This window comes from Parabacteroides caecihominis (assembly GCF_023656785.1).
Lineage (GTDB): Bacteria > Bacteroidota > Bacteroidia > Bacteroidales > Tannerellaceae > Parabacteroides > Parabacteroides segnis.
Genome location: NZ_JAMOKS010000049.1, coordinates 1 through 41,482, shown reverse-complemented (window position 1 = coordinate 41,482; position 41,482 = coordinate 1). Strand labels below are relative to the sequence as shown.

Here is a 41,482-nt window from a genome sequence, read left to right as displayed (position 1 = left end):
TTCTTGGTGATAACTCGCGATAGTTCATAACTCATGCTTTTGAATAGCCGAAGTTAATTTCTTTCTACTACTTAACAAAATTTCAAAGAACTTTTTCAAAGACTAGTTTTTACACAGTCTCTCGAGAGGGGGAAGGGGGTGTGTTATTGTTTCGCCCTATAACTAACTTTAACACACCCCTTATCCCCTCTCAAGAGGGGAAACTGTTACTCCCGTCACTATAACTCAAACATTTCTAAATATTAATATATACAAAATGAAAACTCTTGAAACCATTCTCAACTTCCTCACCAGCCTTGCCCGGATCATCTTTCCCCGCAGGCAAAAGCCGGCAGCCAGTGACTGCCCTTGTCCCCATCCCTATCCTCGTCCTGTTCCTGATGGCGATCACCCTGCTGTCTCTACTGATGGAGCAGACGGAAGTGACGCTGACTGCTATCGGAGCGATACTCTCGCTCTCAACCAGGGCGACTGGGGAATAAAACAACGTGTCGAACCCATAGACATTGCCGGTTACAGCCTGATGGCTGGGGGACTGATCGGCGGTCTGTACAAATTATTCACAGCATGAGTTACGAAGAAAATTATCAACGTATGATCCGCCGCAACAAAGCGACCGGATATGCCATCTATGACTGTCTGCTGAAGGCTTACCGAAAACATGCTGAAAGTATGGATGCCTCCGGTATTACCGATCGGGATATCTCCCGGATCAGTAAGAAACTATTGGTCAGCGAACGCTGGATACGTCATATTTTATGTAAATATCATCTGTTTTTCGTTATCATCGATCAGTATTTTCCGGAAGAGGAATGGGATGATGAAGAGACGGATGTTTGATCGTTTGAAGTCTGTTATTTTCTCTGATATGGAGAGGGTAACAGACTTTTCGTGTATAAAGTTATTCGTACAGCCTCTTTACCCCATTGCAAAATGAACAATTCTTTCGCTAGCCTTACCATCTCCATAAGGGTTCACTGCTTTACTCATTTTGTCATAATACCCTTTATCATCCAGCAAAGCGGAAACTTCCTGTACAATCTTATCGTAATCCGTTCCCACCAATTTAACCGTTCCCGCTTCCAGAGCCTCAGGACGTTCGGTTGTATCACGCATAACCAATACTGGTTTACCTAATCCCGGAGCCTCTTCTTGTATTCCACCGCTATCGGTAAGCACAAGGGCCGATTTCTCCATCAGGTAAACAAACGGCAGATATTCCAACGGTTCAATGAAAAACATATTCTGCAAATCCGAATTTCCAAAAACTTCATGAATCGGTTTGCGCACGTTCGGATTCAGATGCATAGGATAGACAAAATCCGTTTCCGGATACTTCTCCGCCAGTGTCTTGATAGCCTTACACATTTGAATGAAACCCTCCCCAAAATTCTCGCGGCGGTGTCCGGTAATAAGAACAAGGCGACGATCCCTAATTTCATATCCGGCAGTTTTTAATCCTTCCGTCAATACCTTTTGTAACTCTTCATTTCCTTTAATTTTATCGACTACCAGGTATAAAGCATCGATCACAGTGTTTCCTGTTACAAGGATAGACTTCTGCTTCACACCTTCATCCAACAAATTCTGACAGCTCAACTGTGTCGGAGAAAAATGATACGTAGCAATCCTCCCCGTTATCAAACGGTTCATCTCCTCCGGCCAGGGACTATATATATTATGTGTCCTAAGCCCCGCTTCAACATGCCCCACCGGTATCTGCTGATAGAAAGCAGCCAAAGCAGAAGCCGTCGAAGTAGTCGTATCGCCATGTACCAGTACGAGATCCGGTTGTACTTCTTTGAGCACATCCCGCATGCCGGTAAGGACACGGGCAGTCACATCATATAAATCCTGTCCTTGCTTCATGATATTCAAATCATAATCCGGATGAATTTCAAAAAGATGAAGCACCTGATCCAACATTTCGCGATGCTGACCGGTGACACAAACCACTGTTTTAAACTGTTCGGGATACTTCTCAAACTCCTTCACCAAAGGAGCCATTTTTATTGCTTCGGGACGAGTCCCGAAGACGAGCATTATTGTTTTCATTGCAAATTATTTTCCACTATTTATTTGTGTAATTATTTGAAGCATTTTGTTTGCCAACAAATTACGATCAAAATCTAAAGATAATTTCTTACACCCCTCTTTACATTCATTGTATAAGTTTTCATCGGTCAATAATAAATCCAACTTTTCACAAAATTCAGTTTCAGACTCTGGTTCGAAACATACACCAGCATGATAAGACTCTATAATCTCGCGAGCTTCGCCATTCACTCCCATTAAAATAGGAATTTCCATACCTGCATTTTCAAATATTTTAGAGGGAATAACTGTCGTAAACAATTCTGATTTCCGTAAATTAATCAAAGCAATATCCAAAATAGAAATATATCTTTTTACTTCTAATTTAGATACAGGATCAAGCATTGTCACATTTTTGAGATCTAATTTTTCCTTTAAATCCAAAAGGTTACGCTTTTCGGCTCCAGATCCTAAAAAAAGGAAATGATAATTGCTCCTTCCTTCCATCCCTTTAGCACATTGCAAAATGAAATCCAATTTATGTGCCATTCCATGTGTACCGATATAACCAATAATTTTTTTATTCTGTAAGCCCAATTCATTCAACAACTGTAGATCCTTAACCACAGGAACGAAAAGAGATCGATTCACTCCATTTTTTACAACTTCTATTTTTGAAGAATCAATACCTCTTTCCACCAGCCTTCGTTTAAAGGAATCTGTTACAACAACTATTTTTTTAGCGGAATGATAACAACGTTTTTCCTGCCATTCAAAATATCGAATCAGGATATTCTCGTTCATTGCTCCTACTGTTTTAATGGATTCAGGCCACAGATCTCGGACTTCCATGATCCAGGGTTTTCTTTTCCAAAAAGAAAGAGTACGCCCTGACAAGGCTGTGAAGAATTGGGGAGAAGTAGCAATGATTATATCTGTTTTTTGAAATAATCCAGCAATGAAGCCAGAAACAGAAAAACTTATATAATCTAATGTCCGTTTAATAAACCCCTCATTAGCTGTTATATAAGTCCATACACGAATAACATGTATACCATCGATAAACTCACTCTGATAAAGTTTATTTTTATATCCTTTATAAATTTTCCCTTGGGGAAAATTAGGAAAACAAGTAATTATAGTAACATCTATTCCTCTTTGAACCCACTCTTTGCAATGTTCATAAGAACGTGTCGCAGGAGCATTTACTTCTGGAGGAAAATTATCTGTTAAAAAAAGAATTTTCATTTCAATTTATCATAAATATATATAGAATACTCCATATCAGAAGTGAATAAGCAGCAGATCTTATGTGTACTTAAACAAACATTGTAAGAATCGGAAACCTCACATTCCTCCAACCAAATACGATCTACTCCATTCATTAATATTTTTCCCTTATTTGTAGTAATCAAATTATTCTCCATAGAGACAATCTGCACAGAAGGACTAAATATAATCGTATTAATACCTTGCACAGATTTAGTAGATAATAAGTTATCAAAAATCACTATACTATCACCTATTTTACGAAATATTCTCTCATGTTTAACTCCTATATCTGCATATCCATTATGGATAGCTCTCACTTCTCCCTCTCCTTCTAGCAAAAAAACTATAGTTGCACGTTTTGCAACTCGAAATCCTCCCCAAACTTGGCTAGAATTCATATCTTCTAATGTCACTGTATTATGAGCACTTGTTCCTCGCTCATATTGTCGCCGTTTATTTTTATTATAAGTTGAAATTCCCGTATCGACAATAAAAGGAACACCATCTATCCGAAGTTCATAATTAAAGGTATCAGCATGAGCATGACCTGGGATATAATCTGGTCCAATCACTCCAACATCTATAGTAAATTCTATTCGAGAAGATAAAAATTTACGATAACCAGATTCTTTTAGAGGAACCTTCGTCCAAATCAACCCCAATCGATGAGCGTAAGCGAAAATCTCATTTGAGGTCGGAGCTATTCCATTTGCTGCATCATTAAACAACGGTATTGAACCATCACTGTATATAATTGTTTCCAGCCATCCCAACATCAAAATAGCCTTCTCTTCCAACCAAGAGGTAAGTAATATTTGTTTATCAAATCGATAATTGCATTTACTTACATTTATACAATCTAATAAACGATCCAAAAGTATCTCATGATACATTGGACTTAATTCATAATGAGCACCATCAGGCAAAATTTGTTCTTCAAGTTCTTTAAATAATAAACGCTCCGCCTTTCTAAAAATTAATTCATCACCAAAATATAAACCAGCCCATAACAAAGAGAAAGCATCTTCTAACAAATGATTTCCCAATAAATGATATTCCAAATTATCCTGCAGGATTTTGTATTGGGCATATAGCGAAGCATCCCACTTTTGTTTCTCTTCCAATGATATATTCGAATAATTCAGAGATATGAATTTAATCCAATTAATACCTCGCAAAGCAATTGGATAAGAATCTAAACCATTTTTGTTATATCTTATCTCATCTATGAATCTATTTATCCAGTAACGTCCAAGTTCGAAAGAAGAGTTATCTTGATGAAGAAAGTCCATATAATTTAGATTATAGGACCATAACTTCCCATATTTTTCATCATCCCAATGAACAAACTTTGACCTCTGATTCAAAAAATAGAAAATATCATTTCCATATAAACTGTTATATTTAGAAATAAAAGAATAAAAAGATAATGGAATCCCTTTTTGAGGCAGTAACAAGGGATATCTAAATCCAATATAATGTCTGATTAACTTTTTCATCCGGTATACTATCTGATAAAAAAGTTGACAGATCTTTAAATAACGAAGAGTATAATAATATCTACCTAAATTCATTTACATTTAATCGATTTTTATCCTGAATATTGTCCCTCAATTAAAATCATAACCTGTATTATCCTTTGATAGAAAAAGTATCTTCAATATGGTAAAACTTAATTTAACATTTTGATTTATTTGTCTCATCATTAGAAATTAGTTTTTTGTACAATTTCAAAATATCATTTTCAATTAATCTATCACTTTTACGCTTCGGTTTTATCTCTTTAACTTCCAAGCTTTGAAATAAAGAAACTAATTGATCAATATCTCCTCGAAGAACCTGATGGACATTTTCAGGTCTGTCTACAACATTTGTTGCAACAACATGTACACCACAGTCCAAAGCTTCATGTATAGAAAGACTATCACCGTCTGTTGATGTATATCTTACAAAACAATCAGACTTTTCTAGAACTGGAATAAAATTATGAGGATCACTTATCAATAAAATATTATTTTCTAAACCACACAGTAGCTTAGAGTAAGCACCAGAAGGATCAGATATGATCAATCCCCAATCATGATGTTTTCTAAATAGATCGACTAGAATTTTAATACCATAAATTTCATTACCATATTTATCTAAGGCATAATTAGAGGCATTTGTACATACGATAAAATTCACCTGCTTTTTTAATTCACTTATTTTATTCAAAATCGTTACATCTAGGGTTTCAACATAAATATTTGGAATATAAGCACTAATGTAAACTGATTCTTTATTATAAATAATTGCCTTAAAATAACTTTGCTTATTTATAACAATAGGTATATCTGCCAATTTTACCGAGAGATAATCTATAAAATTATAGAAAAAAGAGAAGCGTCCTAAATTTCCATGATAGGTTATTATAGATCTCGCATTAAATATCTTACAAATAACGATAAAGAAAAGTCTAAATAAAGGAGATGAAGAATGCAGATGTGCATATTCAGTCAACTTTATAGCATTAATAAAACCAACCACACAAAATCTACTCAAATCATAAAAATCATAAGATATACCGACTTTACTCAATAAAGAGAGTAATCGACTTACATGAATAGTAACTCCTCCAATAGGTCCTGGTTTTTTACCAATAATAAGTAGTTCAGTTTTTTTACACATAACACTCTAATTATTGAACATTTTGAGATTATGTTTTCTTATTTTTGAAATTAAGAATAACATTACTAAATCTATTTCCTATCAAATAAATAATAATAATTTACAACAAAAAGCACAAAACAAACTATCGTTTACTCGCAAAAGTTTTATTTATCAAGATTTTCATTTTATAATATTGACAAATAATAGAGTGTACAATGAGCAACATTCTTTTTCGGATACTTTGTTTTATCCATGATCCCATATAATGGTGTATAGTGTATGTATTCTTTGTAAATTTCACTTGTCTTCCATGTAAAGGACAAAAAAACTCTTGTGGATATATAATGATAGAAGAAACCTCTTGTATACCAGAAATATCTCTTAATCCATTTTTCCGTAATAATTGTGTTGTATATTCTACAATTGTTGTCATATTGTAAGTTCCATCATCCTTCAAAAATTTCATTCCTGCATATAATCTCAATATTTCCCCATAAAAGGCTAGATCTTTTATGGCTCCAAGAGCAAGACCTGGATTAATAAAAGATGTTCCTTTTTCAACTCCCCCATCATATTCACAACCCATAAATGAACCACAAGCTATAATCTCATCCATGGGGCGAATGACTTCTACATCTGTATCAAAGTAAAGTCCGCCATAATTATATAAAATCCAAAAACGAGCATAATCACTTACAAATGCATATTTTTTAGCATCATACGCTTCTTTAACATATTGAATTATATTTATATCAAAGTTCTCTTCATTCCATTCTTTTATTTCATAATCTGGAAGATACTTTCTCCATGAAGCTATACATTTTAATGCTAAGGGTGGTAAAGGATTGTTTCCAAACCAACAATAATGAATAATTTTAGGTATCATATCAATTCGATTATAATGTTAAAATCATATTACTATGCTGCGCTTTTTTCACAGTATGCCATTCTTTCTGAAAATTAAAAACATACTGTGTCGTATTTGTTTCAGAGAAAAGAATTATTCTAATAAAAAATAAAAGAAAAACCAATGATACAACAACAAATCTAGCTAAACATATAGTATTACAAAATCGTTGTTTATAAAAATAGAATAACGCATAACTCATTAAGACCAATTTAAAGCCATTAAAATAATATGTAATTCTCATCATCATTTGACTACTATGAAAAAAAAATTCACAAAGCACTCCTATTAGAAAAAGATCATACATTATATTGAATGTTTTATCAGCAAACATTAATTTCATTCTTTTACTATTTACAACAATCAATAAATAGAGAAATAAAATCAGTATATATCCTAAACTAAGAGTAGAATTATTATACATCTTATCACCATGATTATCTAAATAACGAGAATAACCTAACCAATCTATCAATAAATCAAAATATTCTACAATTTGTTGCAATGAAACCATATTTGCAGCAACAAATGAAACTAAGACGAGCACTACTTGTCTATTCACATTTCTAAACCATTGATCTTTATTACACCATATAAAATAAAGAGGAAACAAAATTAATGCAGATCGATGAAACAAAGAAGCTAATAGTATTAATGCACAATAATAAATTAGTTTTTTATTAGATATATAATGTATTGAAAAAACAAATATACAAAAAGCTATTGTTTGACGTATTGAATTCATAAACCCTGTCATTGCTATTCCTGTAAATATCAAAACAATAGGCAAAAACGATAACACATATTTATGTTTTCTAAACGATACATACAAAAAGAAAATCTGAATAAAGGCCAAAATAAAAAAATATCCAAAAGAGCCTAGATTAAAATAGTGACAAAAATGTATCAAAAAAACAAATGCAGGTTCAAAACTTTCTGAAATAACATTTATATAAGGAGTATTTCCGTATTCAAACATTTCCAAATACGCATAGAAATCAATACCTACACCATAACGCATGCCAAATACAATTGAAAACAATAATACAGGGATCATAAGCATCCACTTTTTATGACTTTTTGCAGCCAAATAAGATGTTATAACCATCATTAATGTCAGACATAAATACACTAATATCGTCTGTAGAAGTATCATAATAATTATCAATTAAACTGTTAATAATATACACACAAGAAAAGATTACTTCATATTATTCACAGCTTTAAATACACCATACATTTTTTGTATTATTGTAAAAAACAAATAAACAACTTTATAGTATCCTAGACATGACAAATCTAATGCGCACTTTATAACTCTATTTTGATATTTATATTCTGACATCTGTTTTCTATATTTTCCACATTTATTCTTAAACTCAACAGATGTAAAAATATTTGCTCGAAATGCTCTGTAAACTATCAGAAAAGACATTTTAGATACACATAGACCAAAACTAGATGTCTCACATGTTAATTTTGAAAACTTATTCAACAACATTTCACAATATTCAAAATCTTGAATATTGTATGTCTTTACTATTGAGTTTGAATTTATATTCTGCACATAATGATAAAATGCTTTCGAAAGATATGCTATCTTTATGTCATTTTTCAACAACGACACATTTGTATAAAGATCTTCACAAAAAGAAATTTTTTCAGGGAATCTCACGTCATACATATTATAACAGGCTCTCTTTATAAGCTTATTTCCACAACTTCCATGCAGGTGTTGAAAAAGCTCACACATAACTCTTTCGTGATTCAAAATTGTCGGTTCTTGATTACAATATATTTGTTTATTACCTGCGTTTATAAAGAAATCACATATCAACATATCTGCATCAGATTCTATTGCTTTTATATACAGTTCCTCCAACATATCCGGTTCAACCCAATCGTCAGGATCAGCATGTATGGTGTATTCGCCAACAGCGTTATCCAAACCACATTGCCGAGCACTCGATACGCCCCCATTCTCCTTATGGAATACCCGTACACGAGTATCCTTTCTTGCGTATTCATCGCAGATTTCCCCACTACGGTCTGGACTACCATCATCTATCAGTAATATCTCAAAATTAGTGAAGGTCTGCACCAACAGACTATCCACACAACGATATAAATAAGCTTCTGCTTTATAAACAGGAACTATGACTGACACTTTTGGATTTTCAAGCATAATAACTAATCTATTTCAAATTTTCCCGTAAAAAAACCAAAGAGATATCTTTCATCTCCTCTCTCTTTCTATTAACAACGATCCAATCGATAGGCTTCTCAAGCAAAAAAATATCCATATCATCAGTAACTAATCGATCCTCTAGACCATACATACGTAACAAGGAATAAAAACGAGCCATCCCACGCCCCTGATTAGCTATCACCAAGAAAGGTTTATTAAAAATTATACTGAACACTGCGCCATGAAAACTATCACACACAACAAAACTGGCATCCATAAATCCCCTCAGCCATTTGGTCACCGGAGGGAACACACATTGGTTGATATTTTTCATCGTCTCTCCATTCAAAGGTTGAATCGGCATTACTGTGAAAGGTGATAAATGTAAGTATTCCGCCACCTCATTTACTATCCGATTCTTCGTTTCACTCTTATCCAATATGTAACAAAGCATATTTCCATCACATGAAGATTCATTCTCCTGTTCCACTAAAAGCTCGTAATCTTCTTTGTCTAGAAGCATGGTCGGATCAAGTACAGGGATAGCCTTCACACCTAAGTATTTTGAACATAGCGTTACACCAGACTCCTCGCGTACCGACACTGCTTGAAAAGCTTGAACTAATTGCCTGCAACAATCTGTTTCACGGGATGAATATTCCCACGTATCCACACCAAAAGAAGCCGCATATGCTATTCTCCGCACATCCATCCCTCGGGTAAAATCAAGAAATGAATGGTATATATCCACGTTATACTTAGGCCGCCACACTTGATCACTGCCCACCACAAATGCCTTTATATGATTTTCTCTCACATAACGGGCAGTCTTATCAGCATCGATCATCTTCGTAGAATGCACCAGATATTTGTCTATAAAATAATCGGTATACCTTGCAATGTGCTTTATTTGACTTGGTTTTGCCACAAACGGATAACGTCGTCCCTTTCCTTTTCCAATCAATTTCAATAAAAAAGTCTTAACAGCAGAGGCTAACAACTGAAACAATCCGATCTGGCAATTCGGTTGGTCTATGGTAACAACCTCATGCCCTATACGGCGTAATACGGTTTGTAACGCATAATTTTGCAGCAATCCTCCATAATTGAAACCTAATGGTTGTGTAATAATACCAATCTTCATGATATTTTTTTCAATTTACCCTTCAATCTATCAAGAAGTCCCAACCTTAGCAAAATCGCAGACAACAACCTATGACAACGTTGGTAAAAGGAAATACTTGTCAAACTTGCCACTCTCATTTCTATTGTATTCATCCGGCTTCCGTAAAACATATTCCGATATCGATTAAGGTTCACGGAATGAATCAAGGCTGAATTTGCAGCAACCACATCATCAAAAGCAACCTCATAGTTAATAGTTGCAATTTCTCCCCAGATTTCTTTTCCTTTTTCCGTACTCACTATCACCGCGCTCACGCCTTTATCGTCATCTATCTCAGGCATCACATTTTGTATTCCCCAAAAATCCCCAATTGTAATATCACTTCCACTCTTCAAACTCTTCGCCGGACAAATATGACAACTCGGACGTAAATACAAATCCGCCAGAAAGCCTCGCAGGAAAATATTCTTGTTTAAAGGTTCTGAGAGCAAAACTAATTTTTTATCTCCGTACCCATCAGACACAGAGATAGTGAGAGCAAAACTGAATTTTTTCCAACCTAGGCATTTGTTTCTAAACGAAATGCTCTCAATACGAGCATCTCTACCATTTAAAACAGGGTGAGACAAAACTGAATTTTTTTCATCGCACTGACGTGCAGTTTCCTCCTTCAGATATTCTCGCCATACACCCGGACTCGGAACGCCATGACAAACGAAATCCACCGTCAAAAGATTATCATATTCTTTCCTGAGGAAACGTTTCAAACCCGCTATCTGACAAGGAGTTCCAGAGAATAGAACCTTACGACCTTTTTTCAAAAACTCCTCTACCTGTGAATAACATTTACCTACCCTACTTTGTACATATTTAGAACCCCGAAAAGCAGATAAACCTTCTATCGTTTCTGTATAATCATGGACAACATCCCACTCTTCATTGAATTTGGCACCAAAAACAACACCACCCTTAGCTATTACTTCTTCTGCTAACAACGTAAAAATTCCCCCGGAAGAACTAGCCATACGAATCTCTTCATTCAAATTCTTTGCGGCATAAACCATATCCGGTATTCTTGGTTCCCCCTGATTAATTACAGGGCAAACCTTTTCACATAAACTGCAATCAATACAAAGTGAAGAGTCCACTTTGGGATAAAGGAAACCTTCATCATCCTCTACCATTGTAATACAATGTTTTGGACAGCGTTGTACACAAGCCCAGCAACCACAGCACTTTTCCTTACTATCTATTTTAATCATAGACTATCTCTTTATCAATTTCAGGATCATACCACTAAACAGCGAACGTTCTGAAGCATTCATAGAGCCAAACCAGGAAAGAGGAAGATAGAATAAAGAAAATAAAACAATACCACCGGCTAAACGAGTAATATTTGATATGTCAATATCCATTTTCCATATAAGCAAGAGAGAAAATAATGTTACAACAAAAGGAATGATTGACATTTTTCCAATCTCTTTCCAAAACTTTATAATATCTATATCTTGTTTTCTTTGATAATAAATATTCATCACCACAATTTGTCCTGCCGTAAGAGCTAAAGCCGTTGCAAACGCACAACCTATGCCACCATAACTTTTTGCCATTGGAATAGATAGTCCCAAACTGACAATAGCTATGATTACATATAAAGTAGATCTAAACTTCATTTCATTACGAGCCTGTAAAATCGTAATTCCAAGATTCTGAATTAAAGGGACAGTTAAGGGGATAAAAAATAACAGGGAAATCCAATAAGCATTTTCATATCCTTCTCCTGCCCAAAGTAGAATAAACTGACGACCAAATATTATAAAACCAGCTAATACAAAAGCTATTACAATAAACTGAATACGTCCTGTCCTGATGAATAAATCAGAAATTACTTTACGATCTTCATTCCGTGTCACCATCGCCATTACTTTAGGCAAAAACAAGCCGGAGATAGCTGTAGAAAACATAATATATAGATTACTCAATTGTATGGCTACTGCATAAACGGCAACCATTGCTGCCCCCCGGAAAATACCTAAAACAAATTGTCCTGTACTCCAATAAATCCGGTCTATTATAGCATTCAAAAATATCCAGAACGAATAAATGGAAACCTCTTTCAGGAAGTCCCATTTAAAATGGGTAAAGCGTAAATGAATATGTAATTTTCTTTTACAATAAATCCAATTAATGACTAAAGTAGCAACATTAAAAAAGGTTGTCACAACTACCATTGCCACAGCCTTGTAACCAAACAAAAGCAAAACAATCATCACAATTGGATTCAGGAGAATACGAGCTATGTTTATTATTTTCTGAAATACAAAATTTTCATAGGCTGTGATAATAGCCCCCCAAATACTCATCGGAAATGTAAATGCCAGATTAAATGCCATCAACAGCAGCATCAACCGTATTTTGCCTATCTCATCCGTCGTCATATGGGTATCAAACAAACAATCTACATTACCCACCAAAAACAATCCTAAAATGAAGGCCAATGCACTAATAAACAGGTACAGCAAAAAAAACATACCGAACATTTCGTATTGCTCTTCTTGTTTACCTTCTGCTCGAAACTTGGCGGTATAACGCACTATTGCATTACCAAAACCCAAATCCAAAACAGTTAAATAAGCAATAACGGAAGCAGCCAATGAATACAACCCAAACTCCGATTGCCCCAGCATACGCAACATAAATGGAGTATAGAGCAATCCTATCAAAGTATTCAACCCTAAAACTACATAAGAAAGTAAAGCTCCGGCTTTAAGTTGGTCCATTCTCCTATTGAAAATTCTATTTTACACCTAAGTTTGTTAACGAAATTTATTTGGGCTGGATAAAATATCCAGATAATTATTTTCTATAAATTCCACAAAAATCTAATACAACTTTATCTTCCATATAAGGTAACTCTTTAAATGGATCATGGGCTGTCAAAAATACCACAATATCCGCCTTCTCATAGGCTTCTTTATAATCGGTCAGTTTAAACACCTTGTGCTCTTTCACATTCGGCTCAACTACCAGAATATCCGCATTATTACAAGCTTGCATCACTTTTGTCGTAATACACTTGGCCGGAGATTCACGCAAATCATCGATATTCGGCTTAAAAGCAAGTCCCATCATAGCGACAACCGGCTTGCGGTGGTGCTCCAATTCAAATCTTAAGATGGCATTATGCACTTTTTCGGCACACCAGAAGGATTTGTAATTATTGATCTCACGTGCTTTGGATATCAATTGTGACTCATACGGAAAATCGGCTGTAATAAAATAAGGATCTACTGCAATGCAATGCCCTCCTACACCTGCTCCCGGTTGCAAGATATTTACCCGCGGATGCTTATTGGCTAATTCGATCAGTTCCCATACATTAATACCGGCTTTGTCGCAGATGAGTGAAAGTTCGTTCGCAAAAGCGATCTGCACATCACGGGATGAATTCTCGGTCAGTTTACACATTTCTGCCGTTTTACAATTTGTCTTATGCAATGTTCCCTGTACAAACTGACTGTAAAATTCGATTGCTTTATCAGTCGACTCCGGATTGATTCCTCCGATCACACGATCGTTATGAACCAGTTCGTAGATGACATTCCCCGGCAACACCCGCTCCGGACAATAAGCAATATATATTTTGTCTTTCAACTCCGGCCGTTCTGAAAAAATCAGACTTTGCATCTTTTCCGTCGTTCCCACCGGAGAGGTCGATTCTATTACATATAAATCTCCTTCCTTCAAATAAGGAAGAACGGAACGGGTCGCTGCTTCGACATAAGAGATATCCGGTTCGTGATTGCCTTTAAACGGAGTGGGAACAACCATAAAATAAGCATCACTGATTTCAGGGGTAGTAGAAGCTTTCAACAATCCGGCATTTACCACTTCCTGTAAATACTCTTCCATACCGGGTTCAATAATATGAAGTTTACCCTGGTTTGTCATTTCTACCACACCGGAATTGATATCGACACCTAAAACGTTTACTCCATGCTTAGCTGCAATGATCGCTGTGGGAAGTCCAATGTATCCCAACCCCATAAAACATGCTTTCATAATTCTTCTGTTTATAAAAAACTTAATTATTCTTACCTAACAATATTTCAAAACTCAACGTTACTCCTAAAATTCTACACTAAGCAGATTTTATATTAAGTGTTTTTCCGTATTCTGTCAAACCATAGGTTAAGACCTACCCATACAAGAATATCAAAAGATATCAGAATATTATTATCAATATATGATATCAAACAGATATTCACACCACTGAATAAGCAAGCTATAGTCAATATCAATAACATTGCCTGCCTCTGTGTTAATCCCATACTCAACAATTTATGGTGAATGTGATTTTTATCTGCAACAAATATCCCCTTATGGCTACGCCAACGGACAAACATGACCCTCATTACATCAAGCATAGGGATAATTATTGTTGAAAATGCAACTATGATCGCTCCGTCTGAATAAGGTATAATATCAGGAGCACAAACAGTATAACGGATGATCAGGAAAGACAGGATATAACCTAATGTCAGACTACCTGTATCTCCCATAAAAATTTTCCGGCATCGCTCGACTTTACCAAATACATTATAATAGAAAAAAGGAACTAACACACCGAATGAGGCAAAAGCAAGCATAGCATACATCCATAAATGGTTATGAACATATAGACATCCTAAAATAGCCAAAGATACGCAGCTTAAACCGGAAGCTAGTCCATCAATGCCATCAATCAAGTTAATCGCATTACATATAAATACAATCAGAAAAACAGTTAATGGTACTCCCAGCCAGGGTGTCAACTCATGGATTCCGAAAATACCATATAAATTATTAATCCATAAACCGGATAAAGGAACCATGATAGCAGCAAGAATCTGCATAACAAACTTTGACCGATAGCGCAGACCGACCAGATCGTCTTTTATGCCGGTTAAGAACAACAGTGTTAACCCACAGACCAAGAAATAAAACTCCGGAATGATAAAGCAAAGCATCTCTTCAGGAATTCCATCACCCATCAGGTAACGAAGTCCTGTCGTAAACGATAATGTAAAAAGGATAGAGGGAGCAAATGAAAGACCACCTAAACGGGGTACGATGCCTTGATGCACCTTTCGTTCATCCGGAACATCAAATAAACGCTTTCGGAAAGCTACTACCAATATACGAGGTATAATAAAAGAAGAAAATAGGATAGAAATTATCACTCCTATGATAATCAATATAATACTAGTCATTTACTATTGTTTTTCGGGCACAAAAAAGTTCGTCAGTTACATATTGTAATGACGAAAATGACGAGAAAAAAGGATCGTTTTTTCTAGTCATTTTCTAGGAATACTAAATTGTTAAATTTAAAGATTGAAATATTCATCTAACCTTGTCAAACAAGGGATAATGATTTTTTTATTTTGTCTATTCAAAAAATTATGTATACTTTTGCCGTGACTAGAAAAAACGATCGTTTTATCTAGTCATTTTACAAAATCAAAGGCAAACTCCAAAGAGCTTATTTTTCATTGTATTTCATTATTACACAATCAAATAACCACCAACAAATACAGGTTTCAAATCGTAAGTAAAGCTATTTTGAGATAGGTGAATTCAGGTCTGTTTTCAGGTATTTTACAGGGGGAAACGGGCTTTATAATTTATGTATCAGAGGCTACATAAAATTCTTGATTTTTTTCAAAAACAAAAGAGGATACCTCACGGCATCCTCTCTCCTAACGCAACGAATGAATTATTAATACTTATACTTATTTCTCATTACTTCTTGCAGTCGCAAGTTGAATAAGCTACTAACATCCAAACTAATTTTTCCTGTTCTTTCAGATAGTCGCTCATCAGCGCTACTGTAGCTTCATCTCCGGCTTCTGAGGCAAGAGAAAGCAGTTTACGTTCTTCAGCGATAAACTGACCGTAAGTGTTCAGGATATTTTCCAGGGCTTCGTCACCGCAGGATACACCTGATACTTCTTTTACTCTGGCTACTTTCAAGTATTCGCTGAACTTGTTTACAGGAACACCTCCCAACATCAGGATACGTTCTGCCAGTTCGTCTACCTTCTCGGCTGCATTGTCGTACATTTCTTCGAATTTGCTGTGAAGAACAAAGAAGCCGTGTCCTTTAATATTCCAGTGGAATCCGCGAAGGTTTGTATAAAATACCTGGTAGTCGGCCAATAACTGCTGTAATGCTTCTACTACTTTGTTTGCTGCTGATGCGTCTAAATGCAAATAATCTAATGTTTTCATATTCTTCTGTTTTTTAATTGTTATACGTTTTTATTTTTCTTGTACTGCAAAGATACTGCAGATATAAACACCTGTCAAACAGATAATTATTATACCACCATAGACAAAATCTATCAACACGGTTTCAGCAAGCAGATTACTGATATCAGATCAAAAACATTCATATAAATGATATACTCAAAAAACACATTTATACATATCGGAACAAACAAACACTCTTTTTGAAGATTTAATTAAACATTCTTCATTTTACATTTCGGTCATTTTTCTTTACATATACACCAATAATCAATTGCTTAACAATAAAAATTCATAATCAGCGTTAATCCGACTCATTAACAATTGTAATTAAAAAAAGTTTAATTTACATTTGACACATAGAATATTTGCCACTAATAATTAAAACATGATACGGAAAAACTTTATTTTATTGCTATTACTGAATTTAGCAGGAGTACTTTTTGCACAACTAACGATTTCACCCACCGCCTCACCTTCAATACCGGAGGGAAGCAACATCAATCTTGGTGACTATTTCTCTGTTAGCGGAGGAACTCCCACAGGATGGACATTGGATGGAAAAAGTATTACATTTACTAATGTTTCCTTGTCCTATAAGGACAACGGAAAGTTATTACAATGCAAAGATGCATCAGGTTCCAGTAACCTGGTCCCGATCAAAGTTATTGGAAAACCGACTGTTACCAGTCTCACCGGGATGCCGACCGAACTCCTTAAAGAAGGGGATCAAGTAACGTTGACTGTCGCCTTCAAAGCAAATGGTTCTACAGGCCATACCTACCAATGGTATATCGGAAACCAGGCAATAGCCAACGCAACGACAGCGACTTTAAACTACACATTTGAAAAAGCAGATCATGGCAAGACAATTAAAGTAGCTATCAAAGCAACAGAGTTCACAGATGCAACCGAGGCCTCCGCCGGCGTTACATTCGACGGAACGATGATAACGGATAAAAACCCGGCACTGCCTGCCGGTGCAAAACTGGATAATACCGCATTCCCGGTGACAGTCGGACAGACGTTTACTGATCCTGTTATTGATTATGAAGCAACAAATCATGGGGGTACTAACTATTTTGTCACCCAAAATACTCAATACACCAATAATGATACGCATACAGTTACTTTCAATGGAAAAGAATATTCCTGTACTATAAGATTATTGACAGCAACTCCATATGCACCTGAAAAAGTAACATCATCCATTACATCTGCAGCCAGAATTCCGGCAAACATTTTAGCAGATAACAATACATTATTTTTCGATTCAGGAATTTATGTTCCAATAGAAAGCACTGGAGAGTCAGTCTTTATTAAAACCGGATTAAAGGTTATTGGGCTTGGAGACAGAACTTCACAAAGTGAGGCAACCGTTATTGGACCTAATTACGGGTATTGGGCTACTACAAACGCATACAATTATGGACACATCAAATATAAATTTTCTCATAATGTAGTTATGGAAAATATTGTATTTGACGGTGCAGGCATGAGATTCTACGGAAATGGTTCAAAAGGGGGATCCAACCAAAAAAACAACTATTACTTCATAACACTAAACAATGTCAAAAACATAGTTTTTAAAGATATCACTTTCCGGAATATTGGAACTACAACTTACTCATATTCTATACTGAACATGACAGAAGGGGAAGCAAACATAGATAATGATGAAAGAGATCCAAATAATAAAAGATATTATATAAACATTACTTTCGAAAGTGGAAATCTCTCCGGTTCATACGAACCTATAAATATAAATACCACTGACGGACATTATTTTAAGAATATATATTTTAAAAACGCTTTAACAACAAATGTCCATCAAATAGCTATTACAGGTAAAAATGCCCATGGGAATGGTAATCCCGGTTGTCGCAACATCATTTTTGCCGGAGACCTGGAACTCTATGACAAGAAAAAAATACGTCTATGGAAATACACAAGTACAGGCATATCTTTCCCTGAAAAATATAAATACCTGGAATTAAAAACGACTCCGACGACAAGTGACTATACATACGACATCACAATTGCAAGAGAAATTGATACTCCATCAGCATCATATCCTTACCTCGATGCTTCAGATGGCTCATACATCGTCTTTAATTCTTTAAATGACCCATTTAAACCTCTTAGCAATTTATTTTCAGGGACTGTCAAAAACCAATGTACATTACCTACCCCTACATTGGTTAAATTAGTCAGCAAGGATGGGAAAGTCGGTGGTTTTACAGTTCATGACTATAGTAAAGTACAGACTAATATTGTTGCTGTCAACGCTTATACAGATCCATTAACTCAGGTAAATGAGAGTAATCTGTTTAAATATAACGGTTCTAAAATCAGCTTCAATACTACCAACCCGGAATATATCAGATTACATAACATCGACTTCTCTGAAGATTATTCCATCTATGATGCTGTTAAAGATGATGGGAACAATGTGACAAACTCCAATTACGGTAGTTTCTATAACTGTAAGTTCAAGGCGCCCCAAGAAGGGGATCCGTTGGTTGTTGAAGGAGATCTGGATAAACTTCAATGGTCGGTATCCAAGACAACTAATGAAATATATGAATACAAAGATGTAGAAAACAACTCTACCACCTCTGTGATGGAAGGTACACCTGTCTATGTACAGATCAGGCCGGTTTATCTGGACAGGGTTGACTACGACCGATGGGCTATTGAATATACTGCAACGCCGGTTGATTACCATTACCCGATGGAAGATGCAATTGCAAAAACCATCCGTTATGACTTCAACAAGGGAGAAGCCCACGTATTACCGGGTACTTATTATTATAATGTAAGTAAACTGATTCTTTACAAAGGGAACAGGGAGGTCGCAACCTATAACTACCGCGATGCCACCTGTACCCACACTGTGATCATCCAGGCGAAGCCGATAGCTAAAATACCGGCTTTGCAATGGTCGGTATCGACCGCCACTCACGAGCAATCTAACTTCCGTGACGTGGACGACCAGACAACAACGTCCGTGAATTATGGAACTCCTGTCTTTGTACAAATCCGCCCGATCGGACATGAAGACATCACTTTTGAACGTTGGGATGTTGAATACTCCGTGACTCCGGCGGAACATTATTATGGCATGAATCCAATCGTCAAGACCGAACGTCATAATTTCAACAACCGCGAAGCACATACGGAAATCGGCACATATGTCTACACTGTCACCAAGCTGACATTGTATGACCTGTATGGAAACAAAATCGTCGAGACATACGATTACAACGACTCGCCCTACCGGCACACCATCGTCATCACAGACTGCGAAGACCCCGGCCCCGGCCCGCACGGCGCCCTGCAATGGTCGGTCTCCACGGCGTCGAACCAGCTTCAGGACTTCCGCGATGTGGACAATCTGACTACGACAAGCGTGGTGAAAGGCACACCGGTCTACGTCCAGATCCGTCCGGTCGGTTTCAACAACATCACTTATGACCGCTGGGAGATCGAATACACCGCCACCCCCGCCGGTTACCACTATCCGTTGGAGGAAGCCGTTCCGAGAACCGAGCGTTACACCTTCAACCGGGGCGAAGCCCACACGCTGGTCGGCACCTACGTGTATACGGTGACCAAGCTGACACTCTACAACGGTGAAAGCGTGGCCCTGACAGCCTATTATACCGAGCCTCCTTACGTCCACACCATCATCATCCGCGACGGTGGTATGATCGAACTGGGCGACATCGCCTCCCATTGCGGTTCGGAAAGCGAATTCAGAATACCATTCCGCCTGCTCGATCCGGACAATATCCTGGAATATTCCGTCCGCTTCTCCGACGAAGCGCTCAAAGCCGGCTTTACGGATTCCGACTATAAAGATGTGACTCCCGACTATCTCACAGTGCCCGTCTACCGGATAATCGGCAAGGGCGTTTACACCGGAAACGTGTATGTGCGCAAGAAAAGCGACCCGGGCCTGGTGGAACTACATCCATTCGAAATCGAGATGCTGGAAACCACGATGATCACCAAACAACCGCAGTCCGTATACGTTTGTGACGGCGACGCCTTCACCCTGAGCGTAGAAGCCCGTGGCCTGAATCTGACCTATCAGTGGTTCTTCAACAAAGAGGCGATCGAAGGAGCAACCTCGGCCACCTACCAGGCTGCCCTGACGCCCGACAAGGAAGGCTCTTACTACGTAGATGTATACGGCGACTGCGGAATGGAGAGCAGTGTGACGGTGACGGTGCGCAAGAACGGCCTGAGAGTCCTGGTGAAATGGAACGAATTCCTGTACATCACCAATCCGGACAACGAGTTTGTCCGTTTCCAGTGGTATCATGACGGGCAGAAAATCGAGAAGAACGGCACTTCGATCTACTACTCCGTGCCCGAGGGCCTGTTGGGCAGTTACTTCATCCAGGCCTACCGTGCAGACGACAGCTATGTGGTGAGTTGCCCGATCACGTTCGATACGCTGACACAGTTCCCCGTAACCACCGTTTACCCGACGATGGTGCAGAAGAACAGTCCGATAACCGTTAAGCTGGGCATGCCTGGCGAAGCCTCGGAGGCGGCAGTCATCGAGATCTATAACCTGAACGGTCAACTGGTCGAAAAGCAGTCAACTACGACAGTCGAAACCACCATCCCCGCGAATATGGCTTCAGGCAGCTACATCGTGAAGGTGACCACCGATTCAGGAAGAACAACAACCCATAAAATCATCGTAAAATAAGCTAACAGATATGTCAACAATAATTTCAAACATAAAGAAAACAATCTTTTTATTCGCAGCAGGCTGCCTTGCCACCACCGTTTCGGCCCAGCAAGGAACAGGTGGTAGAGAGCGTAGCCAGTATAACAACGGCCAGCAACAACAGCGACAGCGTCAGGAATATCGCGAGGACTACCGGGAGGAAAAGAAAGATACGACGAAGACCTCTTACCTGACGGTATCGGGCGGCGTCGGCTCCTCTTCCTTCCGTTACAAGCTGAACTACCAGATCGAAGGTTTTGAAGAGAAAGGCAAGCGCAACGCAAAACTGGGGTATGAAATAGACCTCCGTTACAGCTACTTCTTCAACCGTCATTGGGGCTTCTCGACGGGGGTAGGTATCTCCCGTTATGCAACGACAGGCAAATTGACAGGTGATATGTCCGACGATAAATACATGAAACTGGGCAATATGACCGACGACGATGACTTCTCCGGCCACCCGCGTGAGTTCGAACTGCGTGCCCGGTTGAAGAACCTGGAAGAGAAGCAGACCGCCTTCCTGCTGGATATCCCGCTGTTGGCAATGTACCAGACCCATTTCGGCGAAGAGGAAAAATGGGGCATATACGCCGGTCTGGGAGTGAAGTTGCAGATTCCTGTCAAAGCCAAATACAAGGTCGAAGGCAATACAGCCAGCGAACTGAATGTTTCGGGTTACTACCCCCATATCCCTTCCGACGTGGGTTCTCCGTCGGAGGCGCCTGTTCCTCACCACGGCTTCGGCACGATCAACGATCCCGGCCGCGAGCTGGACTGGAGCGGAAAGAACAAACTGAAACTGGGCGTAGCCGGAACTGCCGAACTCGGTTTCCTGTTCACCCTGGGCGAAGACACCGACCTGTTGTTGGGCGGCTACATCGACTACGGTTTCACCAACATGAAGAAAAAGAAAGACCAGGGGTTGTTATCTACTCCTGCATCTTATCATCCGGACGGGAACATGACGGTAGGAAAAGGTATTCCTTATAATGGCATGATGAATTCAAACGTAACAGATAAAGTGAAGGTTATGTCTTTCGGGGTAAAATTAGGGGTTAGGTTTAAATTGAATTAAAAGATCACCGATTGATCTTTAATCTATTAAAAGCGATGAAGGCCGGAAGATGATTTCCGGCCTTTTCGTTTATCTCATTATTATGCAAAAGAAGATTAGAAAAGCTACCATATATTTTCTACCTTTGCATTTATCTATACAAACCGAACAATGTTCACGAAAGCCCATAGATAAAAACTAAAAGCATTATGAATATACAACAACTCGAGTACATCCTGGCAGTAGATACATACCGCCACTTCGCAAAAGCAGCAGAACATTGCAGAGTAACACAACCTACGCTCAGTATGATGATACAAAAACTGGAAGACGAACTTGGCATTAAATTATTCGACCGGAATATGCAGCCGGTCTGCCCTACCCCCGCCGGACGTAAGGTGATCGACCAGGCTCGTACCGTTCTTTATCAGGCTTCCCTCATTAAAGATATTGTCAATGAAGAAGAACAATCGTTGAAAGGGACGTTCCGGCTGGCAGTACTTCCGACGATCGCTCCTTACCTGCTACCTCGTTTTTTCCAGCAGTTGTCTGAAAAACATCCGGAACTGGACATCCGTATCCTCGAAATGAAAACGGCTCCCACTATGGCTGCGATCCTGAATGGTGAGATAGATGCAGCCATCATCGCCAACCAGCCCACAGAAAACCAGCTACAAGGCGATACATTATATTATGAGCAGTTCTTCGGATATGTGGCTAAAAACGATCCGGTATTCAAGAAAGATATGATCCGTACGGCTGATATAAGCGACGAACATCTCTGGTTGCTGGATGAAGGTCACTGTTTCCGCGACCAGTTGATGCGTTTCTGCCAGATGGAAAAGGTAAAACTGCGTCAGGCCGCTTACCGTCTGGGAAGCCTGGAAACATTTATGCGCATGGTAGAAAGCGGCAATGGCGTCACTTTCATTCCGGAGCTGGCAACCCTGCAACTCAGCGAAGATCAGAAAAAACTGGTACGCCCCTTTGCCATTCCCAAGCCGGCACGCGAAATCGTCTGGATCACACGGAAAGACTTTATCCGCCATACCATTGCCGGTATGTTGATCGAGAGTATTAAGAAGTCTGTACCCAAAGAGATGTTGACGCTGCAAGCCGGATTAAAAGTCGTCTGAACATTATTTTTATCGCTTAGCGAAAAAAATTATTACTTTTTGCTTGTAGTTTCCAAAAAAGCGTTACTTTTGCTGCGTATTTAAAAACAAACGAGACAAATGAATCGATTTAGCTTTACATATTTCTTTTATTACTTTTACTTTAGCAGAGTGAAGGCAGGAATTTGTATGTAAAGCGTTGATGATAGAAAATATGTATCAATAAACAATATAAAGTCCTGCCGGTTTCGGTGGGACTTTTTTTGTGACAATAAATTAGAAAGATGAAAAAGAAAGTAGCAATTCAGGGAATAGCCGGTTCGTATCACGACATTGCAGCCCGTAGCTTCTATGAAGGTGAAGATATTGAAATTGTTGGATGCAATACATTCAGAGATGTTATTTCAGCCATTAAGAAAGACCCGTCTTTGTTGGGACTGATGGCCATCGAGAATACTATTGCAGGGAGCTTGCTGCAAAATCATGAACTGATTCGCGAAAGCGGACTGAGAGTGATCGGTGAATACAAACTGCGCATTTCGCACTCGCTTGTTGCACTGCCGGGAACATCGATACACGATGTCACGGAAGTCAACTCCCACCCTATTGCGCTTATGCAGTGTACCGACTTCCTCGATACCTTGCCGAATGCCAAAGTGGTTGAGAAAGAAGATACGGCGATGAGTGCCCGATGGATTGCCGAGAATAACCTGGAAGGACACGCTGCTATTTGCGGGAAACTGGCCGCCCAAATCTACAAGATGGAAATACTGGCCGAAGGGATAGAGACCAATAAACGAAACTTCACCCGCTTCCTTGCCATAGCAGACCGCTGGACGGCTGAAGATCTTCTTGAAAAATCAGACATCAACAAATCTTCGTTAGTTTTCGCTCTTCCCCACACCTCCGGCAGTCTTTCCAAAGTCCTCTCCATTCTTTCTTTTTACGACATGAATCTTTCTAAAATACAATCGTTACCGATCATCGGCCGCGAATGGGAGTATTTGTTCTATATCGACCTGACATTTACTGATTATACAAGATACAGACAGGCATTGGATGCCATCACTCCATTAACAAAGGACTTAAAAATTTTAGGCGAATATGCAGAAGGAAAACAAAGTGTGTAACATCACACCCGCTGACCGTGTAGGCAGCGTACAGGAATACTACTTCTCAAAGAAACTGAAAGAGGTAGCCGAAATGAATGCCGCAGGAAAGAATGTGATCAGCTTGGGCGTAGGTAGCCCTGATCTGCCTCCTTCGGAACAGACCATCGAGACATTGTGCGAACATGCACATAATGCGAATGAGCATGGTTACCAACCGTATGTGGGTATCCCCGAACTGCGTAAAGGTTTCGCCGACTGGTATCAGACATGGTATGGAGTTGAACTGGATCCGAAAACAGAGATACAACCGTTGATCGGTTCCAAAGAAGGTATCCTGCATATCTCACTGGCATTCCTGAATCCGGGCGACGGCGTATTGGTTCCCAATCCCGGTTATCCGACTTATAGCTCTGTCAGCAAGCTGGTACAGGCAAATCTAATTCCTTATGAACTAAAAGAACAATTAGGATGGCAGCCGGATTTCGAGGCATTGGAAAAGATGGACCTTTCCGGCGTAAAGCTGATGTGGGTCAACTATCCGAACATGCCTACCGGAGCAAACGCCAGCAGGGAGCTTTTTGAAAATCTGGTTGCTTTCGGACGTAAACACGGTATCATTATCTGTAACGACAATCCTTACAGTTTCATCCTGAACGATCAGCCATTAAGTATCCTGAGTGTTCCGGGAGCCAAAGATATCTGTATCGAAATGAATTCGATGAGTAAGGCGCACAATATGCCGGGATGGCGTATGGCGATGCTGGCCTCGAACGCTCAGTTCGTTCAATGGATATTGAAAGTGAAGAGCAACATCGACTCCGGCCAGTTCAAACCGATGCAGCATGCAGCTGTAGAAGCATTGAAAGCGCCGAAAGAATGGTATGACAATATGAACCGTACCTATCGTAGCCGCCGTGATCTGGCCGGACAAATCATGCACGCCATTGGTTGTACCTACGATGAAAACCAGGTCGGCATGTTCCTCTGGGGAAAAATCCCGGCAGAAGCAGAAGGTAGCGAAGCTCTGGCAAACAAGGTATTGTATGAAGCCAACGTTTTCATTACCCCCGGATTTATCTTCGGAAGCTGTGGCGAACGTTACATCCGTATCTCACTTTGCTGCAAGAACGAAGCATTACAGGAAGCATTAAACAGAATTAACAATATGCCAATGTGAGAATGTGCCTATATGCCAATGGAGATACTCTGATTGGCAAATTGGCAAATTGGCAAATTAACACATTATTTATCATGGAAATGGAATTAGAATCAATCTTATTACCCGGTGTAGACCCACAGCGCCCCATCATCATCTCGGGCCCGTGCAGTGCCGAAACAGAAGAACAAGTAATGGGCGCAGCCCATCAGCTGGCATCAAAAGGCGTTAAAATATTCCGTGCCGGAATCTGGAAACCCCGTACTAAACCGGGAGGATTCGAAGGTATCGGAGCCGAAGGCTTGCAGTGGTTGAAACGTGTAAAGAAAGAAACAGGTATGTATGTAGCTACCGAAGTAGCCACAAAAGACCATGTATTCGAAGCGTTGAAAGCCGGAATAGATATCCTGTGGATCGGTGCACGTACCACCGTTAACCCGTTCGCCGTACAGGAAATCGCAGATGCTTTGAAAGGTGTAGATATACCTGTTCTGATCAAGAACCCGGTCAACCCGGACCTGGAATTATGGATTGGTGCTTTCGAACGCCTGTATGGTGCAGGACTTCGCCGTCTGGGTGCTATCCACCGCGGATTCAGTTCATACGATAAGAAAATGTACCGTAACCTGCCGTTGTGGCATATACCTATCGAACTTCGCCGCCGTATGCCGAACCTGCCGATCTTCTGCGACCCCAGCCATATCGGTGGCAAGCGCGAACTGATCGCTCCGCTGTCTCAGCAGGCAATGGACCTGAGCTTCGATGGCCTGATGATCGAATCGCATCCGTGTCCGGATTGCGCATGGAGCGACGCTTCCCAGCAGATCACTCCGGATGTACTGGATTATGTTGTCAACCTGCTGGTTATCCGTAACGAGACACAGACAACAGAAAACCTGGCAGAACTGCGCCGCCAGATCGACGGTATCGACGAACAACTGCTTGAACTGCTGGCTAAACGTATGCGTATCTCCCGCGAAATCGGTGTGTATAAAAAAGAACATAACATGCCCATTCTCCAGTCACCGCGTTACAGCGAAATCCTGGAAAAACGTTCGGATATGGGACAGACGATGGACCTAAACACGGACTTTGTAAAGGAAATATTGAAAGAGATACATGAAGAGTCTGTCCGTCAACAGATGATCATCATGAATGAGTAATAATATGCCAATGTGTCAATTTGCCAATGTGCCAATAAAAAAACAATATTCCTTTAAGTTATAGACTTATTGGCACATTGGCATATTAGCACATTAAACAATTATTTATAATGAAGATATTAATATTAGGTGCCGGAAAGATGGGTTCTTTCTTCACCGACCTGCTGAGTTTCGACCACGAAGTGGCTGTTCTGGAAAATGATCCGAAACGCATGCGCTTTATTTACAATGCAATCCGGATGCAGAAGCCGGAAGAGGTAGCGGAATTCGCTCCCGAACTGGTTATCAACTGCGTGACGCTGAATCACACGATAGATGCTTTCAAGGCTGTTCTTCCCTACTTGCAACCGTATTGTATTATTTCGGATATCGCATCGGTAAAGACTTATCTGAAAGAATTTTATGATACCTGTGGCTTTCCGTATGTATCGACCCACCCGATGTTCGGTCCGACTTTCGCCAACCTGGGGAATCTGGAAAAAGAAAACACGATTATCATTTCCGAAGGTGACCACCTGGGTAAGATTTTCTTCAAGGATATCTATTCAAGCCTGCGCCTGAATATCCGCGAATATACATTTGAGGAACATGACAAGGTTGTTGCCTACTCTTTAGGTATTCCGTTCGCCTCAACAATGGTTTTTGCAGCCATCATGAAGCATCAGGATGCTCCGGGTACGACCTTCAAACGTCACATGAAAATTGCACGCGGCTTGCTGTCTGAAGATGATTATCTATTGACAGAAATTCTCTTCAATCCGCGCACTCCGAAACAGATTTCACGGATACAGGAGGAATTGAATATCCTGCAAGATATCATCAAAGACAAAGACTCCGAAGCGATGAAGGGGTATCTGACTAAGATTCGTAAGAATATTGAATAAGAAGTTCTCCTCCTAGAAAAAAGGTTTTGGAGGAGAACTATAATCAGTAAAGTATATTATTTAACCAATTCCCCTACCTATAAAACCGTATTGGAAGGGAAATTGGTTAATAACAATAGTATTGGAAAAGAAACCTTAGCAAAGACTGTTACAAAATTATGCTATCTTTCCAAGTGTTATTTCTTTGCGAAGCAACTCATAATTATATAAAGCACTTTGATAATACAGCCCTGTTTCTAGATCAGTTATCTTCTCATAAAGCTGAGAATTATATACCAGACTCAAAGCATCCAGCAACGAAAGTTTAAAATCATCCATCACTAACAATACCAATCGTTCTATAAGTGCATCTATCAAAAAGCGGACTTCATTATTCATAATTTCTGTAATTTAGATATTGCTCGTTCAGTTCCGAAAAAATATTGCCGGTTCAGTTTACGGAATGTCAGTTCATTTACCAACGTTTCCATCGAAATCATCTGCCGCGCGTAACGCTCTAATTGGAAAGCTACACCATCATCAGCAACAGGACCGACAACAATATCATAATCATGATGATAATTAGTACGTCCTGCTTCACGGTTAGCCATAACAAATAAAGCCCACTCCTCACACGGTATATCAAATATCTTCACGCCTAACTCTGTTGTATAAAGTAACGATTCATCAAAGGCATACGCTGTCACTTCCGGCACCCCTTCACCAGCAATACGAACCCGGCGAATAGCCATTTGTCTGGCCTGTTCCTCTATATCGGTCAAATAGAAACCTTGTCCGAAATCTTTATTCGGACTACATCGTTCCAAATCAACAGATTCGATCACGATATTCGATCCGTGATAAAGTGTAATCATCCTAATGCTCCTCCGTTTCGTTTACAGATAACAGAGAGATCATCAACGGTATCGCTAAGCGAAAGCTGGTGCTCGGCTTCATAACATTCATCCAAAAAAACAAGTCCTTTGAATCGTTGCAGATAGGCAAAAGCTTGTTTTGCACTCAACTTATAACGTTCGGCAAAAGCATTGATACAATAGATAATGTAAGTTACACGATTTCGCTGTTGTTTGTTCATCTCTGTCTAATAAATAGTTCTACTGAAAACAAAGATAATAAAAAAACTATACACCTTCGTATCATCCTTCCTCTTAATTTTTTATAGCCTATCGTAGATTAGGACAAACCTAAAACCTCCTTACAACGTCTCCTGTTTCAACTGTTCCACAAACTGGTCGATGCGGCGTAACTCTTTTGGTATGTCGATGGCTTGCGGGCAATGCTCGTTGCACTGGTCGCAACCGACACAATGGTCTGCCTGGCGCAGTTTCGGGACGCTGCGGTCGTAGCCGACCAGAAAGGCACGACGGGCTTCGCGGTAGTTTTCATCCGTTCGGCTTTTCGGAACATTTCCTTCATTCACACATTTGTTATAATGAAGAAGCACGGCCGGAATATCTATCGCATACGGGCACGGCATACAATATTTGCAATCATTGCAGGGGATTGTCGGATATTTAATCATCAGTTGCGCAGTCTCTTCCAGAAAATCCTTGTCCTCATCTGTCAGCGGAATAAGCGGGGAATACGTGCGGATATTATCCTGCAAATGCTCCATATACGTCATACCGCTCAAAGCCGTCAGCACCAGTTCGGGCGAACCGGCAAAACGGAAAGCCCATGAGGCAACGCTATCTTCGGGGCGGCGTTGTTTCAACCGGGTAACGATATGCTGGGGCACATTCGACAAACGGCCGCCCAACAACGGCTCCATGATTATAGCCGGTACATTCCGCTTTTCCAACTCCTGATAAAGATATTCGGCATTCACATTCCTACCTGTCGCATGCCGCCAGTCGACATAGTTCAACTGTATCTGCACGAAATCCCAATGAACGGTATCGTGCATAGCCAGCACCTCATCGAAAACGTCCGACGTTCCGTGAAACGACCAACCCAGATGGCGGATACGCCCCGCTTCCCGCTCTTTCATAAGGAAATCCAACATTCCGTTATCGACATAGCGGTCGTTGAATGTCTTCATTCCCTGGCCACCACCGATGGAGTGGAGCAGATAATAATCCAGATAATCGGTTTGCAACTCGCTGAATGAACGGCGGTACATCGCCATCGAGTTTTCACGCGTATAGTTCGAGAAATTCGACAATTTGGTAGCCAGATAATACGAGTCCCGGGGATGCCGGCTAAGGGCAATTCCCGTAGCCTTTTCCGACCAGCCCTGCACATAAACGGGCGACGTATCGAAATAGTTCACCCCATGGGCGATGGCATAATCCACCAGTTCGTTGACGGCATCCTGGTCAATCAAGTCGCCTTTCCCGTCGGGTGAAGGGATAGTCGGCCAGCGCATACAACCGTAACCCAGCAGGGACACTTTATCCCCCAGTCCGGGGAATGTGCGGTAAGCCATCTGGTCGGTCGGGACAGGCGAAGAGGATTTGCTTCCGGAACCTCCCTGGTCTTTCGGGGCACAGCCATAGAGTGCCGCCGTAGTAGTTGCCGCCGTGATGCCTACGATATTCAGAAAATCGCGGCGATTGATATGTTGATTCTTCATAGGTCTATTCTTTAAAAACGGATTAAATAACTCGATGTCTTTCATGCCCTTCCACATAGATGGCCGTAAACGGGCGCGACGGGCAGAGATGTTCACAGGCACCGCAACCGATGCAACGTTCGGTATTAATGACCGGTATCTTCAGGGATTTCGGATTATCCGCATCAGATACAACCATTTCTATCGCATTCGTCGGACAATGCCGGGAACAGTTACCGCATTCAACACTGTCGGTCAGCGGGATACAATTCGCTTTCACCCATACGGCATGCCCTATCTGGACAGATGATTTATCAGCTTTCGTTATCGGCTTGATGGCTCCTGCCGGACAGACTTCGGAACACTTTGTACATTCGGGACGGCAATAGCCCCGCTCATAAGACATCTCCGGCTGCATCAATGTCATCAAATCGCCGGAAAGACGCAGGACATGATTCGGGCAAACAGAGATACAAAGCTGGCAGGCCGTGCAATGCTGCCTCATATTCCGTATGCTCAATGCTCCGGGAGGCACAATCGCCGTCAGTTTTTCCTGTTCTTTCCGTTCTTTGATAGGTGCCAGTCCCCCGTCTCTCTTCATGATAACCTCTTCCCCCTTTTTCTCCTGGGCTTTCAGGGCACTGCCCATCACAACCAGGGCTGTTGCCGACAAGGCCCGCCGACGGGAAAGGTTCGTTTTATCTTCCGGTTCAGGTTTCTCCGTGCCGGTTGCCTGTTTCTTCGTTTTCCATACCGGTGCGTAGGTTAGCGCATTCTTACGACAGGCGTCCAGGCAATTCATACAGGCTACGCAACGGCTGCCGTCGATTTTATGTTCCTTGCTGTCGATGCAGGCAGCTTTACACTGGCGGGCACAAAGGCCGCAACTGTTACATTTATCCGTATCTATCGTGACACGATACAAAGAATAACGGGAAATAAACCCCAACACCGTGCCAACCGGACAAATCGTATTGCAGTAAGTACGCCCGTTACGCCAGACCAATATGACAAGAACCACCAGCGTAGCCAAAGCCACCAAAAACGTCGGCAGACTCTTCATCCATACATCCACCTCATAAAAAGCATAACTCTCCACCCGTGCCGCCAGATAAGCAAATAAATTATTCCCCCACATCCAAAGCGGCTGAAACAAATTATTAGCGATACGCCCATACGCACTGTAAGGAGCCAGCAAAGCAACCAGAGAGCCTACCCCCGCAACCAACGCCAGCACAAAAACGAACAATACTCCGTAACGCAACCAGGACAACGCCGGCGAATAAGAATAAGGCAACTTCTTCCCTCTCCTGCCAATCCGCGCAATAACATCCTGAAAAACGCCCAACGGACAAATCACCGAGCAGTAAACACGTCCGAAAGCCAGCGTCAGAAAGACTAAAAATAACACAACCCCCACATTCAATGCTAACACGGCGGGTAAGAACTGGATTTTAGCCAGCCACCCGAACCATCCGTGCAACGTTCCTGTAAAGTCGAGGAACAGTAGAGTGATAAGCACGAAACATAAGGTAGCCGCTATCAGTCTGATTTTTCGTAACATCATGTATCCTATTATTGATTAATAATCCGGTACAAATATGCCGGATTTTTAATGTAAAAGATACAGCCGTTTCGTCAAAACGAAAAAAAAGGGAATAATCGCGAAATGCCGGTCAATCGTTTACCAGCCACGCTTTAAACTCGGATGCTTTATTCTTGCTGACATAGATACGTTCGGGAACCTCCACATCGAGCGTCACCAGCAGACGGCTGTCGAACCAGATAGTGATGTTGGATATACTGTCCCTGTTTATGATGAACTGTTTGTTCGCCCGGGTAAAATCAGCCGGATTAAGGGACGGCATTATCTGTTCCAATGTCCGGGAATACGGGTAACTGGCTCCGTCTTTCAGATAGATGAAGGTGTTTTTGCCGGATGTGTAAAAGCAGGAAACATCCTTCAGGTTGACCGGCAAGAGCTTATCCTTATAAGGGACCAGCAGTTTATCCTTGTATTTAGGGGCAGGGGCCAGCCGGGTTAGCTGTGACAGGTATTGGAGAATGTCCTGCCGGTTCAGTTTGCCGTATTTATCCAAAGCATGCCTGATATCTTCGACTTTAATCGGTTTCAGCAGATAGTCGATGCTATTCACTTTAAAGGCTTCTATCGCATAACGGTCGTAGGCCGTCGTGAAAACGATAGGCGTCTCCAATTCTATTTTATCAAAGATATTGAAGGCCGAACCGTCGGACAGGTGTATATCCATAAATATCAACTCCGGAGCCGGGTTCGACTGAAGCCAGTGGACAGTCTGGGTGACACTTTCGGTATTCCCGGCAATCTGTATATCCGGGGCAACCTCCATCAATATATCCACCAGGTTTTCGTAAGCTGCTGTTTCGTCTTCTACAATCAACACGTTCATACAAGTATCATTTTAAAGGGAGACAGACGCGGAAAGTTTCTTCTGTCAATTCTATCCGTATCTGCTTATTCATTAACAAAGTAAAACGGCTCTCCAGGTTCGCAAGTCCTGTTCCGTTGGTATCGGGAGCGGACAGCTTCGGATAGACCGGGTTCGATACGACCAGTTCGTCCTGTTCGTTCAGTACGATTGAGATTTCCATTTTATGTTCGCTGTCTATCCTGTTATGGACAACCACGTTATCCACCAAAGGTAGTAAAGACAGAACGGGCAGCATCAACAAATCTTTCCGTTCTTCTTCCACCCGGACTGAAAAGGTCAGTTTATTCGCAAAACGTACTTCCATGACATACTGGAAAGACAGCATAAACTCCAACTCTTCCCGCAATGAAACCAGCCCTTTCCGGTCACTCTGAAGGATATAGCGGAAGATATCGGATAACTGATGGACATACATCAGCGTCTTTTCGTCATCCTTTTTACGAATCAATGAAGAGATGCCGTTCAGCGAATTAAAAAAGAAATGCGGATTAATCTGGTTGGCCAGTGCATCGCAGCGGCTTTGCAGATTTTCAAAACGCAAACGCTCTATCTCCGACTCCTTCTCCCGCTGCCGGGAATACAACATGGAAATATATCCGATAAACGTACAGAGAAAGCATGTCACGAAGAACTGGAATATCAGAATACTGCCTAAAGCATCCGTATGAATGCCCAAAGAAGAAACCCCGTATGATATGGAGGCATAAACCAGATAAGCGATAAAAGAAAACAGGAAGTTACGCATCAGCCGTTGCTTGAACAGGGTAGCCGGCATCTTCTTCAGATTATAGCGTATCAGCAAACTGATTAATCCCCAGAAGAAAAGGAAGCGATACACAAAGAAGGAAAGAAGACCGGTAACGCCAGTCCCTTCCATATATTTCAACTCCCAGGGGATACAGGCGATGTTTGGGTATATGATAAAAACCGTACTAATCAAGCTGACCAGCGGAAGTCTCCGGGCAATATAGGTATCAAACGAATCCATAGCATCTTATTTCCTGTAACAAAGAAAAACAAAATAATCGGCACTTCACAATCCCCAGGTAGGAAAACGAAAAAAAGCAGCGTGAAGACGAAAAGAAAATCACTGTCAGAATACCGGAAGAGGCGTTTTGACTAACGATTCTTATTTCCCCGGGTCTGTAAATATAACAGGAACAGTATATCGACATTTCATAAAACAAGGTTGCTGATAGTAACCGACAGCCGGTTTCCAACGTGGCATAAGCCGAAGTACCCGCAAAGCCTCTTCATCAAATTCAGGAATATTACTACCACGAACAACTTCAATATCCTCCAACTCTCCATACGTATTTATAGTAAATGTACAAGTAACCCTCACATTCTTATTCGAACCGATATACGAAGAAGGATATTGTAGATGTTTCCTGATAAACTCTAAACAGGCAGCACTACCGCCGGGAAACTCCGGCATCGATTCATAATCGACAAATATTTGATTTTCCTCCATCTGTTTATCCCATGCTTCGCGTATTTTCTGCCGGGTATAATAACGTTGCGGACGGAACGAGACATAAACAGCGTACATACATTCCACCCGTTTACCGGCTTTATCATAGGCCGGAAGCCAATGCGACATTGTATTTATCAGACGCTTTACCTCTTTTTCACAGGCCGGCTCACTACTGTCCAGCGTGAAAGCATCTTTTGCCATTCCCATTGTGTCTATCGTAAACTGGCAAACGGCGTAACCTCTCCTATTTGCTTTTAACATATCTACAGGATACTCCATCTTATCATAAAAATACTTTTCAAGATCTGCAAAACCGGGAAATTGAGGCTCCTCACTTAACTCCACCGGATTCTTCTGTTGTAATCCCAGCTGCCAGATGCCACGATAAACCGGATTACGGACTGTATCGACAGGTTCTTTTTCCAACTTCTCCAAAAGGGTGGCAGCTGCCTGCTTCGTCAAAGCCCAATCAGTCTCATTCCTGACAATCCGGCTGTAAACGGAATCTCCCAGGTCGGTCAATTCGCGGCACAAAGAACCGGCCTCAGGTGCCCATTTTAAAGCGACACTCACTTTTCCACAAGTATCCGTCGAAGCGAAATAACAGGTATACCCATCCAGTCCGAGGCTATATCCGTCTGCATCTTCTGCCAGCAGGAGGGCACGACGGAACAGATTCGAAAGCAGGTCGTACAACTCCCGGTCAGCCGGTGCTTCCATCGTTTTAGCAGATAATCTGTCTGTAGAATAATGAAAAAGATGATGGCCCTCAATCGCTTTGAACCGATAGATATCGTCCAACTGCTCTATTTCCCAGGCTTTACAATCATCCATGCAATCCTTATTCATAAAGAAAGCCTGCGGAGCGGAAGAAAATGTCGTACGCAGGAAGTTAGTACCAACCATTTCGGCAGAAAGAGTATCATGAGTGAGTTCAAGATACCGGTCTTTTACCTGTGCACCCAAATCGGCCAACGAAAACAGGTACACGAATAGAAATCCTATAATTCGCATAAACAGGCCCTCCAATTAGATATTATACGGTTTCCAAATATACAGAATAAAAAGATGAGAGAAGGCGCTCTCTTCACTTATTTTTTAAAAGATACAGAAAATCCCCTGCCTTCCATCTCATTCTTGTCGGTTATTTTCTTCTTTATGAAAATCTACCGGAACGGTAAATTTTACTTTTACCGGTTTACCGCGTTGCTGGCCGGGTATCCATTTCGGCATTTTCCGGACGATACGGATTGCTTCGTCATCGAGTTCTTTATACGAAGAAGAACGAATGACCTGAATATCACTTAACGAACCGTTTCTTTCCACGACAAACGAAACAGCCACACGTCCTTCTTTTGTTATGTTCTTCGAGATATTATCCTTAATGAATTTTAAAAGACCGGAATGACCGCCATCCGGAAATTCGGGCATTTGTTCTACGACATCGAATACCCGCGTTGCGAATAAATATTCCTCCTTTTCGCGATATTCCTGTTCAGATAAACCGCCCAGAACCGTTTCGGGAACAGGAGTTTTGGTAGCCTGTGCCAGTTCCTGTTTGCTATCCGACAGGCGAAAATCTGCCATCATCAACAGTTTGTCACCAACGTGCATATCACCGACGGTAACCTCATAGAAAAAGCGGTAACGTCCGGTATGGTTCGGATACACATCGGGATAAAGGGAAGCAGAAAACTCCCAACTATCTCCATTCTCTACCCCATAAAGGATATCGACTGCAAAATCATTGATAGGCAGTTCGCGCCAGACATCTTTATCGTCTTCATAGGTGATATAATAATGTGCACCGCAACAAACAGGACCTCCGCTATGATTGTATAAGATAAATTTTACCTGCTTGGTTTCCGTTGAATAAACAGTGTATTCAGGACGAAGAGCAACGCCTTTTATATCGTTCACTCCTACTGTGGTATTTACAGGGGGCACCTCAGGACCGGTAAAACGGAAAGCCGGGGAATCCATCACTTTCTCACGAAATTCTTTTTGCTTCTCAGGAGTATTGACAATCAGGCATACCTCGATAGCATGTGTTCCAACCCCGGTACTTTTCACATTACGCATCACAGAAGTTCTTTCGAGTTGCCGCCATCGTTCAGTCAGCTTTTCGTTAATTGCTAAAAGTTCTTTTTGAGTATAGGTCAAACCTGGTTCGACAATGAACTCCTTCGCCCCCAATATCTCTTCCAGTTGTTTACGGACAGTGGCAGAGTCACCTCTGATTTGGATAACCAACGTATCCCGATCATTAATATAGACGCCGCCGATAAAGTCGGGGCAATTCTTGCTCTCGACCGAAAAGCCGATAACACCGGGAGGGTTATCGCCATAGAGTTCACTCAGCTTATCCAATAGCCGCATCGGAACTTCCTGGGCAGGGACTTCCCGGTCTGACATATTGTGAGCCGAAGTCTCACAAATACTGTCTTCCGGCATCGTGTCCGCCAATTTACGAGAGGTGGAGATGTTGCAGGAGAAAGCAAACAACAGACCACCGATACATACTGATAAAAGAAGTCGATTTTCCATACCTCATCTGATTTATTGATTATCCATTACTCACCTGCTTCTTACGGAAAGTGACCGGAATGGTGTATTTCACTCTGACAGCCTTTCCACGGTATTTACCAGGTATCCATTTCGGCATTTTCCGGATGATGCGGATTGCTTCGTCATCAAGTTCTTTATACGAAGAAGAACGGATAACCCGAATATCGTTCAACGAGCCATCCTTCTCTACAGTAAATGAAACTGTTGCGCGTCCCTCCCCGGGTATATTTTCCGGAATGTTATCTGCTATAAAAGCTAACAGGGCTTTTTGTCCCCCTTCTGAAAACTCGGGCATCTGTTCTACGACTGTGAACACGGTTGTTTCCAGCATATGTTTTTCCTGTTTGCGAAATTCCTGTTCAGACAAACCACCCAGGAAACTTTCGGGCATAGGATTTTTAGTTATTTGATTTAGTTCCTCCTTATCCTCCGAAAGGCGAAATTCAGCCATCATCAGTATTTTGGTTGCAAACCCCACATCTCCGGGAAATATATGAAAGAAAAAACGGTAACGTCCTGCATGTTTCTTGTGCATATCCAGGTTGAGACCGGCAGAAAACTCTGTATATTCACTACTCCCTACCCCGTTAGCAACATCTAAAAAAGCATAATGATTCCCGGATAATTGATGCCATATGCCTTCTTCATCCTCACTGGTAATAAAATAATATCCGTCACAATGAACCATATGCCTGCTACTATTATACAAGATAAACCGGATGTCTTTTGTTGCCGTTGAATAGACGGGATACTCCGGACAAAGAACAATTCCCATCGTATCACTCACTCCCACTACTGTATTTCCATCGGGAATTTCCGGTCCGGTAAAACAGAAAGCCGGAGAGTCCATGACCTGCTCACGAAACTTTTTTTGCTCCTCCGGAGTATTGACAATCAAGCATATTTCAATATCATGCGTTCTTATTTTAGTATAAGACACATTCCTGAAAAGAGGTAAATCGCCCAGTGTTATTTGTCTATCGAGCAGTTGTTCTTTGAGTGCTATCAGTTCCTTCTGGGTATATATGGCATCGGTTTCAATAAGAAAGTCTTTCGAATCCAACACATCTTCCAACCGTTTGCGTGCCATAGCTGAATCGCCTTTAACCTGGACCACCAGTCTATTGGAATCGTTCACATATACACCGCAAATAAAATCAGGACAGTTCTTATTGGTGACTGAAAAGCCGGTAAATCCCGGAAGTTCATCCCCATAAAGTTCCGCCAGCTTTTCCAATAACTGCATCGGTACTTCATCCCGGCCTGATAGCTTACCGACACTGTCTGTCGGCATTAAATCCGTCTGCTTGCGGGAAGTGGAGAGATTGCAGGAAGAAACAAGCCACAAGCAACTGAGACATACTAGTGAAAGATAGTAATTCTCCATACCGCTCTTTTTAATTTGTTTCCAAATATACGGAATTAAAGAAAGGATAATGCTTATCTCCGGCAAAATCATGTCCAAATAGCGGAACAAACACGCTATTCCGTGACCACAACGAGCATAAATCAACTGGAAAAAGTGTTAAAAGTCGCCGTTTTTGAGTAACAAAAGAGACATGGAAAGCCTCTTTTTGCCGTCATTGGACTGATGAACGACCAGGTAGAAGGCCGCCATAAGGGATTTGGATATAATCTACAAAAGGGAGGTGAACATCCTGACAGATAGGGCAATAACGAAGTAACCCCTCTTGATTCTACACTCCTGTTCTAAGAATCGGGGGCGGATGGGGGCGACAAAAAGGCTTTTTGGGAAACTTCTGTATAGTGTGTTCCTTGTTCCTTCTACGATCAGTTCGTAGAAGGAACAAGGAACGTCTTATTATAAAGTTTTCAAAAACCTCTTTTTGTCGCCCCCATCTGCCCCCGAATAGATTGGCTGCCGCAGCTATTTTATTTGATTGCAGCAGCCACCGGAAACAGCTGCCGCAGCCAGTGAAAACAGTTGGGGCACCCATTTTTTTTATCTGCGTTATCCGCGTCTATTTAACTCATATTCTAAAACGCCATCCTCTTTATTCCGTTATAAAACAACCGTTTTCCACACTCCAGTCGTTACCGAAGAAACCGGATACGCGGATGCCATGAATACCTTCTTTCAATATATCGACATTGAATATCAGCAAATCGGGAAAACCGGTAATGCCGGAAATATAGTCGTTCGGATAAGTCGCTTTCATGCCTTCGATGCCTGTTCCGGCCACTACGCCGACACTGGCCGTTGGACTGTCGGGACGCGGGTAGACGAAATAAGTTCCCAGGTCGTTGCCTTTAAGCACCTTGTCTCCCATGCGAATTTCTCCCTTCAAAACTTGTATGGGGGCGTTCTTCAGGAGCTTGTTCCAGGCTTTGTTGTTACTGGCATTTCCGTAAAGCACCACATTCCGGTCTGCATAGGCGGAAGGGATGAAATCTTTGTCGGCAATCACGTCGATAGAGCCATTGCCCCTGTACAGAAAAGTCTCCGCATCAAAGCGGGCCTTGTTCTGATACCAGGTATTTTCTTCCTTATTTCCTCCGGTAGCATATACAAATACAACACGATTATCGAATGCCTGCTTGAAGCCGCCGTAACGGGAAGGATATTTCTCCGTTACCGGAATCTCTTCCACCAATGACCATTTGCCGGAAACCTTCTTCAGCACAGCCGGCCGGGTTCCGTCTACCGGAATTGTTTCGTTATCGATAGTGATGCTGGCTTCTGCCGGAAGTTTCAGAGCCGGAAAATCGAATGTAAGCGCTGCCACATTGGACGTCGTGCCCGAAATACCGTTGTCCGTCTGTTTGAAGGAGACGGAAGAGAAGTCATAAGCCGTATCCTGCTGGTTGATGGTCACCCAATAATCTTTGGCAGAGATAGCCGGGGAAGCGGTATGGAACTCCAACTGTTTCACTTTGTCGGCAGACGGTACACTGTGCCAACGGAAGTAATCGAAGATTGGTTTCCAGTCAACGCTTTCATTGCTATACCAATGGGAACCGCCCGGATATTCATAATAACAGAAGTCGGGATGGAAAGTACCCAGTATTTCACGCATGCGGCGAACCTGTTCGATAGGAACGACATTGTCCGAATCGCCGTGAAGAATGTAAATGCCCGATTGCAGGAAGTTCTTTCTCAAATCGAGGACACGTCCGGCATTGGCCGCCTGGCAAATCATCGGGAAATGTTTCTCACCGACATTCGCTGCATCCGCATTCGGCCTTGAATATTTGGCAATATCCGGATAGCTGGCGCAAGGAGCGATAGCGGCAAAACGGTCGGGATAGGTTACACCCAGGAACCAGGTTCCGTGGCCTCCCATCGAATGCCCGGTAAGATAAGTATGGGCGGGGTCTGTCTTAAAAACCTTTTCTGCTTCGGCAAGCACTTCCATCGCGTCGATACGTCCCCACTCTTCCCAGTTGAAGCCGAATGGGCGGCGGTTGGTCGGGGCAATGATATGTCCCCAGTCCTTCGGTGCATAGGCACGGGCCTGGTTGCGGGCCTCCACGGATGCACCGTGGACGGACAGGAACAATGCCTGGTTATCACCCTGTGTAGTAGAAGGATTCACGCTGTAATACTGCACGCTTCCGTCCACATCGCTGATAAAGGTACGTTCGTGGATGGAAGAAGCATCTTTCTGTTGCAGGGAAATCTCCGTGCGGTCAATCTCTTTGCCGGATTTATCCTGCAAGATAACAGTCGCCTTCGTTTCCCCTTTCTTTGAAGAGGTAGCGCCGGGGATACGGAATTTCACTTTGCGGACCATCATAGGCATGACATCGTCCGTCGTAAAGATCGCAGACTCTCCGTTTTCCAGCGTACATTGTATCTTCAGTCCGGTAAGAGCTTTCTCCTGTGCATTGACGATACGGATAGCGGCCCATTTCTCTCCTTCCCCGTTGATAATGTCGGGAAGGGTCATATCCCTCTTTGTCAGCATCACCGGCTTGGTAGGGATAATCAACTTGGCTTCTACTCTGCCGAAACGACCGGGAGTGAATATAAACTCATTCATCCCTTTCTGCATCCGGAAAGGAATCAGCGTATAGGCAAAGTCGTAATGGTCGCCTTCATGCGGCATGCCATTGATAAAAGTACGTGTGTTTCCACTTGATTCGAGCAAAGCAATCTGCGGTTTATCCGCATTATATCCGGTAAAGACATAGGCACGGCGTAAAGCACGGCTTGCGAACTTACCGGTAGAGTCGGCCTCAATAGGAGTCCATTGCACGGCTTCGCGGGTCCGTCCGTAATTTGTTGCCGTCAGGTCATTTGCAGAAGGCGCACGGAATTTGCCGGTCGCGATTTCCCAACCCAGCCCGTCGGAGGTCGTGAACAAATAACCGGAAGGAGCCGTCACCGGAACAAAATATCCCTGTTTGAAGGAATGAAGTATGATACCTTCGTCCACACGTTCAACCCTTTCTTTTCCGAAATACTCGACGATATTACCTGTCGTCTGTTGTGCCACCAACGGACTCAATCCTAAGAACAGGCTGGCAACAGTCATGATACATCTTTTCTTCATCTGTATTGAATTAGTAATTTGTTTGGATAATAAAAACAATCTGTTAGGGGATTAATTGACTCAGTTTTTATCAGATATGAACTATCCGATTATTGACCGGTTGTACCTAACTCCCCTCTTGAGAGACTGTGTAAAAACTAGTCTTTGAAAAAGTTCTTTGAAATTTTGTTAAGTAGTAGAAAGAAATTAACTTCGGC

At 41.4% G+C, this 41,482-nt stretch carries 33 protein-coding genes; 9 read left to right on the top strand and 24 right to left on the bottom strand.

Features of this window, described 5'->3' with window-relative positions:
- Nucleotides 1–256: 256 nt before the first annotated feature.
- Both NBH14_RS25990 and NBH14_RS25985 read left to right on the top strand, forming a co-directional pair.
- Nucleotides 257–571, top strand: a complete 315-nt coding sequence (locus tag NBH14_RS25990) for a hypothetical protein (protein ID WP_186961956.1) — start codon at nucleotides 257–259, stop codon at nucleotides 569–571.
- Nucleotides 568–840, top strand: a complete 273-nt coding sequence (locus tag NBH14_RS25985; RefSeq protein WP_186961957.1) for a hypothetical protein — start codon at nucleotides 568–570, stop codon at nucleotides 838–840. Before NBH14_RS25990 ends, NBH14_RS25985 begins: the two co-directional genes overlap by 4 nt.
- 78 nt (nucleotides 841–918) lie before the next feature.
- On the opposite strand, the gene wecB is transcribed toward NBH14_RS25985, so the two are convergent.
- The 13 genes from wecB to NBH14_RS25920 all read right to left on the bottom strand — a co-directional run bounded on the left by wecB (nucleotide 919) and on the right by NBH14_RS25920 (nucleotide 16,449).
- On the bottom strand, nucleotides 919–2,055 hold the full coding sequence (gene wecB, locus NBH14_RS25980) for a non-hydrolyzing UDP-N-acetylglucosamine 2-epimerase (protein WP_186961958.1): 1,137 nt from the start codon (nucleotides 2,053–2,055) through the stop codon (nucleotides 919–921).
- 6 nt (nucleotides 2,056–2,061) lie between these two features.
- A complete protein-coding gene (locus NBH14_RS25975; protein WP_186961959.1) occupies nucleotides 2,062–3,282 on the bottom strand; it encodes a glycosyltransferase family 4 protein in 1,221 nt (406 codons plus the stop codon).
- Complete coding sequence (locus NBH14_RS25970) at nucleotides 3,279–4,805, bottom strand: heparinase II/III domain-containing protein (protein ID WP_250817877.1); 1,527 nt, start codon at nucleotides 4,803–4,805, stop codon at nucleotides 3,279–3,281. Before NBH14_RS25970 ends, NBH14_RS25975 begins: the two co-directional genes overlap by 4 nt.
- Nucleotides 4,806–4,983: 178 nt before the next feature.
- Nucleotides 4,984–5,973 carry a glycosyltransferase family protein gene (locus tag NBH14_RS25965; RefSeq protein WP_186961961.1) on the bottom strand — a complete coding sequence of 330 codons (990 nt, stop codon included), beginning with the start codon at nucleotides 5,971–5,973 and terminating at the stop codon, nucleotides 4,984–4,986.
- A 124-nt stretch (nucleotides 5,974–6,097) separates the two neighbouring features.
- Nucleotides 6,098–6,841: a glycosyltransferase family 32 protein gene (locus NBH14_RS25960; RefSeq protein ID WP_186961962.1), complete on the bottom strand. Its 744-nt coding sequence runs from the start codon at nucleotides 6,839–6,841 to the stop codon at nucleotides 6,098–6,100.
- 10 nt (nucleotides 6,842–6,851) lie between these two features.
- Nucleotides 6,852–7,919, bottom strand: coding sequence for an EpsG family protein (locus NBH14_RS25955; protein WP_250817875.1), 1,068 nt, complete (start codon nucleotides 7,917–7,919; stop codon nucleotides 6,852–6,854).
- A gap of 144 nt (nucleotides 7,920–8,063) precedes the next feature.
- Nucleotides 8,064–9,047, bottom strand: coding sequence for a glycosyltransferase family 2 protein (locus tag NBH14_RS25950; protein ID WP_186961964.1), 984 nt, complete (start codon nucleotides 9,045–9,047; stop codon nucleotides 8,064–8,066).
- A 10-nt stretch (nucleotides 9,048–9,057) separates the two neighbouring features.
- The gene (locus tag NBH14_RS25945; protein ID WP_186961965.1) at nucleotides 9,058–10,194 is read right to left on the bottom strand and encodes a polysaccharide pyruvyl transferase family protein; all 1,137 of its coding nucleotides are present in this window, start codon (nucleotides 10,192–10,194) and stop codon (nucleotides 9,058–9,060) included.
- Entirely contained in the window at nucleotides 10,191–11,438 is a 1,248-nt protein-coding gene (locus NBH14_RS25940; protein WP_186961966.1) for a Coenzyme F420 hydrogenase/dehydrogenase, beta subunit C-terminal domain, read from the bottom strand. The genes NBH14_RS25945 and NBH14_RS25940 overlap by 4 nt, the downstream gene beginning before the upstream one ends.
- Before the next feature lie 3 nt (nucleotides 11,439–11,441).
- The gene (locus NBH14_RS25935) at nucleotides 11,442–12,956 is read right to left on the bottom strand and encodes an oligosaccharide flippase family protein (RefSeq protein ID WP_186961967.1); all 1,515 of its coding nucleotides are present in this window, start codon (nucleotides 12,954–12,956) and stop codon (nucleotides 11,442–11,444) included.
- A gap of 76 nt (nucleotides 12,957–13,032) precedes the next feature.
- Complete coding sequence (gene wecC / locus NBH14_RS25930; RefSeq protein WP_186961968.1) at nucleotides 13,033–14,238, bottom strand: UDP-N-acetyl-D-mannosamine dehydrogenase; 1,206 nt, start codon at nucleotides 14,236–14,238, stop codon at nucleotides 13,033–13,035.
- 95 nt (nucleotides 14,239–14,333) lie between these two features.
- Nucleotides 14,334–15,428 (bottom strand): MraY family glycosyltransferase, encoded by a 1,095-nt coding sequence (locus NBH14_RS25925; RefSeq protein WP_186961969.1) that lies wholly within the window; start codon nucleotides 15,426–15,428, stop codon nucleotides 14,334–14,336.
- A gap of 532 nt (nucleotides 15,429–15,960) precedes the next feature.
- Complete coding sequence (locus tag NBH14_RS25920; RefSeq protein WP_007658513.1) at nucleotides 15,961–16,449, bottom strand: Dps family protein; 489 nt, start codon at nucleotides 16,447–16,449, stop codon at nucleotides 15,961–15,963.
- A 406-nt stretch (nucleotides 16,450–16,855) separates the two neighbouring features.
- Between NBH14_RS25920 and NBH14_RS25915 the strand changes: the two genes are divergently transcribed.
- From NBH14_RS25915 to NBH14_RS25885, 7 genes are all read left to right on the top strand, one after another.
- Nucleotides 16,856–21,193 carry a T9SS type A sorting domain-containing protein gene (locus NBH14_RS25915; protein ID WP_250817873.1) on the top strand — a complete coding sequence of 1,446 codons (4,338 nt, stop codon included), beginning with the start codon at nucleotides 16,856–16,858 and terminating at the stop codon, nucleotides 21,191–21,193.
- Between the two features lie 10 nt (nucleotides 21,194–21,203).
- On the top strand, nucleotides 21,204–22,289 hold the full coding sequence (locus tag NBH14_RS25910; RefSeq protein ID WP_250817871.1) for an outer membrane beta-barrel protein: 1,086 nt from the start codon (nucleotides 21,204–21,206) through the stop codon (nucleotides 22,287–22,289).
- 188 nt (nucleotides 22,290–22,477) lie between these two features.
- Nucleotides 22,478–23,404: a hydrogen peroxide-inducible genes activator gene (locus NBH14_RS25905; protein ID WP_186961976.1), complete on the top strand. Its 927-nt coding sequence runs from the start codon at nucleotides 22,478–22,480 to the stop codon at nucleotides 23,402–23,404.
- 263 nt (nucleotides 23,405–23,667) lie between these two features.
- Nucleotides 23,668–24,513 carry a prephenate dehydratase gene (locus NBH14_RS25900; protein ID WP_007658519.1) on the top strand — a complete coding sequence of 282 codons (846 nt, stop codon included), beginning with the start codon at nucleotides 23,668–23,670 and terminating at the stop codon, nucleotides 24,511–24,513.
- Entirely contained in the window at nucleotides 24,488–25,672 is a 1,185-nt protein-coding gene (locus NBH14_RS25895) for a pyridoxal phosphate-dependent aminotransferase (RefSeq protein WP_128133730.1), read from the top strand. Before NBH14_RS25900 ends, NBH14_RS25895 begins: the two co-directional genes overlap by 26 nt.
- A 74-nt stretch (nucleotides 25,673–25,746) precedes the next feature.
- Entirely contained in the window at nucleotides 25,747–26,814 is a 1,068-nt protein-coding gene (locus tag NBH14_RS25890; RefSeq protein WP_186961975.1) for a chorismate mutase, read from the top strand.
- Nucleotides 26,815–26,924: 110 nt separating this feature from the next.
- The gene (locus NBH14_RS25885) at nucleotides 26,925–27,698 is read left to right on the top strand and encodes a prephenate dehydrogenase (RefSeq protein ID WP_128133729.1); all 774 of its coding nucleotides are present in this window, start codon (nucleotides 26,925–26,927) and stop codon (nucleotides 27,696–27,698) included.
- A 156-nt stretch (nucleotides 27,699–27,854) separates the two neighbouring features.
- On the opposite strand, the gene NBH14_RS25880 is transcribed toward NBH14_RS25885, so the two are convergent.
- The 11 genes from NBH14_RS25880 to NBH14_RS25830 all read right to left on the bottom strand — a co-directional run bounded on the left by NBH14_RS25880 (nucleotide 27,855) and on the right by NBH14_RS25830 (nucleotide 41,285).
- Nucleotides 27,855–28,076 (bottom strand): hypothetical protein, encoded by a 222-nt coding sequence (locus NBH14_RS25880; protein ID WP_224265580.1) that lies wholly within the window; start codon nucleotides 28,074–28,076, stop codon nucleotides 27,855–27,857.
- A complete protein-coding gene (locus NBH14_RS25875) occupies nucleotides 28,073–28,552 on the bottom strand; it encodes a DUF3990 domain-containing protein (RefSeq protein ID WP_222622161.1) in 480 nt (159 codons plus the stop codon). Before NBH14_RS25875 ends, NBH14_RS25880 begins: the two co-directional genes overlap by 4 nt.
- Nucleotides 28,549–28,773: a DUF3791 domain-containing protein gene (locus NBH14_RS25870; RefSeq protein WP_186961974.1), complete on the bottom strand. Its 225-nt coding sequence runs from the start codon at nucleotides 28,771–28,773 to the stop codon at nucleotides 28,549–28,551. Before NBH14_RS25870 ends, NBH14_RS25875 begins: the two co-directional genes overlap by 4 nt.
- Nucleotides 28,774–28,893: 120 nt before the next feature.
- Entirely contained in the window at nucleotides 28,894–30,273 is a 1,380-nt protein-coding gene (locus NBH14_RS25865) for an aldo/keto reductase (protein WP_186961973.1), read from the bottom strand.
- Between the two features lie 22 nt (nucleotides 30,274–30,295).
- Entirely contained in the window at nucleotides 30,296–31,816 is a 1,521-nt protein-coding gene (locus NBH14_RS25860) for a 4Fe-4S binding protein (RefSeq protein WP_128133732.1), read from the bottom strand.
- Nucleotides 31,817–31,928: 112 nt separating this feature from the next.
- Nucleotides 31,929–32,681, bottom strand: a complete 753-nt coding sequence (locus NBH14_RS25855) for a LytR/AlgR family response regulator transcription factor (RefSeq protein ID WP_128133727.1) — start codon at nucleotides 32,679–32,681, stop codon at nucleotides 31,929–31,931.
- Nucleotides 32,682–32,688: 7 nt separating this feature from the next.
- Nucleotides 32,689–33,711: a sensor histidine kinase gene (locus NBH14_RS25850; RefSeq protein ID WP_128133726.1), complete on the bottom strand. Its 1,023-nt coding sequence runs from the start codon at nucleotides 33,709–33,711 to the stop codon at nucleotides 32,689–32,691.
- A gap of 141 nt (nucleotides 33,712–33,852) precedes the next feature.
- The gene (locus tag NBH14_RS25845) at nucleotides 33,853–35,214 is read right to left on the bottom strand and encodes an energy transducer TonB (protein WP_186961972.1); all 1,362 of its coding nucleotides are present in this window, start codon (nucleotides 35,212–35,214) and stop codon (nucleotides 33,853–33,855) included.
- A 117-nt stretch (nucleotides 35,215–35,331) separates the two neighbouring features.
- A complete protein-coding gene (locus NBH14_RS25840; protein WP_186961971.1) occupies nucleotides 35,332–36,747 on the bottom strand; it encodes an energy transducer TonB in 1,416 nt (471 codons plus the stop codon).
- Between the two features lie 19 nt (nucleotides 36,748–36,766).
- Complete coding sequence (locus NBH14_RS25835) at nucleotides 36,767–38,155, bottom strand: energy transducer TonB (protein WP_186961970.1); 1,389 nt, start codon at nucleotides 38,153–38,155, stop codon at nucleotides 36,767–36,769.
- 628 nt (nucleotides 38,156–38,783) lie between these two features.
- Nucleotides 38,784–41,285, bottom strand: a complete 2,502-nt coding sequence (locus NBH14_RS25830; protein ID WP_250817869.1) for a carboxylesterase family protein — start codon at nucleotides 41,283–41,285, stop codon at nucleotides 38,784–38,786.
- Nucleotides 41,286–41,482: the final 197 nt, after the last annotated feature.

What these genes read in the sequence shown, in the direction of transcription:
- NBH14_RS25880 (WP_224265580.1), bottom strand. Translation starts at nt 28,076, where the DNA reads ATGAATAATGAAGTCCGCTTTTTGATAGATGCACTTATAGAACGATTG.
- NBH14_RS25920 (WP_007658513.1), bottom strand. Translation starts at nt 16,449, where the DNA reads ATGAAAACATTAGATTATTTGCATTTAGACGCATCAGCAGCAAACAAA.
- NBH14_RS25840 (WP_186961971.1), bottom strand. Translation starts at nt 36,747, where the DNA reads ATGGAAAATCGACTTCTTTTATCAGTATGTATCGGTGGTCTGTTGTTT.
- NBH14_RS25895 (WP_128133730.1), top strand. Translation starts at nt 24,488, where the DNA reads ATGCAGAAGGAAAACAAAGTGTGTAACATCACACCCGCTGACCGTGTA.
- NBH14_RS25850 (WP_128133726.1), bottom strand. Translation starts at nt 33,711, where the DNA reads ATGGATTCGTTTGATACCTATATTGCCCGGAGACTTCCGCTGGTCAGC.
- NBH14_RS25835 (WP_186961970.1), bottom strand. Translation starts at nt 38,155, where the DNA reads ATGGAGAATTACTATCTTTCACTAGTATGTCTCAGTTGCTTGTGGCTT.
- NBH14_RS25945 (WP_186961965.1), bottom strand. Translation starts at nt 10,194, where the DNA reads ATGAAGATTGGTATTATTACACAACCATTAGGTTTCAATTATGGAGGA.
- NBH14_RS25885 (WP_128133729.1), top strand. Translation starts at nt 26,925, where the DNA reads ATGAAGATATTAATATTAGGTGCCGGAAAGATGGGTTCTTTCTTCACC.
- NBH14_RS25870 (WP_186961974.1), bottom strand. Translation starts at nt 28,773, where the DNA reads ATGAACAAACAACAGCGAAATCGTGTAACTTACATTATCTATTGTATC.
- NBH14_RS25830 (WP_250817869.1), bottom strand. Translation starts at nt 41,285, where the DNA reads ATGAAGAAAAGATGTATCATGACTGTTGCCAGCCTGTTCTTAGGATTG.
- NBH14_RS25845 (WP_186961972.1), bottom strand. Translation starts at nt 35,214, where the DNA reads ATGCGAATTATAGGATTTCTATTCGTGTACCTGTTTTCGTTGGCCGAT.
- NBH14_RS25950 (WP_186961964.1), bottom strand. Translation starts at nt 9,047, where the DNA reads ATGCTTGAAAATCCAAAAGTGTCAGTCATAGTTCCTGTTTATAAAGCA.
- NBH14_RS25855 (WP_128133727.1), bottom strand. Translation starts at nt 32,681, where the DNA reads ATGAACGTGTTGATTGTAGAAGACGAAACAGCAGCTTACGAAAACCTG.
- NBH14_RS25910 (WP_250817871.1), top strand. Translation starts at nt 21,204, where the DNA reads ATGTCAACAATAATTTCAAACATAAAGAAAACAATCTTTTTATTCGCA.
- NBH14_RS25860 (WP_128133732.1), bottom strand. Translation starts at nt 31,816, where the DNA reads ATGTTACGAAAAATCAGACTGATAGCGGCTACCTTATGTTTCGTGCTT.
- wecC (WP_186961968.1), bottom strand. Translation starts at nt 14,238, where the DNA reads ATGAAAGCATGTTTTATGGGGTTGGGATACATTGGACTTCCCACAGCG.
- wecB (WP_186961958.1), bottom strand. Translation starts at nt 2,055, where the DNA reads ATGAAAACAATAATGCTCGTCTTCGGGACTCGTCCCGAAGCAATAAAA.
- NBH14_RS25990 (WP_186961956.1), top strand. Translation starts at nt 257, where the DNA reads ATGAAAACTCTTGAAACCATTCTCAACTTCCTCACCAGCCTTGCCCGG.
- NBH14_RS25925 (WP_186961969.1), bottom strand. Translation starts at nt 15,428, where the DNA reads ATGACTAGTATTATATTGATTATCATAGGAGTGATAATTTCTATCCTA.
- NBH14_RS25915 (WP_250817873.1), top strand. Translation starts at nt 16,856, where the DNA reads ATGATACGGAAAAACTTTATTTTATTGCTATTACTGAATTTAGCAGGA.
- NBH14_RS25940 (WP_186961966.1), bottom strand. Translation starts at nt 11,438, where the DNA reads ATGATTAAAATAGATAGTAAGGAAAAGTGCTGTGGTTGCTGGGCTTGT.
- NBH14_RS25875 (WP_222622161.1), bottom strand. Translation starts at nt 28,552, where the DNA reads ATGATTACACTTTATCACGGATCGAATATCGTGATCGAATCTGTTGAT.
- NBH14_RS25975 (WP_186961959.1), bottom strand. Translation starts at nt 3,282, where the DNA reads ATGAAAATTCTTTTTTTAACAGATAATTTTCCTCCAGAAGTAAATGCT.
- NBH14_RS25935 (WP_186961967.1), bottom strand. Translation starts at nt 12,956, where the DNA reads ATGGACCAACTTAAAGCCGGAGCTTTACTTTCTTATGTAGTTTTAGGG.
- NBH14_RS25985 (WP_186961957.1), top strand. Translation starts at nt 568, where the DNA reads ATGAGTTACGAAGAAAATTATCAACGTATGATCCGCCGCAACAAAGCG.
- NBH14_RS25900 (WP_007658519.1), top strand. Translation starts at nt 23,668, where the DNA reads ATGAAAAAGAAAGTAGCAATTCAGGGAATAGCCGGTTCGTATCACGAC.
- NBH14_RS25960 (WP_186961962.1), bottom strand. Translation starts at nt 6,841, where the DNA reads ATGATACCTAAAATTATTCATTATTGTTGGTTTGGAAACAATCCTTTA.
- NBH14_RS25865 (WP_186961973.1), bottom strand. Translation starts at nt 30,273, where the DNA reads ATGAAGAATCAACATATCAATCGCCGCGATTTTCTGAATATCGTAGGC.
- NBH14_RS25890 (WP_186961975.1), top strand. Translation starts at nt 25,747, where the DNA reads ATGGAAATGGAATTAGAATCAATCTTATTACCCGGTGTAGACCCACAG.
- NBH14_RS25905 (WP_186961976.1), top strand. Translation starts at nt 22,478, where the DNA reads ATGAATATACAACAACTCGAGTACATCCTGGCAGTAGATACATACCGC.
- NBH14_RS25965 (WP_186961961.1), bottom strand. Translation starts at nt 5,973, where the DNA reads ATGTGTAAAAAAACTGAACTACTTATTATTGGTAAAAAACCAGGACCT.
- NBH14_RS25955 (WP_250817875.1), bottom strand. Translation starts at nt 7,919, where the DNA reads ATGATCCCTGTATTATTGTTTTCAATTGTATTTGGCATGCGTTATGGT.
- NBH14_RS25970 (WP_250817877.1), bottom strand. Translation starts at nt 4,805, where the DNA reads ATGAAAAAGTTAATCAGACATTATATTGGATTTAGATATCCCTTGTTA.